Source organism: Pseudomonas gingeri (assembly GCF_013385635.1).
In the GTDB taxonomy this organism is placed as follows: domain Bacteria; phylum Pseudomonadota; class Gammaproteobacteria; order Pseudomonadales; family Pseudomonadaceae; genus Aquipseudomonas; species Aquipseudomonas gingeri_A.
Window position 1 is genome coordinate 374,678 of the sequence record NZ_JACAPR010000007.1, and the last position, 53,952, is coordinate 428,629.

The window sequence follows — 53,952 nt, forward strand, 5'->3', positions numbered from 1 at the left end:
TTCGGCCAGCTTCCAGAAGGTCAAGGAAGACACCAACGTGCTGCGCATCGCGCCCAAGGACGTGATTCGCGCCGGTGAGTCGCTGGCCCGCGCGGATCGGCTGTCCAGCTACTGGGGCAGCAGCGCTGACGTGGTGCACTACGCCTATCTGAGCGAGCGTTATTCGCAGATCGCCCGCGAGCACACCGAGCAGGTGCTCAACCAGGAACGTGCCGCCAAGCTGGAGCTGGAGCGCCAGCGCCTGCAACTGGCCCTGCGCGAATCCAAGTTGCTCAGCGTGCAGCAGCAGGGCAAGTGGGTGGAAGAACAGATCAACAGCCTGACCAGCATTCAGGCCGATCGCGGCCTGGTCATGACCCTGGGGGATGTGCTGTTCGATACCGGCGAGGCGGAACTGCAGAACTCGGCCAATCGCACGGTACTCAAGCTGGTGCAGTTCCTGCAGCTTAACCCGCGGCGGGTAGTGCGGATCGAAGGCTATACGGATAACACCGGCGACAAGGACTTCAACCTGCAGTTGTCCCGCGATCGCGCGCAGTCGGTGGCCGATGTGCTGGTGGACCTGGGCATCGACGAGAAGCGTATCCAGGTCGAGGGTTATGGCGACCAGTACCCGATCGATGTGAACGCCACGGAACGGGGCAGGGCGCAGAACCGTCGGGTGGAGATCGTCTTCTCCGACGAGAAGGGCCAGCTCGGCGCGGCGCGTTAAGCCTCGATCCCGTTGGAAGACAAACCCGGTATCCGCAAGGTGCCGGGTTTTTTCATGCCCCGATAAGCGAAAAGCCCGTCTGTGCCCGTACAGTTTTGCTTCTCTTGTCACTGTATTGTCGACTATTGTAGAAACTGTGCCAGTACACTTTGAAACTGTTCCGGTATCGTTGTTTCCAAGAATAAAAATGCCGTTGAAACCGAGTGCTGCTTCATGACCAATCTATTGCTCTACCAACGTATTGCGCAGCAGCTGGCCGAGGATATCCGCCGGGGTGTCTATCAGCCGGGCGAGCGGGTGCCTTCGGTACGCAAGATGAGCTCGCAGCTCAATGTCAGCCATGCAACGGTGTTGCAGGCCTATGCCAACCTGGAAGACCAGGGGTTGATCCGTGCCCGTCCGCAATCGGGCTACTACGTTCACCAGACCCCCGCGCTGACCGCGCCGACGCCGGATATCGCTCGGGTCGAGCGGCCGGGGCTGGTCACCCGCAGCAGCATTATCCAGCAGGTGCTGGTCGAGTCCCGCCGTGAAGGGGTATTTCCCTTTGGCGCGGCCACGCCGTCGGTGGATTACCTGCCGGTGCGGGCGCTGCACCAGCAACTGGCCAAGGTCACACGGTTTCATAGCCCACGAGCCTTCAGCTACATGTTCAGTCCCGGCTTCGAGCCGCTGCGGCGCCAGGTGGCGATTCGCATGCGCGATGCCGGCGTGGTGGTCGATCCCTCGGAAGTGGTGATCACCCACGGCTGCGTGGATGCGCTGCAGATGTCGCTGCGGGTGCTGACCCGTCCCGGCGATCTGATCGCCGCCGAATCGCCGACCTATTACGGCTTGCTGCAACTGGCCGACCTGCTGGGTTTGAAGGTCATCGAGATCCCCAGCGATCCGGCCACCGGCATGAGCCTGGAGGCCCTGCAACTGGCGGCCAACCAGTGGTCGATCAAGGCCCTGGTGCTGACCACGCGGCTGAGCAACCCGCTGGGCGGGACCATGCCCGAGGAGCGGCAGAAACAATTGCTGCGCCTGGCTTCGGACTTCGATATCCAGATCGTCGAGGACGATATCTACGGCGAGCTGATGTTCGAGGTCGGGCGCACCAAGGCCCTCAAGGCCTACGATCGGCTGGACCGGGTGATCTATTGTTCGAGCTTCTCCAAGACGTTGTCGCCCGGCGTGCGGATCGGCTGGGTGATCGCCGGCAAGTTCCAGCAGGAAATCCAGCGCCTGCAGACCTTCAGCACCCATTCGGCGTGCAGCGTCACGCAGATGGGCGTGGCGGCCTATCTGGAAAATGGCGGTTATGACCGGCATCTGCGCTACATCCGTCAGGAGTATCGCAAGAATCTCAGCGCCTTCCAGCTGGCGGTGCAGCAGTATTTTCCCGAAGGGACGCAGATGACCCGGCCGACCGGCGGTTTCATTCTCTGGGTCAGCCTGCCGGGGCGGGTCAATACCCAGGAACTGCACGTGCGGGCGCTGCAACAGGGCATCAGCATCGCGCCGGGACTGATCTTCAGTAACACCGAGCAGTTCAATCACTGTATCCGCCTCAACTGCGGGATTCCGTGGAATCGCGAGGCCGAACGGGCACTGATGACCCTCGGCATGCTGGCCAGCCAGCTCTGTCAGGAAACCGCCGCCGGGCTGTTCTGATGCCCATTGCCCGGGACGCCGCCAGCGGCTGTTCCCGGGACCGGGGAGTGGTTGTACGAACTCTTTACTTCTCCTTACTTGTCTTCAACTGCTCAACAAGCGAGCATATGTCCCCTCTGTTGTTTATGCCGTAGAGCTTATGAACGCCACTTTCCCTGCGCGCCTGCTGTTGATTGCCTTGCTGACCAGCCTGAGTGCTGGCGGTTCGGCAATGGTGCAGGCCCAGGAAGTGTCTTCAGCCAGGAGTTCGACGGCGACCGGGGCTTCCACCGCGGCAAAATCGACGGGCACGGTCAGGAAGGCCGCTGCGCCGCAAAAGAAATCCGCGCCGAAAAAGGCCGCCCCGGTGAAAAGGCGCGCGCCTGTCGCGTCGAAGTCCAAGCCGGCCAGTGAGGTGGTGAAGACCCGACTGCCACCGGCCAAGCTGGACCTGAGCCTGCCCCAGGACCTGGTCAACAAGATGCAGCCGGTGGGTACTGTGCCGCTGTCCAAGAGTCGACCGTTGCTGCCGCAGATGTTCGGTGAGAAACCACCGGGCCAGACACCGTTTCAACTCAACGGCCGATTGCTGAGCAATGAAATGGACCTGCAGTTGCGCAACGAGAGTCGCCGGGAAGTGGAAGGCGCGGCCCTGGATTTCGAGTTCAAGCAGTAGATCCCTTCGTTCGGTCATGACACTTCGTCGGTGACTGATCAGTCATATACCTTGTCATTGAAAAACAATTGTGCGACCAATTTTAAACAGCCGTTTTAGCGGTTACTCTGTCTTCCACACACCGTGCCAGTTGCGAGGAGCGTGTCGTCATGAACTGCCGTGAAGGTTGTGGCGCCTGTTGCATTGCTCCTTCCATCAGCTCGCCGTTGCCAGGCATGCCCGACGGCAAGCCGGCCGGAGAACGTTGCCTGCATCTCTCGGTCGAACACCTGTGCGAGTTGTTCGGCAAGCCTGAGCGACCCGCCGTATGCGGCGGTTTCAAGGCCGATCCCGAGGTGTGTGGCGATAGTCGTGAAGAAGCCATCCGCCTGATCGGCTGGTGGGAGGAAATGACGGCGGCTTGAGGTGTGTTCAATGAACGGAACTTCAACAATAAGGAATAAAACAATGGGTTCGCTGCATCGAATGGCTGTGGTTTGTGGCTTGACTGTCCTGTTGACCGGTACTGCCTACGCGGAAAGCTGGGAAACGGCCAAGGACGAAAACGGGATCAAGGTGTCCCTCAGCGAAGTGGCCGGTTCCAAGTACAAGGCCTATCAGGGCGTGACGATGATCAAGGCCTCGGTGGCCAGGATCCGTGCGTTGCAGGAAGACGTGGCCGGTGCCTGTGCCTGGATCCACGAGTGCAAATCGCAGAAGCTGGTGGACAAGAAGGGTGACGAGAGCTGGACCTATACCCAGTTCAAGGCGCCGTTCCCGGTGACGGATCGCGACTCCTACCTGCATATCACCACCACCCAGGCCGCCGATGGCACCCTGACGCGCAAGCTGGAAGGCGTACCGACCTACAAGCCGGAAGAGAAGGGCTATGTGCGCGTGGCCCAGGTCGCGGGCTTCTGGAAACTGGTGCCCAAGGGCGACAACCTCACCGAAGTGACCTACCAGGTGCACACCGAGCCAGGCGGCAGCGTGCCTTCGTGGCTGGCGAACAAGTTCGTGGTGGATGCGCCGTACAACACCCTGCAAGCCCTCAAGGAACACGCCGAGAAGCCGTGAGGCTTCCCTTAATGATCGTTCCCACGCTCCGCGTGGGAATGCAGCCCGTGACGCTCCGCGTCACAAGAGCGGACGCAGAGCGTCCAGAGAGGCATTCCCACGCTGGAGCGTGGGAACGATCGAAAAGCTTCGCGGGCAAGCTCCGCTCCCACAGGATGCCCCCTCCGGCAAGACCTCCCCGCAAGATATCTGAACGATCCTCGCTGCCCCGCAGTCCAGATGTCGTAAGCCCGGCGTGGGCTTTATCGAGGAGACACCGATGAAAATGTGGGAAGTCACTTTCGTGGACGATCATGGTGTTCAGACCGTCGAGCACTTCGATTGTGAGCGCAAACCCAGCATGGAGGAGGCCGCGCAGTTGATCCGCGCCAAGCTGCTGCCGGTTCCCGCCGAGCTGGACCTCAATGATCTGGAAGGGCGCCGGGCCGATCCCACGGTCAAGAGCCTCAAGGAGCAGAACAGTATCCAGATCCTGCACATCGCACCGGCTTCATGAAACTGTGTTTTTCCCTTTCGACCCCTCTGGCAGAGCTGCTGGCATCGCGCTACTCTGCAATCGAGATCAGCGAATGATTCGCTAAGGTGGTCTGATCTTGTCAGCTACATGCTTGTTTCCCGGTCGACAGTCATTTGTCGAACGGCCAGCACCGCCCGGTGTCTGGTTCGGGAGTACGGAAAGTCTATCCAACGCTTGCTGAGGAGGACGTTTCATGAGCACAGCCTATCAAGAAGACATCAGCAGCCAGGTGCTGCGCCGCATGAAAGAAGGCGGTTTTGATTTCGCACGCATCCATCCCATCGAGTTCTATGCCATTTTCCCGGACGAGGAGCGGGCACGCAGGGCAGCAGGCAAATTTCGTGGTGAATCCTTGAATGCCCAGGTCAGTGCCAGGGACGACGGTGCCTGGTACCTGGAGTTGAGCAAGGTGATGTACGCCACCTATGGCGGCATCGATGACTTCGAGCACGACTTCGGGGCGGTGGTCGAGCCCCTGGGTGGTGTGATCGAAGGCTGGGGCGTCAAACATCCCATACGTGCGCTCAACTGAACGCACTGATCTCCACACGGCAGCGGCTGACCTCGGGGTCGGCCGTTTTTGTTTGCAGCGAAATACGCGCACAAAAAAAGGCCGCCCGGGCAGGTGGCCGAACGAGGGCTATGCTGGTTATAGCCATAAGCCTGCTTCGCAATGAAGCGCGGCTGATCGCATTGGGGCGTTTACTGCACAGCTATGGTGCGGCGCAGGTTGGATGGTTATCCAACTCATTGATACTTAAGCGTTTATGCCGATGGCACGGGCCTTGCGAAGGCTCTTGTGACCGGGTGACAAGGAGCACGGCATGATCCGCACCTATTTTGATGAGATGTACGATGCAGGCGGCCAGGTCCGCCCGCATTACCGGGAGTTTGCTCGTTGGCTGGCGGATACTCCGCAGGAGTTGCTGGCCCAACGGCGACGCGAGGCCGATCTGCTGTTTCATCGCGCCGGGATTACCTTCACCCTTTATGGCGACGACCAGGGCACCGAGCGCCTGATCCCCTTCGACACGATTCCCCGCAGTATTCCCGCCAGCGAATGGCGCATTGTCGAGCGCGGCTGCATCCAGCGGGTCAAGGCGCTGAACATGTTTCTCGCCGACCTCTACCATGAACAGCGCATCATCAAGGCCGGGATCATTCCCGCCGAACAGGTGCTGGCCAACGAGCAGTACCAGTTGGCGATGCAGGGCCTGAACCTGCACCGTGATATCTATTCGCATATTTCCGGGGTCGACCTGGTCCGTGATGGCGACGGTACCTACTACGTCCTCGAAGACAACCTGCGCACCCCCAGCGGCGTGAGCTACATGCTCGAAGACCGCAAGATGATGATGCGCCTGTTCCCCGAGCTGTTCGCCGCCCAGCGCATCGCGCCCATCGATCATTATCCGAATCTGCTGCTCGACACCCTGAAAAGCTCCAGCCCGCTGGACAACCCGAGTGTCGTGGTACTGACCCCCGGACGCTTCAACAGTGCGTTCTTCGAGCATGCGTTCCTGGCCCGGGAAATGGGCGTGGAACTGGTGGAGGGTGCCGACCTGTTCGTGCGTGACGACAAGGTCTTCATGCGCACCACCGACGGCCCCAAGCAGGTGGACGTGATCTATCGCCGGCTCGACGATGCCTTCCTCGATCCACTGGCGTTCAATCCCGATTCGATGCTGGGCGTACCGGGCCTGCTGTCGTCCTATCGCTCCGGCAATGTCGTATTGGCCAACGCCATCGGTACCGGGGTCGCCGACGACAAGTCGGTCTATCCCTTCGTCACCGACATGATCCGTTTCTACCTCGACGAAGAGCCGATCCTGAAGAACGTGCCGACCTGGCAATGCCGCAAGCCCGAGGAACTCTCCCACGTGCTGGCGCATCTACCAGAACTGGTGGTCAAGGAAACCCAGGGGTCCGGTGGCTACGGCATGCTGGTCGGCCCGGCGGCGAGCGCCGCGGAAATCGAAAACTTCCGCGCCCGGCTCAAGGCCAAGCCCCACGCCTATATCGCCCAGCCGACGCTGTCACTGTCGACCTGTCCGACCTTTGTTGAAAGCGGCATTGCTCCGCGCCACATCGATCTGCGCCCATTTGTCCTGTCCGGTCGTGAAACCCGTGTCGTGCCAGGCGGGCTTACCCGCGTGGCGCTGCGCGAAGGCTCCCTGGTGGTCAACTCGTCCCAAGGGGGCGGAACCAAGGACACCTGGGTGGTCGAGGATTAAGGAAGCCTGCCATGTTAAGTAGAACTGCCTCGGATTTGTACTGGATGTCGCGCTACCTGGAGCGAGCGGAAAACCTCGCGCGGATGCTCGACGGGAGCTATTCGCTGTCGCTGATGCCGCAGGACGGCCGTGGCGATGGCTTGCACGAAATGGCCATGCCGCTGTTGATCACCGGCACCCTGGATGACTACCTGGAGCGCCATGGCGACCTGCACGCCGAACGGCTGCTGCATTTCTTCGCCCTGGATGCGGAGAACCCGGCCAGCATCTACAGCTGCCTACGCGCCGCGCGGGCCAGCGCCCATGCCGTGCGTGGGCGGATTACCGCCGACATGTGGGAAAACATCAATGCCACCTGGCTGGAAATTCGCGGTATCGCCGAGCAGGGCCTGGGGAACTACGGCATGAGCCGTTTCTGCGAATGGATCAAGGAGCGTTCGCACCTGTTCCGCGGCGCGTCCTACGGCACGATCATGCGTAACGATGCTTTCCGCTTCATTCGCCTGGGGACCTTTATCGAACGGGCCGATAACACCCTGCGCCTGCTCGACGCCCGCTATGACATGGCCGGTGACCAGGCCGACGCCGTCAGCGACCACACCGCCCATGCGTATTACCAGTGGAGCGCCTTGCTGCGGGCACTGTCGTCGTTCGAGGCCTACACCGAGATCTACCGTGATGCCCCCGGTGCCCGCCAGGTTGCCGAGTTGTTGCTGCTGCGTGCCGATGTGCCGCGTTCGCTGCGCGCCTGCACGGAAGAAATCGACCAGATCCTCGCCAGCCTGCCCGGCACCAACGGCCGGCCGGCGCAACGCCTGGCAGCCGAGATGGACGCACGGCTGCGCTACACCGGTATCGATGAGATCCTCGAAGAAGGCCTGCACGCCTGGCTGACCGAGTTCATTCCCCTGGTTGCCGAACTGGGCAACGCCATCCACAGTTCCTACCTGGAGGCTGCATGAGACTTTCCATTAGCCACGAGACCACCTATCACTACGCCGACCAGGTGCGTGCGAGCATCCAGTACCTGCGGCTGACCCCTCATGACAGCGAGCGCCAGCATGTGCTCAGCTGGCAACTGAACCTGCCGCGCCCGGTGCGCGCGCAGCTCGACCCGTTCGGCAATATCCTCCATGTGCTGACCCTCGACGAGCCCCACGAAGCGATCATCATCGGTGCTCGCGGGCAGGTCGATATCGACGAGCAGCGCGAAGCCGAGCATGAGAGCCAGTCGGCGTTGCCGTTCCTGCGCATGACCCGCCTGACCGAGCCGGATGACGCGCTGCGTGGCTTCGCCGACCGGCAATGCCGCAAGCGTCGCGACCGTTCGGCGCTGATCGACCTGATGCAGGCGCTGAACCAGCACATGACCTATACGCCGGGCGCGACCGAGGTCGACACCAGCGCGGCCCAGGCTTTCGCCAAGCGTGCCGGGGTATGCCAGGACCACACCCATGCGTTCCTGGCGTGTGCCCGCAGCCTGGGGATTCCGGCGCGGTATGTGTCGGGGTACCTGTACAGTGAAAACAGCGAGCACCTGGCCAGCCACGCCTGGGCGGAAGCCTGGCTGGATGACGCCTGGTACAGTTTCGACGTGACCAACCAGCTGGCCAGGCCGGAACGGCACCTGAAGCTGGCGGTGGGCCTGGACTACCTGGACGCCTGCCCGGTACGCGGCATGCGCCGTGGCGGCGGTTTCGAGCAGATGCATGCCAAGGTGCTGGTGTCGCCGACACCGGTGTTGTCGGTACAGCAGCAGTAACCACACCACACCGATCGTTCCCACGCTCCGCGTGGGAATGCAGCCGGTGACGCTTCGCGTCACAAGAGCGGACGCAGAGCATCCAATGATCATCTATTGCGCGGGCACCTTGCGCTTGGCCATGTGCTTCAGATACCCCACCAGCAGATCCAGTTCGCCGTCCGGTAGCACTGCCGCGGCGAACGCCGGCATCTTCGCCTGCGGCCAGTGGCGCAGGCCCTGCGGGTCACGGATGTAGCGCTTGAGAAAACCCTCGGCAAAGTATTCCGTCGGACTGTACGGCACGTTCAGGTCCGGGCCGACTTGTGCATCCCCCGCGCCATTGAGCGTATGACACGCCAGGCAATTCTTCTGGAACAACGCAAAGCCTTTGTTCACCGGATCGTTGGCCGCCAGTTTCGGATCGGGCAGCAGCGCCGGGAATCTTTGCGCCACCGAGGCCAGGCGCTTGATGCTGGCGACCTGGAAAGGCCATTGCTCGGGGCTGATATGTCCGGCCTGCGGATTTGTCCACACCAGATAGAACGGCCCGGCACCGGGCTTGCCCTCCGCCAGCGGCGGCCAGGGTTTGGCCGGGTCTTCCACCGCCAGCCAGGCTTGCGCGCCTTTCTGGTTGAGTAGGGGGGCGGCGCTCAGTTCGGCGGCGAAGCCGTCCAGCGCCACCGCCTGCAGGTGATCGTCGGCCTTGATACCGTCCAGCAGCGCCACCACCGGCACCGCGCGATAGGTCATCTGGCGCTTGTACGAGACATCGTCGTCGATGGTGATGGTCTGGGCCTTGGGGTGGGCCAGCAACGCCTCGGTCTCCCAGGTACGGCTGCCGGAGCCGAGGTCGAGGGTCAGTTGGGCTGCGTGCAGGGGAGCGCACAGCAGGACAGTGCTCAGAAGAACGGGGCTCAGCAGGGTCAGTGGTTTCATTCGAAGGCTTTATTCAGAGGGAACGGCGGTAGGAGTGGCCTGGTCGGCTATGTCGTCATCATTGTCGAAGGCCCAGGTCGGGGTGTCTTCGACGTGGTCGAACAGCGCATCGCGCAATTCGCTGTAGTTGCCACCGTTGACGATACCGAAATACCCGCGCCTGATCAGCGTGTCCTCGGCTTCCAGGGCGTGCTGGTCGGTATCGCTGTAGATGACCACGGTGGCGTTGGGGTCAAGTACCACCAGACGCAGTTGGTACGCCAGGCCTTCGGCGCTGATGCCGGTGCCGTTTTCCAGGGTCAGGTCGACTTGCAGGGAGTTGTGGATATTGCCGGCGGCGAAGTCGCTGTTGTTGCGCAGGTCCAGGATCAGTGCCCCATCGCGGATCTCGTCGACCGCCCGGTTCACATCGATGATGCCCGCCCGGGCGCAGAGGCTGCTGAGCAATGTGGCTGCGACGGCTGCCGCGACGATCCAGTGGCGCATGAACCTGTCTCCATCAAGTCATGGCTCAAGATTGGCACACAAAATCGCACCTCGACAGAAAATCGGGATGAGAATTTGTGGTGAGGTTGAAAAAACGCCACAGCGTCTAGCCGATCACTTTGGTGAGGTTCGGCAAGATGAGCAAAAGCGTGGTGGCGAATACGATCAAACCGGCCTGGCGGACTTTCGAGTGCTTGAACATGGCTGACTGCCTTTTGTTGTTATTCCTGAAGACAACTGCTCAATAACCGTGTCGGATACCCCGGCAAAACCCGGCGGCAACTCCTACATGGATAACCTTAGAGCCCGCGTCACACTTGTCTTAGAACCATTTCATATGGAGGTATTGAAATATCTTTTTAAAAAGGCATGAGGCATATGGCCAGCTTGCTAGCGGGCCTTTTGCTAGACACGTGCGTCCACTAAAACGGTTAAGCGCTTAGCACACTACCGTTCGTCCGAGCGCGAGGGTCAAGGCCGGCGAGCGCTTCGGTCATTGAATCCTGGCGAGCCGGGCCTAAGGTGGGAACAGGGCTTATTTCCTACCAGAACGGTTCGAGGACGTCATGACAGAGGCTTTGATATTCGATGCGGTGCGCACGCCCCGGGGCAAAGGCAAGGCCGATGGTGCCTTGTACAGCGTCAAGCCGGTCAACCTGCTGGCCGGGCTGCTGACGGCGCTGCAGCAACGCAACGGGTTCGATACCCGCGAGGTCGACGATATCGTGCTCGGCTGCGTGACGCCGGTGGGCGACCAGGGCGCCGATATCGCCAAGACCGCCGCGCTGGTGGCGGACTGGGATGTCAGTGTCGCCGGGGTGCAGATCAACCGGTTCTGCGCCTCGGGCCTGGAAGCGGTGAACCTTGGGGCGATGAAGGTCCGTTCGGGGTTCGAGGACCTGGTGGTGGTCGGCGGCGTCGAGTCCATGTCGCGGGTGCCGATGGGCAGCGACGGCGGCGCCTGGGTACTCGATCCGCAGACCAATATGCACAGCCATTTCACCCCGCAGGGCATCGGTGCGGACCTGATCGCCACACTGGAAGGCTTCAGCCGCGAGGATGTCGACCGCTTTGCCCTGCAATCGCAGCAGAAGGCCGCCCGGGCGCGGGCTGCGGGGGCGTTCAATAAATCCCTGGTGCCGGTGGCGGACCAGAACGGCATCGTCTTGCTGGATCATGATGAGTTCATTCGCGCCGACTCGACCCTCGAAGGCCTGGGCAAGCTCAAGCCGAGTTTCGAAATGATCGGCCAGTTGGGCTTCGACGCCACGGCCTTGCGGGTCTACAGCCATGTCGAGCGTATCCACCATGTGCATACCCCCGGCAACAGCTCCGGGATTGTCGACGGTGCCGCGTTGATGCTGCTCGGCTCCGAAGCCAAGGGTCGCGAACTGGGTTTGCGGCCACGGGCGCGGATCGTCGCCACGGCGGTGACCAGTACCGATCCGACCATCATGCTCACCGGGCCGGCCCCGGCGACACGCAAGGCCCTGGCCAAGGCCGGCCTGCGGATCGAGGACATCGACCTGTTCGAAGTCAACGAAGCCTTTGCCTCGGTGGTGCTGAAGTTCATTCGGGACATGGCCATCGATCCGGACAAGGTCAACGTCAATGGCGGTGCCATCGCCATGGGCCATCCCCTCGGCGCCACCGGCTGCGCGATTCTCGGCACCCTGCTCGACGAACTGGAAGCCCGGCAGTTGCGCTATGGCCTGGCAACGCTGTGTGTCGGTGGCGGCATGGGAATCGCCACCGTTATCGAACGTCTTTGAACCGCTCGGGAAACCTGCCATGACTGATGCCATTCGTTACGAAAAGGGTGCCGACCGGATTGTCGTGCTGACCCTGGACATGCCCGGCCAGACGGCCAACACCATGAATGCGGCGTACCGCGAGGCCATGGCCGCCTGCGTGGCGCGCCTGCAGGCCGAGCGCGATGAGCTGGCCGGGGTGATCATCACTTCGGCCAAGCCGACCTTCTTTGCCGGCGGCGACCTCAATGAACTGATCAAGGTCACGCCGGCCGATGCGCCGACCTTCCACGACGGCGTGCTCGAACTGAAGGCGCAGTTGCGTGCCCTGGAAACCCTGGAGCGGCCGGTGGTCGCGGCGATCAACGGCGCGGCGCTGGGCGGTGGCTGGGAGATCTGCCTGGCCTGCCAGCATCGCATCGCCCTCGATCACCCGGCCGTGCAACTGGGCTTGCCGGAAGTGACCCTCGGCCTGCTGCCGGGCGGCGGCGGGGTGGTGCGCATGGTGCGCCTGCTCGGTCTGGAAAAGGCCTTGCCGTACCTGCTCGAAGGCAAGAAGGTCTCGGCGCGGCAAGCGCTGCAGGCCGGTTTGATCGGGGAGTTGGCGAGCGACGTCGACGATATGCTGGGCAAGGCCCGGGCCTGGATCCTCGCCCACCCGGAGGCCAGGCAGCCCTGGGATCTGCCGGGTTATCGCCTGCCGGGCGGCACGCCGGCCGATCCGAAGGTGGCGCAGATGCTCGCCATCGCTCCGTCGATCCTGCGCGGCAAGACCCAGGGTTGCTTCCCGGCGCCGGAGAAGATCCTCTGTGCGGCGGTAGAGGGCGCACAGGTCGATTTCGCTACCGCGCACCTGATCGAGACCCGCTACTTCACCGAACTGACCACCGGCCAGGTGGCGAAGAACATGATCGGCACCTTCTGGTTCCAGCTCAACGAGATCAACGCCGGCGGTTCGCGGCCCAAGGGCTTTGCTCCCTGCACCACGCGCAAGGTCGGCGTGCTCGGCGCCGGCATGATGGGGGCCGGCATCGCCCATGTCAGCGCTATGGCCGGGATCGAGGTGGTGCTCAAGGACATCAGCCTGGCCGCGGCCGAGAAGGGCAAGGCCCACTCGGCCGCGTTGCTGGACAAGAAGATTGCCCGTGGCCAACTGACCGACGAACAGCGTGATGTCATCCTCGCGCGTATCCGGCCGGCCGAGCAGGACAGTGACCTGGCCGGCTGCGACCTGATCATCGAAGCGGTGTTCGAGGACCGTGACCTCAAGGCCAGGGTCTCGGCCGCCGCGCAGCGTATCGTCGGCGACGCCGCGGTGATCGCCTCCAACACCTCGACCCTGCCCATCACCGGCCTGGCCACGGCCGTCCCGCAGCAGGACAAGTTCATCGGCCTGCACTTCTTCAGTCCGGTGGAGAAGATGCCACTGGTGGAAATCATCAGGGGCGCGCGGACCAGCGACGAAACCCTGGCCCGTGGCTTCGACTTTGTCCTGCAGATCCGCAAGACACCGATTGTGGTCAACGACAGCCGGGGCTTTTTCACGTCTCGGGTGTTCGGCACCTTTACCAACGAAGGTATTGCCATGCTCGGCGAAGGCATCTCGGCGCCGATGATCGAAACCGAGGCGCGCAAGGCCGGCATGCCGGTGGGGCCGCTGGCGATTTCCGACGAAGTGTCGCTGAGCCTGATGAGTCATATCCGCCAGCAGACCGCCAGGGACCTGCAAGCCGAAGGCAAGGCCATGCCGCGGCATCTGGCGTTTGCGGTGATCGACCTGTTGCTGGAGTACAAGCGCCCCGGCAAGGCTGCCGGCGCTGGCTTCTACGACTACCCGGCGGGCGCGCAGAAACACTTGTGGCCGGAGCTGAAGAATCGCTTCGAGCAACCGGGACGGCAGATCGCGCCCCAGGATGTCCGCGACCGCCTGCTTTTCGTGCAGGCCCTGGAAACCGTGCGCTGTCTGGAGGAGGGCGTGTTGCACTCGACGGCGGATGCCAATATCGGTTCGATCTTCGGCATCGGCTTTGCCGCCTGGAGTGGCGGGGCGCTGCAGTTCATCAACCAGTACGGTCTGCAGGACTTTATCGCCCGCGCCCGCTACCTGGCGGAGCAGTACGGCGAGCGTTTCGCGCCGCCGGCGTTGTTGCTGGACAAGGCCGCCAGGAGTGAACGGTTTTGAGCCGCCGAGTGCGGTCCTGGCTGAATCTGGCCTGACAATGGCGCGTTCTGTGCTTGCCTTGAACGACTGTTTCAAGGCAGGCTCAGGCCTTACTCTATTGTCTTTTGTGTCAGGTACTTTTATGTCGTTACGCATCTGCATTCTGGAAACCGATGTCCTGCGTCCGGAACTGGTCGATCAATATCAGGGCTACGGGCAGATGTTCGAGCGTCTGTTCTCCCGTCAGCCGATTGCTGCCGAGTTCACCGTCTACAACGTGATGCAGGGCGTCTACCCGAGTGACGAGCTGACGTTCGACGCCTACCTGGTGACCGGCAGCAAGGCCGACTCCTTCGGCAGCGACCCTTGGATCCAGACCCTCAAGACCTATCTGCTCGACCGTTACCAGCGTGGCGACAAACTGCTGGGCATCTGCTTCGGCCACCAACTGCTGGCGTTGCTGCTGGGTGGCAAGACCGAGCGCGCGAGCCAGGGTTGGGGCGTCGGTACCCATCAATACAAGATGGCCGCCAAGGCGCCTTGGATGAGCCCGGTGATGGAAGAGCTGACGCTGCTGATCAGCCACCAGGACCAGGTCACCGCACTGCCGGAAAACGCCACGGTGATCGCCAGCAGCGATTTCTGCCCGTTCGCCGCGTACCACATCAACGACCAGGTACTGTGCTTCCAGGGGCATCCGGAGTTTATCCACGACTATTCACGGGCCCTGCTGGACATTCGCCAGCAGAACCTTGGCGAACAGATCTACTCCAAGGGCATCGCCAGCCTGGAGCACGACCACCATGGCACCACGGTGGCGGAGTGGATGATGCGTTTCGTCGCCCACAAGCCGCAGGCCACATCGGCCTGACCTGCTGTCGCACACGATACCTGATCGTTCCCACGCTCCGCGTGGGAATGACTCGCTGGACGCTCCGCGTCCGCTTCAAAAGCTTCGCGGGCAAGCCCGCTCCCACAGTGTGGGAGCGATCTATCGGCAGTGTTGGGTCTACAACCAGCCGGACTTCTTGAAGCTGGCCCACAACCCCACGCAGCCCACCGAGATAAAACCCAGCACGGCAAAATAGCCGTAATGCCAGCTCAGCTCCGGCATATTCTGGAAGTTCATCCCGTAGATCCCCGCCACTGCCGTCGGAAACGCCAGGATCGCCGCCCAGGCAGCGAACTTGCGCTGCACGATGCTCTGCCGGGCGGCCTCCAGCAGCACGCCGACCTCGATGGTCTGGCTGGCGATATCGCGCAGGGTCGCCAGATCCTCCATCTGCCGCGTCACATGGATCTGCACGTCGCGGAAATACGGACGCATGTTCTTGTCGATAAACGGGAAGTCCAGGCGCGAGACTTCCTCGCTGATCTCCACCATCGGTGCCACGTAGCGGCGCAGGCGCAACACATCGCGGCGCAAGTGGTGGATACGCTGGATATCCGTCTCGTTCAACGAACTGCTGAGCACGTTCTTTTCCAGCTCGTCGATTTCGCCGTGGATGGCTTCGCTGACCGGTTGATAGCTCTCGGTGACGAAGTCCAGCAGGGCATAGAGCACGAAATCCTCGCCATGTTCCAGCAGCAACGGGCGTGCTTCGCAACGCTGGCGCACGTGGGCATAGGACTTCGAATGACCGTTGCGGCAGGTGATGATATAGCCGTTGCCGGCAAAGATATGGGTCTCGATGAACTCCAGCTTGCCCTCGTGGCGAATCGGCGAGTAGGTGACGATAAACAGCGCATCGCCGAAGGTTTCCAGCTTCGGTCGACTGTGTTTTTCCAGGGCATCTTCAATGGCCAGTTCATGCAGGTTGAACTGTTTCTGCAGGTTGGCGAGCTCCTGGGCATTGGGCTCTTCCAGGCCGATCCAGACAAAGTGATCGGGTTTCGCCGCCCAGGCGGCGCCCTCGTCGAGGGTGATATTGGTGACCTTTCTACCGGCACTGTAAACCGCCGCGGCAACGACTCTACCCATAAGGCTGATCTTCTTCTTTTAAAAGGGGAAAGACAGGCTGCAGCTTAGCCTGCCCAGGCTCTTCAGAGTCGGCAAAACAACGGGAGTTCGTGGAAAAACCGCAACTTTCATGTTGCGGTGCACGGTACCTTCGGGAGGGAGCCGCGATGGCCTGGAAGGTGAGCGATCAGGCCGTTTGCAACTGCCGATCCATCGCCGCGATACAGTCGCGCATCTGTTCCCGGCACTGGGCGATCAGCATCGGCATATCGTCCAGGGTCAGCCCGGCGGTGGGGATCGCCGGCAGCGAGCGGATCATCACCTTGCCACCGTGCCAGCGGTTCAGGCGCATATGCCGGATATAGCTGCTGACGCACACTGGCACGATGGGCACGCCGGCGGCGATTGCCATCTGGAAGGCGCCTTTCTTGAACGGCAGCAGGTCTTCGCCAAGATTGCGGGTGCCTTCGGGAAAGACCCAGATCGAGGTGTCCTTGTGTTGCAGGGTCTCGGTGGTGGTCAGCATCGACTGGCGCGCCTTGCAGGCATTGCCGCGATCGATCAGCACATTGCCCGCCAGCCAGAACAACTGGCCGAACAACGGCACCCACTTCAGGCTTTTCTTGCCGATGCACACCGTACGGCGTGGCACCACATTGCCGAACACGAACAGGTCGTAGTTGGACTGGTGGTTGGCAATGATCACGCAGCTTTGCGGCTTGTCCATCAGTGGCCCGACTTCGGCCTTGACCCGTAGGCGCAGAATGCACATGGCCGGCCAGGCATAGAGGCGGGCGCACAGCCGGCTGTTATCCGGATTGAACGGGCGACACAGCCCGAGCATCACACCGATAATGCCGGCGACGATAAAATGCAGCCCCATCAATAACATACGCAACAGAAACAGCATCTAACGGGCCCGCCAGGACAAAAGGTGGCGCAGTGTACGGATGTGCACTGTTTTCGGCAATTAGGTGGATAGAGGCCGGAGATAGGCGATGTTTTAGCGCATGTTTCCTGGCTGGGTGTCAGGCGCGGTCTAGAGCGGTTACGGTGGGTACGAACGTGCCTGTAGGAAAAAGCCCGACTCAAGGTCGGGCTCTTCTACAAACGAGGGGCTTGAGGATCAGCCCATGTGGTCCTGATCGAGAATGATCGCGTGGTCCAGGGTTTCCAGCAGCGCCTTGCGCACTTTCAGCTTGGTGTTCTTGTGGGCATTCATATTGATCTTCTTCAACTGCCGGGCGGCATTCAGGGCGGCCTCCTGCAGCTCCTCCGGCGCAACCACCTTGTCGAGGAAACCGGCGTCCACCGCGTCTTGCGGGTTGAACATCTCGCCATTGATCACCGAGCGATGGAAGGCCGAGCGCCGCAGCCGATCACGGGCGATCTCGATCCCGGCGTGGTGCATGGTCATGCCGATCTGCACTTCATTCAGGCCGATGCTGAACGGCCCGTCGACACCGATGCGGTAGTCGGCCGACAGCAGCAGGAAGGCGCCCTTGGCCACGGCGTGGCCGGGACAGGCGACGATCACCGGGAACGGGTGGGACAACAGGCGACGGGCGAGGGTGGAACCGGCGGTCACCAGGCTGACGGCTTCCTTGGGGCCGGCGGTCATCACTTTCAGATCGTAGCCGCCGGAGAGAATGCCCGGCTGGCCGGTAATGATCACCACCGCGCGGTCGCTGGTGGCCTGGTCCAGGGCGGTGTTGAAGGCGGCAATCACGTCCGGGGAAATGGCATTGACCTTGCCATTGCTCAAGGTCAGGGTCGCGATACCGTCTTCGAGGTGGTAGGAGATCAATTCACTCATGACGTAATTCCTTATAAAGAAGTGGCACAGACGTTACCCAGCCGCAGGGGTGAGGTAAAGCGCCGTGACTGACTGGTGAGTCAGGCTTTTGCCGCCGCGACCGTGGCTGTGGGCTTTGCCAGCTGCCTGCGCTGCCTTTATGCAAGGCGCCGGGCCGGGCCGGAGATTGGCGGGTTTGCCCTGACGGCCGGGCGGGGTGATGGCGCCAGGTCGGCTACCCGACTTAAGCGCATGAAAATTCTGAAAAAAACCTTTGCCATTGGAAAAGCTTTCGACTACATTAGCGCGCCTCGACAGACTGAATCGGTTTGACGAGATACGGTGAAGTGTCCGAGTGGCTTAAGGAGCACGCCTGGAAAGTGTGTATACAGGAAACTGTATCGAGAGTTCGAATCTCTCCTTCACCGCCACATTCTGCAAACACAAACCCCTGATTTTCCTAGAGAAAGTCGGGGGTTTGTGGTTTTTGGCGTATGGAAAAGAGAGATATGGGGGGACGGAGGTTCCTGGGCCTGTGGTCGCCTTATGGCCTACGCTTCATTTGCTCTGATCTAATATTACCACTGGTCAGGCGGTAGTCGCCGAGTATGGAAGACGCGCAGCACTTGTAGACGACCGTTACGAATACGGTATGGAATCAGATAAGGCAGGTCGGGAAGAGGCCATTCTCGTGTTCCTGGAATTCGTCCTTCATGGCCCATAGCGGGAAACTGCGCTAGCCGTTGGACGCTGGCGCGCACCTCAAGCATGAAGGCCTGAGCTGCTTGTGGATTGTCTTGCGCGATATAGGCGGCTGCGTCATCCAGATTCCTGAGTGCGGTTTTCAGCCATTCAACGCGCATCGGCACCCCATTTTCGGAAGGTGGCTTCAACTTCCTCGTCCGTGGCGAAGTCTCCCGCATCAGCCTCTTCTATAGCGCGCTGAATTTCGGCGATTTGCCAGGCTTCACGGGCCAGGTAGTCCCGTAGGGCATCGATGGCGAGGAAGGATTTACTACGGCCAGTAGCTTTTGCCAGGTTGGCGAGGGTCTCAGCCATCTCGTCGGGGAGACGTAGGGACATAACGGACATGGGAACCTCAATGTAGTGGTGTGTAGTACAAAATACTACACCGTCATGCGCGGTAGTGCGTTAGCGATCCGTCGCGAATCATGTCCAAATCTGATTTTAATGAGGCGCGGATCCCCAACGGCGCGTGTGAGGTGGCCGTACCACTCCCATTCATGCAGTGATACGGCTTTCACCTGCCGAAATGCTCAGCTCGACGATTGAACCGAAGCCTGTTCCACCGGTTGCATCAGCACCGGCATATCCCGCCATTTTACCCAGGGCTCGTTCTGCCAATGCAGCAGGCTGACCGAACGCCCTGCCCACTGCAACGAACTGAGGGCAGGGCCTTGCTCTGCTGCGGAGGTTGAAAGGTTGCGTAATGTGGGAATGACTTCATGAGTCAGCCATCGCCGCAAATGCTGGTTTTCAGGGATGTGGTGATAAACCATCAGTGCGTACACCCCCGACTCGCTGATCATCAGGGTTTTCTGGATCTTCGCGTGGTAGTTCAACAGGAGCAAACGGTGCTGGTCACTGTCGAGCTTGCGGGTAAGACGTTCGTCCAGATGCAGTCCCATCAGGCGACCCAGGTCGAGCGCGCTGAACCAGGCTTGTGACTCAAGCATCAGGGCATGGAGGAAACGATCGTGACGGGGGAATCGGGTTGGTTCGAAATGTTCGGTCATATTGAGGTGTCCGCCTAGTTGAGTAAGTGGGTCGCCTCGTATTCACAGGACGCCAATCCTGTATCGCTGATGTGCAGCGATGACTGAACCTTACTGCGGGATGCGCGGTTGGGCAAGAGGGAATAGGGTCTAATCGCTGTGGGAGAAGTTACTGGATTTTGTCGAAACCTTGCGGACCTGCGGGGGTTGCGTGTATCTCAATTGAGATGCATAGTCGGAACCGTTAAACAGGAGAATTCGACATGGCCCAAACCTCGATGCTACATGTCCGTGTGGACGATAAGCTCAAAGCTGACGCAACGGAAAAACTCGCCAGTTTCGGCCTGACCGTTTCGGATGCAGTCCGTATTCTGCTGACTCGTGTGGCAAAGGAAGGTGGTTTGCCCGTCGGTTTGACAGCCGACCCCGAAGCCTATGACGTATGGTTCCGTGCGAAGGTGCAGGAAGCACTGGACGATACGCGACCACCTGTCCCGCATCAGCAGGTTATGGACGAAGCGCAAGCGCTGATCGACAGAAAGCGTCGTGCCCGTTCTTGAATGGTTGCAGGTCGCCCGTGCCGACCTGCTGGCGATTGTCGACTACATTTCCGACGACAATCCCGACGCTGCTCAACGGTTGAAAGACGACATTGAGGCCCAAGCGGCAAAGCTGCCAGAGCATCCGAAACTTTTTCGCGCAGGGCGCGTGGCTGGAACGCGGGAAATGGTTGTGCGCTCCAATTACCTGGTGATTTATGTCGAGGATTCTCGTGCGGTAACCGTCGTCCGGATCCTGCATGCGGCGCAGCTGTGGCCGCCGGCAGCAGAAGAGTAATGCCATTCGGCAAACTGTAATTTCGATGTCTGCCTGTCACGCATTGTTGAGTGACGTGATTTAGAGTTGTCGCCAAAGTTGCATGTTTGTGATCCTCAAGGCAAATGATCCGCAGCAAAATCCGCCTCCGAGCGCGCCTGCAAGCGCCCCTTGCGGCAGGCCTGCTGGAAGTGTTCGAAGTCCCGTTCATTCTGTGTCGCATAGGTCTGGGCGTATTTGAACAGGGCTTCGGCCAGGGTTTCGCTCTTGCCGATATAGCCGCTGATCAGCGCCGCCTGGCCGGATGATTTGGCGTGGGCCTGGGCCAGGGCGCGGCCGCAGATGCGTCCATAGGCGGCGAAGGTTTCGGCGTCGAAGGTTTCCAGTTCCGCGGAGATCTTCATGTCACGCAACTGGCGGACATAGAAGTGCCGGCCGTTGGGGCCGGTGGTCCAGCCGAGAAACAGGTCGCTGGCCGATTGCATCAACCTTTGCCCTTCCACCACCCGCTGGCCGTTGTGCCGGGGGCGGGACTTGCCACGCACGTAGTCGGCGAGCACCGAACGCTTGGCCTCCTTGAATTGCAGAAACAGCGGGCGCTCCTGGGTGTCGGTCAACAGGGCCACCAGGCAGCGGGTGCCGACACTGCCCACGCCTACCACCTTGAACGCCAGGTCCTGGGCTTCGAAGCGTGCCAGCAGGTCGCGGCGATCGGCTTGCAAGGTGCCGCGATAGTCGCGCATGAAGGTGTCGTACAGCGGTCGCCAGTCCTGCAGACGCATCCAGTCATCGTCGGGGTCGAGCAGGGTGGTGGTTTCGTGCAGGTGAAAGATTTCCGGCAGGTCGTCGCGGATCAGCAACCGGCCATTCGGGTCACGCTCGCAGATCTTCGGCAGGAGCTCGGCGTGGGTGCGGCGCTCGGCCTTGTCGATGGCCCGCTGCACATGTTCCAGGGTGCTGTTGCCGCGCGCCTGCTCCAGCAGGTCTTCGTAGGTGATGGATTCGTACCAGATATCCAGCGCGCTGTGTTCGGCGCAGGCGGCCATGGCCCTCTGGTAGGCGCCGACCACCTGGCGACAGAGTTCTTCTTCGACAGCCGGGCCGTGGCGCAGGTCGCGGGCGGCGACCACGAAGCTCGCCACCAGGCGCTTGAGGTCCCATTCCCAGGGACCGGGATGGACTTCGTCGAAGTCATTGACGCTGAACAGCAGGTTGCGCTCCGGGGTGGCGAAACCACCGAAGTTCATCAGGTGGCAATCGCCGCAGATGATCGATTGCAGGCCCATGTCCGGGGTACCGGCGAGGTCGTGGGCTTGCAGCATCGCGTTGCCGCGATAAAAGGTGAAGGGCGAGACCAGCATGCGTCCGTAGCGCAGCGCCACCAGGGATTCGACCCGGCCGGCACTGGACGCTTCGATCAACGGAATGGGGTCGCGCTTGACCTGTCCCGGCGTGGCTTGGGAACTGCGCGGGCAGTGCTTGCGTGCGTCCTTGCCCAGTTTGAGGTGGTCTTTGACGGTGCTCATGGAATTCCTCTGCTGGCGGAAAAAACTGCCGAACCGCGTCGTCGCAGAGCGACCTCCATGTGCCCGGGTGTCCCGAATGGCTTCGGGAGGACTGCTCCATCGTGAGCATATATGGGATCTGGCAAGGTTCCAGTGCGGGCGTCAATTCTGAACGTGGGTATGGACAGAGGGCGGTTGTGGAACTTCTTTGGCGGGTACCGTCTACATTTAAACGGGGCCTCCCGTTTTCGAGGAACGGATAATGTTCAAGTCGCGTTCGTTTATTGCTGTGTTTGCCTGTCTCGCTCTGGTGACCGGCTCCGTTACGGCGTTGGCCGATCCGGGCAACGGCAAAGGCCAGGGAAATGGCAAAGGGAATTCGCAGGACTATCAGGGCCCCGGTAATCAGGGCGGCCACGGCAAGGGCAAGAAGTCAGCGGACGGTAACTGGGCGCAAGGGCCGAGTGTCGATCATGGCGTCGTTCTCGGCGTGTTGGGCGGGTACCGCGACTACTGGCGTCCGGGGCCGGCGTTGCCGCCGGGCATCCAGAAGAACCTGGCGCGCGGAAAGCCTCTTCCTCCCGGTATCGCGAAAAAGCTCGATGGTCGACTGTTGGGGCGTCTGCCTCACTATGACGGTTATGAGTGGCAGCAGGCCGGGACGGATTTGATCCTGGTCGCCATTGCAAGCGGCATCATCTACGAGGTGCTGAGCGGGGCATTGGATTAGCTTCGATCCGGCATCGTCAGTGGGTGGTCGGTGCCGTAGGGGCGGGGATTGCCTTTGTCGCCATCAAAGTCCTGGCGATTTCTGAGTGGTCAGCGTACTACTCAGTAGCGTTGCTATCGAGAGTACCTGAATTCCCTGCGCGATAAACCCGCCGAAAAAACTCCAGCATCACCGCATTCACCTCGTCGGGTTTTTCGTTTTGTATCCAGTGCCCGCAATCCTTCAGCACCTGCTGCTCCAGGTTGGGCACCACACCCGGCATGCGTTTGAGGGTATGGGCTTCCAGCGCCCCCACCGGATCACGGTCGCCGATCAGGAACAGCGTCGGTTGTTGCACCTGGGCGCCGGCCAGGAACTCGGTTCGCTGCCAGTTGCGCTCGAAATTGCGGTACCAGTTCAAGGCACCGCGAAAGCCTTTGTCGGCGAAGGTCCGGCGATAGGGCTCGAAGTCTTCTTCAGTACACCAGTCCGGCAGGGCTGGCGGCACGCTTACGCCGTCGAACAGTTTGGCATCGGCCGCCTTGGCTTGCAGGAACACGTCGGTGTCACCCATGAAAGCCCGCAGGGTCCGCTCGATATCCGCATCGAGTTCCTGTTCCGCGACGCCCGGCTGCTGAAAATAGAGAATATAGTTGAAACGATCGGCAAACACTTCGCGCATGCCTTCGATGGCCGGGCGCTTGGCGCGGCCGGCGAATGGCACCGATAGCGTCACCAGGGCCTTGATCCGTTGCGGTTCCAGCAGCGCCAGGTGCCAGGCCACCGGGGCGCCCCAGTCATGCCCGACCATGGCGACCTGTTTATGGCCGAACACCTCCATGGCCCCCTGGATATCGCCGCAGAGGGTCAGCAGGTCATAGGCCGCGACATCTTCCGGCGCGCTGCTGCGGCCATAGCCGCGCATCTCCGGCACGAATACCCGGTAGCCGGCCGCGACCAGCGCTGGCACCTGCTTGCGCCAGGAGTACCAGCACTCGGGGAAACCATGCAGCAGCCAGACCGGCTGGCCGTCGGGCGGTCCGGCCACGTGCACACTCAACTCGATCCCGTTGACCGGCACACTGTGCTGTTCGAATGCATTCATCCTGCGTACTCCCGTAGCCAATCCATCGACCGTAGCAGAAGGGCAGGACAGCGCTAATCACCATTCACGGGTCGAATGATCACTGAGCTATCGCTGACTCAGGGCAGGACAATGTAGTCATTGTCCTGGACGATACCGCCGTGAGGTGCTTCCACCAGCTCGATATAACGCCCGCCAACCTGGTCGATCGGCAGGCAGTCGTCGATATCGAGCACTGCATCGGTGTGGGGTTGTTGCCAGCCGCGGAACATCAGCTGTTTGGCCTTGGTCCTGGCTTGCGCGAGATTTTCGGCGACTACCAGCAGATAGCGATGGGCTTCGCCAAAAACCTGCGTTTCATAGCCGCCGAAGTTGATGAAGAACAGTCGCGGTGAGCCGGGTGACGGGGCCAGGTCACTGAACCCGACCTTCCACCGCTCGACGCCGTCGACCCGCATCCAGGCGTCGATATGCAAGCCCGCCTGGCTGCCGAACCAGTCCTGGCGCAGTTGCGTATAAGTCGCCTCAAGACTGTCGGCCCGTACGAACGTCACGTCGTGCACTTCGATTCTGGCCCGGGGATGTTTGCCCCCGAGCATGACCACCCACAACATTCCCGTTCCTTATTGGATGTGGTAAATCGTGCAGGCATGATACGGAAATATCACTTTGTCTTTGTAAGTAATAACTAATGTAACGGGTGTTCTACCGTGTCTGCGAAGCCGCGTATTTGAATACACCCGACTCTGGAGTTTTCCGTTGCCCTCACCCGAACAGCATCCCCAGCAGTACGAACTGGCCCTTGAGCGCTTCCTGGTCGCACATCCGACCGTGCGTGAAACCCTCGATCATCTCAATCCGCTGGCCGCCCAGGCCAGGGGCGAGAGCCTGCAACGCTATCGCGAAGAGCGCCTGCACGAAGCCTTCGAAGCCGAGGCTGAGCGCCAGGGGTTGTTTGCCTGGGAGCTGACCTTGCAACTGACCAGCAACAGTACCGAAGAGTTCGAGACCCGACGACTCGAGGTGCACAGGGAAGTGGCGGAGATGGCCGGGATGGAGTGGTCGCAGTACTGCACCCTGCATGGTTTGAGCGGGCAGTAGCTGTTCAGGGGGCGACACCTCAAGGGGTGATCAAACTGCCATGGGTTTGCGCCGCGTCTTTTCGGACGTCAGCGGGAAGCGGTTGGTGCAGCCAGCACAGGCGAATCTCACTGACACACACCCAGTTGCCGTGCACGGGCGGGGTCCGGCAGCTCTTGAAACCCAGGCAGATACCGTTCTGGTCCAACAGCACGAAGTGCTTGGGCGAAGGGGGATAGGTCAATAGAAACCTTGGAGGCGCCATGGCTGAAGGTCCGCTGGATATGGGCCCTGTATAAGCGATTTTCGCGAAACATCCTCATGAAGACTTGTGCAATTGTGTAGATATCCAACTGATGAAAATGACTCTCTGATGCTCATTTCGGGATACACCGATTCAAGTGCGGCGAATACTGATCCGGAGCAAGTCGGAGCGAAGATGAAAATTCTTTCACTGTGAGCTTTTCACCCCGCCTATATAGTGCCCTCGCTCGTTCAAAAGCTTCCCTTAGCCCGCTCTCCCGCGGGCTTTTTTTTGCTTGTTGTTCAGGCACTGATGGCATGCCCGGTCAGGCCGACAAGGTTCCGTTCGTCGGTCCCGACGCGGTTTTTCTAAACCTTTGCCGCCCAGGCCATTCCCATTCCTGTAGAGGACAGATTTTTTCCCGGCAGGAGGACAGCCATGAGCCGCAAGGCCCCACGACTACGCCCGATGTTTTTCAGCCTGATCCTGAGCGCCAGTCTTACCACGCATGCACTGGCGGGAACCCCCGCCGAGTTTGTCGACAATGCTTCGGCGGCGGGAATCGCCGAGATCGAAACCAGCCGCCTGGCGATCCAGAAAACCACCGCCACGGACATCAACAGCTACGCCGTGGAAATGATCAAGGATCACACCGACGCCAACCGCGACCTGAAGGCCATCGCCACCCGGCACAACCTGCCCATGGCTTCCGATGCGCAGATCATGGACCGGGCCAGGAAGCTGATGTTGCAAGTGCAGGAAGGGGAGTCCTTCGATGTGGCGTATGTGGCCAACCAGATCAAGTCCCATGAACAGGTGATCAAGCTGTTCGAGGACGAGGCCCGTCAGTCGCAGTCACCCGAGCTGAAGGCGTTTGCCCAGCAGACCCTGCCCAAGCTGGAGATGCATCTGGATATGGCCAGGAAGCTTGAGATGAGCCATCACAAGGGCGATTGACCGGACGCGTTCTGCAGCGTCTGCAATCGGCTGGTCTTGCTGCCCTGGCGGGACAGCACCATCTCTTCGAGGATTTCCCGGGCCAGCCGTGCCAGGGATTCACGGCCCTTGTAGTCGGCCCGGACGATGCCGGTCACGGCAAAGTGATCGGCATTCGGGCCACTGAGAATCGCCGACAGCGTGCCGTCCGAATGCAGCGTGCATTCGACTTTGTAGCTGGGCAACCGGGAGGCCAGCTCGGCCTCGATTTCCGACTTGCTCAGTGTTTCCATTGCAGAGTCTCCAGATCGACAGGGGGAATTATTCAGCAGAATAGAAGCTCTCGCGAAGACGGGCACAAGATTATTTGTCGAGTTTGGAAACACTGTTTTTGCCGGCGAAGCGGGACAAAACCCTTGCAGGCGATTGCGGCCTGCTAGGCTCACTCACAAGCAATGATTGCTTGTCTGTTCCGCCTTTGTTCCATCACCTCTATCAGGGATATGTCGACGTGATTTCCATTCTCGAACTACGCAATATCATCGAGCTCGGGTTCCTGCCCCTGCGTTGCCAATGCACGGTGGGCCCTGACTCATCGCTGACGGTCAAGGTCTTCGATTCGCAAACGGGCAAGGTGGATTTGCTGGTGACGGGGATCTCCAGCCGCGCGTTGACCAGCGCCAGGGCGATCTCCAACCTGATGGGCCAGTTGCGCTCCGAACTGTCGGCCAACCAGGCGCTTTCGGGCCGCAGGATGGCGGGCTAAGCGCCCGCCTGAAGCGCGCGGAGGGTCAGCCGGCTTTCTGCAAGGCTTCGATCAACTGCTGCTTGCGCATCGTCGAGCGCCCGGCAATGTTGCGGGTCCGGGCTTCCTGCAGCAGGCTGGCTTTGCTCTGGGTCTGCAATGAAGCCTGGCTGTCGCGCGGGTAACCCTTGCGCGTGGCTGCTGCGCGTTTTGACGAGTCCGAACGGGCTTTCGCCTTGGCGGCGGGAGCTTTGTGCTGGCCGGAGCCGCCAGCGCGCTCGCCACCTCCGGACTGTTTGTTGACGGTCGCCCACGCCCGCGCTTCGGCCTCTTCCTGGGGCAAGCCCCTGGCCTCGTAGCTGGACTCGATATGCGCCGCCTTGCGTTTCTGTGCGGCGGTGTATTTGGCTTTGCTTGCCCGTGGCATCTGAAGACTCCTTCTGCTCGTTGCAAGAAAGGCGACGGCGCATCGCCGCGCCGCCGCCAGGGGCTACTTGAGGAGTAGCTATTTGAGAGGTGGCTATTTGATATTGTCACCCTTGCTGTCGCCCAGGCCCTTGTTTGAGCCGGGGGCGGTGTCGTTGCCGATGGGCCCATTGCCATCGGTATTCATGCCGCCCTGGCGACCGGTGTCGTTACCCTGGTTGCGTGGATCGATACCGCTGCTGCCGGGGGGCAGGGCGCCATTCTTGATCACGCTGTCATTGTCGGGATTGATGCCACCTGGAAGCTGCGGTGGCTTCGGTTCCTGGACCGGGTTGGTCGGGCCCGTGGTGGGTTCTGCGGCGAAGCTGGCCAGGGACACCGATGACAGCAGGCCGGCCAATGCGAGCCTCGCAAGTTTCGACGAAATCATGGTGAGTCTCCTTGTTTGAGAGTCCTTACCTGATATTGGGCGCTACTGGCCTGGCGTTGGTGCCGGGCAATCGACGAACGGCAGGTCGCCTGCCGATGGGCATCCAGGTGGAAATCGACAGTGTGTTCAAGCTGCGCGTTTGAATCCGCGGGCTCAGTCTTCGACGATATCGTTGAACGAGCAGTATTCGTCCCAGTCCATGCCCAGCGCCTCGGCCACTTCACGGTGGACCTCCAGGCGCATGGCCTGCAGTTCTTGCGGGCTCTCGGCAACCAGTTGCAGGGTCAGTTCCCAGGGCTCGATGCCCTGGTTCTCGGCTTCGTCGTCGAAGGCCCACTGGAATTGCTGCTGCTGTTCCGTCGGGCTCAGGCCCTGGGTCTCTTCGCGCAGGTGCGGATGAGCGTCGAGGAACTTGGCGAGGGCGACCTCGCTGCGGGATTCTTTGGGGATCATGCTGGAGTCTCTGTGTGGTGCGATGGTCTGGCGCCCCGTCTTGCAGGCTGCGCTGCGACCCGGAAAAAAGCTGCGGTCATGCTAGCGAGTTCATTCAACGATGGAAAGAATCGCGCGGCTCTGCGAGGCTAGCACTTCGCTGGCCGCACCTGAGCCGCCCTGACCTCAACCTCCTTGTATACGGATCGGATGCGATGACTGCTGCAGACTCTTCCTGGAAAGCCTCTTCCCCGGGCCCGATAAAGGCCGTGATTTTCGATATGGATGGCTTGCTGCTCGACACCGAGGGCATCTATTCCGAAGTGACGCAGATGATCGTCGGGCGTTACGGCCGGACCTTCGACTGGAGTCACAAGCAGAACATCATCGGGCGCGGCGCCGGCGACCTGGCGCAGTATGTGGTGGAGGCCATGGAACTGCCGATCAGCGCAGAAGAGTTCCTGGCGGTGCGCGAGCCGCTGATGCGCGAGCGGTTTCCCAAGGCCGGTTCCATGTCCGGCGCCGAGGCACTGGTGCGGCACCTGTCGGCCCACAATATCCCGATTGCCGTGGGCACCAGTTCGTCGCGGGGATCGTTCGAGCTCAAGACCACCCTGCACCGCGAGTGGTTCGCGTTGTTCGATACCATTGTCACCGCCGACGATCCGCAGGTGGGCCAGGCCAAGCCGGCGCCGGATATCTTCCTGCTGGCGGCCAGTCGCCTGGGTGTCGCGCCCGGGGATTGCCTGGTGTTCGAGGATTCGCCGTTCGGCGTGACCGCGGCCAAGGCCGCCGGTATGTACGCAGTGGCGGTGCCCGACCCGGCGATGGCGGCGGAGAAATACCACCACGCCGACCGGATCGTGACCTCGCTCAAGCACTTCGCCCTGGAGCCCATGGGCTTGCCGGCGATCGACTGGGAACTGCGCTAGACGCGGGGTGCCGTGTTGTCTTTGCGGGCCTCTTCGCGGGCAAGCCCGCTCCCACAAGTTTCGAGTCAGGCACAAACCTTCGTTTCAACTCGAACACTGTGGGAGCGGGCTTGCCCGCGAAGAAGTCGGCCCAGGTATGCCCGATCAGGCCGACACTGTTATCCCCAGGCGCCGCTGCACCATGGCCCAGATTCCCAGCGCCAGCGCGGAAATCAGGCCACCGGCGACGACTATCCCGTTCCAGCCAAATGGCCCGAACAACTGCGCGCCCAGCAGTGAACCTAGTGCACCGCCGATGAAATAGCAGGTGATATAGCCTGCATTGAGGCGGTTGCGCGCCGTTGGCCGGACCTTGAACACCGCGTTCTGATTACTCACATGCACCAGTTGCACGGCGAAGTCGAGCACCAGCACGCCGATCAACAGTGCCACCAGCGAATGCCCGGCAAAGCCCAGCGGCAACCAGGACAGCAGCAACGCCAGCAATCCGATGCTGGTGGCGAACTCGCCCTTGCCGCGATCCGCCATGCGCCCGGCGAGGTTGGCGGCCATCGCGCCGACGGCCCCGGCCAGGCCGAACAGGCCGATCACCGCATCGGAATAGTTGTATGGAGGATTGGCCAGGAGAAACGCCAGCGGCGTCCAGAACAGCGCGAACAGGCAGAAGGTCAACAGGCCGAGTACCGCCCGCAGGCGCAGCACCGGCTCCTCGACAAACAGGCGGAACACCGAGCCGAGCAGCGCCGGGTAACTCAGTCCGGCATTCTGCCGGTGCTGTGGCAAGGCACGGAACAGGGCGAAGGCGCAGGCGAACATCAGTCCGGCGGCCAGCAGATAGATCGCCCGCCAGTCGCCGAACGACGACAGTGCCCCGGCCGCCGTGCGTGCCAGCAGGATACCCAGCAGCAGCCCGCTCATCAGCGTCCCTACCACCCGCCCGCGTTGTTCCGGTGGCGTCAGGCTGGCGGCCATCGGCACCAGGACCTGGGCCACCACCGAGAACAGCCCGGTCAGCGCGGTACCCAGCAGCAGCCAGGGCAGACCGGGGGCGAAGGCGCTGATCAGCAGGCCGAGGGCACTGAGCAGGGTCATGACCACGATCAGCCGGCGCTGTTCGAACAGGTCGCCCAAAGGCACCAGCAGCAACAGCCCGGCGCCGTAGCTCAGTTGGGCGGTGATGACGATGGTCCCGGCGGTCGCCATGTTCAGGCCCAGTTGTTGGGCGATGGTGTGCAGCAGCGGCTGGGCGTAGTAGTTGCTCGCTACGGCAAGGCCGGTGGCGGTGGCCATCAGCAGGATCAGGGCAGTGCTTAAAGGTTGGGTGTTGGTGTGGGCGTCGGACATTGCCTGTCTCGTTGTGGGGTATCGATGTGCGAAGTATTGGGAATGTCTTAACATGACACCAATGCATTGTTTTCATCTCATCCATCTTGAAACGAGATACACGCGGTGAACCTGAAACAGATCGAGTACGCCCTGGCGGTAGCGGACGAAGGCAGCTTTACCCGGGCGGCGGAGCGCTGCCATATCGTCCAGTCGGCCCTCAGTCATCAGATCGCGCGCCTGGAGGAATACCTGGGCACGCCGCTGTTCGAGCGCAGTTCGCGCAAGGTCCGGCTGACCGCTGCCGGCGAGGCCTTTGTGCGCAGTGCCCGGCCTGCGCTGGAGGCGACGCGGCGGATCGTCGCCGAAGTCGCGGCGGTTTCCGGGGAGGTGCGCGGCAGCTTGTCCATCGGCAAGATTTCGTCGCTGACCGAAGTCGACCTGGTGGAGTTGCTGGCGCGTTTCCACGGGCTTTATCCACAGGTGGATATTCACCTGAACATGAGCAAGAGCGAACTGCTGATGGCTGATGTGCGCGAGCGTCGCCTGGACCTGGCCTTTGTCGGACTCTGGCCGGGAGAAAAGATCGAGGGGCTGGCGATGCGCCTGCTGGCCGAGGAGGAGTTGGTCGCGGTGCTGCCGCCCGGTCACCCTCTGACGAAGTGGGAGCGTTTGCCGCTGGCGCAACTGGAGGATCAGCCGCTGGTGGATTTCCAGGCCGGGACCGCTGGCCGCCGGCAGACCGATGAGGCCTTTGCCGCGGCGGGACTGCGCCATCGGGTGCAGTTCGAGGCGGGCAACGTGATGCTGGTGGGGGAATTCGTACGACGTGGGCTGGCGTTGGGGCTGGTGCCCAGCAAGATCGCCGAGGGCTTCAGCGGGGTGGTGACGGTGCCGGTGTGTGATGCGCCGTCGCGGCATCTGTATGTGGTCTGGTCCCATCGACCGACGCCGGCCGCCGCGGCATTCCTGGTGCTGCTGGAGCAGGCGTTGAGCAAGCGGGAGGCGGCGGGTTGACGATCGGACGATCGTTCCCACGCGTAGGAATGCAGCCCGTGACGCTCTGCGTCACAAAGCGGACGCGGAGCGTCCTGATAGGCATCCCCACGCGGAGCGTGGGAACGATCACGCGGGCAAGCCCGCAAGGCATCAGGCCGAATCAGGCGCTGAACCCGCCGTCGATAGTCAGGCTGGCCCCGGTGATGTAACCGGCTTCCGGCCCCGCCAGGTAGGCGACAAAGCTGGCGATCTCTTCGACGCGACCATAACGACCGCTGGCCATCAAGCCGATCAGGCTGTCGGCGAATTCGCTGTTGGCCGGATTCATATCGGTGTCCACCGGGCCTGGTTGCACGTTGTTGACGGTGATGCCACGCGGGCCGAGATCGCGGGCCAGGCCCTTGGTCAGCCCCACCAGGGCCGACTTGCTCATGGCGTAGGCCGCGCCGCCGGCGAACGGCATGCGTTCGGCGTTGGTGCTGCCGATACTGATGATCCGGCCGCCGTCGCCCATGTGCCGTGCGGCTTCCTGGGTCGCGACAAACACGCTGCGCACGTTGATCGCCAGGGTCCGGTCGAAATCCTCCAGGCTGAAGTCCTCCAGTGGTCCCATGGCCAGCACGCCGGCATTGTTGACCAGGATATCCAGGCGGCCAAAGGCTTCGACGGTGCCGTTCACGGCCTGGCGGATCGCCGCGGCGTCGGCGCTGTCGGCCTTGATCGCCAGGGCCTTGCCGCCGTCGGCGATAATGCTGTCCTGCAACTCTTCGGCCTTGGCCGCCGAACTCACGTAGGTGAAGGCCACCGCGGCGCCTTGTGCCGCCAGGCGCTTGACGATGGCGGCACCGATGCCACGGGAGCCCCCCTGGATCAGGGCCACTTTGCCGTTGAGGTTGCTGTTGAGAGAGTAGTCGGTCATGTCGTTCTCCAAAGTTCAAGGCGGTGAGGGGGAAAGGGTAGTTGCCTTGTCGTTGGAGGCGAGTATCGACTGTGGATTACTGCCTGAGTAGACGGTAATTGTTATAGTCTGTGTAAACCAGAAGTTGTGAATGGCGATCATGGAAACCTTCAGCAGCATCGAATGCTTTGTCCGCAGCGCCGAAGTCGGCAGCTTTGCCGAGGCCGCGCGACGCCTGAGCCTGACCCCGGCGGCGGTCGGCAAGAGTGTCGCCAAGCTCGAAGCGCGCCTGGGCGTGCGCCTGTTCCAGCGCAGTACCCGCAGCTTGACGCTGACCGAGGCCGGGCAGCTGTTTCTCGGCGAAGTCGGCGCCAGCCTGCATACCATCCAGAATGCCGTGGCCAACCTGGCGAGTGCCAAGGGGCGGCCGGCAGGCACGCTCAAGGTCAGCATGGGCACGGTATTCGGGCGGCTCTATATCGTACCTCTGCTGGGGGAGTTCATGCGGCGCTTCCCGGATATTCGTCCGGACTGGAATTTCGACAACCGCCAGGTGGACCTGATCGGCCAGGGCTTCGATGCGGCGATTGGCGGCGGCTTCGAGCTGCCCCAGGGCGTGGTGGCGCGCAAGCTGACGGTGGCTCATCGGGTCCTGGTGGCTTCCGCCGAGTACCTGGCGCAACAGGCGCCGATCACCACGCCGGACGACCTGCGCCGCTGCACCGGCATCCTGATTCGCTCACCCCAGACCGGTCGCGTGCGTACCTGGCAACTGACCGGCCGCGAGGGGGAACACCAGCCGTTGAACCTGACCGCCTGCATGACCATGAGCGACTCGGAAGCGGCCTGCGCGGTGGCTGCCCAGAGCCTGGGCATCGCCCTGGTGAGCATGCCGTTCGCCCTGGCCTGGCTGCGGGTCGGCACCTTGCAGCGGGTGCTGCCCGACTGGTACGTCGACGATGGCAATATCTCGATCTACTACGCCGAACACAAACTGCTGCCGGGCAAGACCCGGGCCTTTGTCGACTTCATCATCGAACAGTTCGCCGAGCGGCAATGGGCAACCCATTTCGACGCCCGGCATTGACCCTATGGATCAGCGCCGCAGGTGCTGCGGCCAGCCGATGATCTGTTTTGGCCGTGGCGTGGCATAGGTACGCACCTTGGACGTCGACAGTCCCAGGCGCACCAGGGATTCGGCAATGGTCACCGCCGCGGTCACGCCGTCCACCACCGGTACGCCGGTGCGCCGACGAATCTGTTCGTCGAGGCCGGCCATGCCGCCGCAGCCGAGGCAGATCACTTCCGCCTTGTCGTCCTGTACCGCCCGTTCGGCCTGGCGGACGATGGCGTCCACGGCCCGTTGCGGGTCTTCCTCCAGTTCCAGCACCGCGAGACCGCTGGCCCGTACCGAGGCGCAACGCTGGTAGAGCCCGGCCAGCTTCAGCCGGTCTTCGATCAGCGGCACGGTGCGGTCCAGGGTGGTGACCACTGAATAGGCATGGCCGAGAAACATCGCGGTGCTGGCGCCGGCCTCGGTGATGTCCACCACCGGCACATCGAGCAGTTCCTGCAAGCCTTCACGCCCGTGTTCGCCGTAGCCGGCCTGGATCACCGCGTCATAGGGCTGGTCGTAGGACAGCACCCGGTCCATCACGGCAATGGCCGCCAGGTAGCTTTCGAAATTGCCCTCCACCGACTCGGCGCCGAAGTACGGCGTCAGGCCGACGATTTCGGTGCCCGGCGCGGCGACGGCCTGGGCCTGGCGGGCAATGGCCTCGGTGATCGAGGTCGTGGTGTTGACGTTGACAATCAGAATCCGCATGCAGCAATCCTTTTTTCGGCAATGGGCACTGCCCGCGCCGGGCGGGCCGTGATTCTTCAATGGCTGAGGTTGTCGACCGCGATGGCTTCGCCGCTGACATCGGCGTAGTGCGCCTGGCGCTTGGCGATGATCAGGTAGAGCAGGCCGGCGATCCCCGCGCCGAACATCCAGGAAAACGGCGAGACACTGGCGAAGCCCGGCACCAGCGCGAGGACAATGGCGATCAGCGCCGCCGGAATGAACGCCGCCACCGCCCGCAGGTTGACCCCGCGGCTGTAGTAGTAAGTACCGTTGGGGTCTTCGCTGTAGAGTTCCGGCACATTGACCCGACCTTTTCGCAGCAGCCAGTAGTCGACCATGATCACTCCGTACAACGGCCCCAGCAGGGCGCCAAGCCCGGACAGGAAGTAGACGATCACCAACGGGCTGTTGTAGAGGTTCCACGGCAGGATCAGCACGGCAATCGCGGCGCTGATCAACCCGGCACGGCGGAAGGTCAGGAGTCGCGGGGCCAGGTTGCTGAGGACAAAGGCCGGCGCGACGAAATTGGCCATGATGTTCACCGCCACGGTGACGATCAGGAAGGCCAGGCAGCCGAGCACCAGGAGAAATGTATTGGGGATCGAGGCGACGATTTCGGTCGGGCTCTGGATCACATGGCCGTTGATCTGGAACTGTGCGCCGCAAAGCAGCACGGTGATGCTGGCGAACACCAGGATATTCACCGGCAGGCCCCAGAAGTTGCCGATCAGGATGGTCCGGCGGCTCGGCGATGAGCGGGCGAAGTCACAGAAGTTGAGGATCAGCGTGCCGTAGATCGACAACCACAAGGCTCCGCCGGCAAAGATATTGCGCCACATCTCGGCGCCGCTCAGCGGCTCGCGGATCGACCAGGCGATGGTCGCGCCGGCCTGGGTATACATCCACGCGGCCAGGGCGGCGACGGTGCAGAGGATCACCGGCCCGGCGAACCCCTCGTAGCGGCGGACCGTTTCCATGCCGTAGGCGAGGATCAGCAGTTGCACGAACCAGATGATCACGAAGCAGGCCCAGCCGAGGGTCGACAGGCCGAGAATCGAGTTGTGGTCATACTCGGCGAAACCGGGATGGACGGCCGTCAGCAGCACCCGGAACACCACCGAGGCGAGGTAGGTCTGGATGCCGAACCAGGCAATGGCGATCACCGCCCGGATCAGCGCGGGAAGTTGTGCGCCATGGATACCGAAGCTGATGCGGCTCATCACCGGAAAGGGCACACCGGTCTTCTGCCCCATATAGCCGGAGAGGTTCATGAAGAAGTACACCAGTGCCGCACCGATCCCCAGCGACAACAGGATCTGCCAACCACCCAGGCCCAGCGCATAGAGGCCGATGGCAAAGGAGTAGTTGGCGATATTGTGTACATCGTTGGTCCACAACGCGAAGAGGCTATAGCCACCCCAGCGCCGGCCCGCGATCCGTGTCGGTGCCAGGTCCGGGTTGTGCAGGCGCGGGCTGAGAACCACGGTTCCCGCAGGGGTGTCCAGGCCGGGAGAGTCGGGCGATAAGGCGGGCAGATCCAGTGCGGCATGTGGGGAGAGACTGGTAGACATTCCGGCTAGCTCCTGGCCACGGACGCAGGCCTCGCCAGAGACAGGCGGGACGACGATCGGTGATCCATGTGTATGTAGGTTTTAATTGAATTGTATACAAACTACATGTCGAGCTAAGCCAGTTCTGTGCCAGTTTTAGGACTATGAAATTCACCGATAATTTCGTTTTCTTATTATGGAAAACTAACTGTATGAAATTGAAGAGATATAACTTGACCGTTTGAACAGCTATTAATGCTGGGATCTGAAAACGTGTAAAACCTGTCTCGGCAGGCCCGGCTGATGAGCTGTCACTTTTTGGTGCGGTAAGGATGAGTGTGCACATTGATGTGACACTTATGGTTACAGCAATGTGTACATTATTTTCGGCTCTTATCCAGGAAATTTGACAGTTCCCCGATGGCCGCTCGATAGTGCCTGCGCCCCTGCCCGGGTACTGCCTTTCTCTTGTTCTTCCAACAAAACCAATCGGAATCGGAGCTTCGGATGTCTGCACCTCGCGATACGGCTGTTCAATACATTGCCTACGCTGACCTGGTTGCGCTGTTGCAGCAGGTTTTCGAGCGTCATGGCACCTCGGCGGAAGTGGCGCAGGTCCTGGCCGTGAACTGTGCCAGTGCCGAGCGTGATGGCGCCCACAGCCACGGTATCTTCCGCATACCGGGGTATGTCTCGACCCTGGCCAGCGGTTGGGTCGATGGCCGGGCGGTGCCGGTGGTCGAGGATGTGGCGGCGGGTTTCGTGCGGGTCGATGCCGCCAACGGCTTTGCCCAGCCGGCCTTGGCCGCGGCCCGCGAACGGGTGCTGGAGAAGGCCCGCAGCGCCGGTATCGCGGTCCTGGCGATCCGCAATTCCCATCATTTCGCTGCGCTGTGGCCGGATGTCGAGCCGTTCGCCTATGACGGGCTGGTGGCGCTGAGCGTGGTCAACTCCATGACCTGCGTGGTGCCCCATGGTGCCGAGCGGCCGCTGTTCGGGACCAATCCGATTGCCTTCGCCGCGCCGCGGGCCGGCAGCGATCCGATCGTCTTCGACCTGGCGACCAGCGCCATGGCCCATGGCGATGTGCAGATCGCGGCGCGCAAGGGCGAGCAGTTGCCGGACGGGATCGGCGTGGACCGTGACGGCCAGCCGACCCGCGACCCCAAGGCGATCCTCGATGGCGGTGCGTTGCTGCCGTTCGGCGGCCACAAGGGCTCGGCGCTGTCGATGATGGTCGAGTTGCTGGCGGCGGCCCTTACCGGCGGCAACTTCTCGTTCGAGTTCGACTGGTCGAAACATCCTGGCGCCAAGACCCCCTGGACCGGGCAGTTGATCATTGTCATCGATCCGGCCAAATCGGCGGGGCAGGACTTCGCCGAGCGCGCCCGGACACTGGTCGAGCAGATGCAGGGTGTCGGCCTGCAACGCCTGCCGGGCGACCGGCGTCACCGTCAGCGCGCCGAATCGCTGCGCGACGGGATCGTACTGGCCGAGAGCGATCTGCAACAGTTGCGCGTATTGGCCGCTCAATAAGCGCTGTGCCTGGGAAGGGCGACCTCCCAGGCGGCACGCTTGACCCCGAGCTAATTTGCGGGATGGTACTCGGGCGGCCTGCCCAGGTGCGCGAGCAATAACGCCAGGGAGTCGGCGTTGTTCAGGATGACATCGATTCTTTTGTTCTCATCCGAGAGGAACACGCGGCGGGCTTCATCCAGGTCCTGCGTCCCGGTGAGTCGCAACACGCGCTGGCAAGATTTTCCCACCAGGTCATACCAGTGCAGGTCGTAGTCATCGAGTTCCTTGAACAACTCATTGGCGGGGGTGCTGCTGGAGAATCCGTGCTTCTGGATTCGCTCGAGGGCGTCGTGACGAATCCTTCCGGCCAGCGTGCTGGTATCCAGCAGGTCGAGGAAGGGACGGCTCGAATCCAGATAGGCGAGGTCGACGGTATCGAGCACCAGGTGGCTGACTTCATGCAGCAGGACCGTTCCCATGTTGTGCCCCTGCATGTCGAAGGTTCTCGGGCGCATGGGCAGGTAGACCTGGAAGCCGGGATCGAAAAAACGCTCGGTGAAATAGATTCGCCTGGTTGCTTCCCTGGGCAGGGTGAATGCCTGGATGCTGTGCTCCGGGTGCACGGCCGAGCCGACAATGTAGCGTGACGAAGTCTCGGGATTGAGCGAGGGCTTGAGCAGTTCCCCAAGCATTATGTGCGCACGGAGCTTGATTTTCCGGATCGTGTATTCACTCACCTGGGACGTATCGAAGAACTTTTCCACGAAGAGGCGGCGTCGCTGATCCAGGCGGCCGTCGAAAAAAAGTCGATCCAGGTTCCTCATGGTATCGCTCAGGTAGCTCACCGCTTGTTCATGGGCATGACGGATCATGCGTGCCCGGCTGGGGTAGAGCCTGCGGATACTGTCCATTCCGACTGCTTCCACACGCATTTCCTCGCGGATTGCTCTGCGATTCAGACAGTAATCGAACAGCTTCATGGCGACAGTCCCTCGATGCAGCGTCCTTGCAGGTCGAATGACCACTGTTTGTACCGGTTCTGTTGCAGCCAGGGACCCCGGGCGTTGTCCTTGACGATGCGCCAGCGCCGGTCGTCTTCCTGGATCTGGAAGACTTTTCCGCCGACGGCGGCGAAGGTGTTGCCTGTCGTCGGGTCCGTGTACAGGCCTGCGGCCAGATTCAGGATCATGTCCTCCAGGGCCACCGCGTGGGCTTCATGGCCGAGGATCGCGGCTTTTTGTCCAGGGGTCAGACGACTGTCGTCCCAGCTCGGTTCGGGAAAGGGGGATTCGAGGAGCCCTTCGGCTTCTGTCTGGGCGAGGCCGGAAAGTCCCGTGCGGCTCCCGCCCCGGCGCGCCACGGCCAGTTGCGCCAGGCTGATGACGAACTCTTCGATCGCCTTGCCCCACTGGCCCTGCCAGGCTTTTTGCGCGGCATCCTTGAACCGTGGCAGGGTCTGCCAGACCAACAGTGGCAGGCGCAAGCGACCGAGCATGAACATCGCGCCCTGGTCGAGCCCGCCCTTGAGCCAGGACAAGACGTTGTTCCAGGCCGGGTGCTGGTCCTGCACGCTCTGCCGGCGGAGCATGTCCCCGAGCAGTGCGCTGGTGTCCTGGTAAAGCCGCTGGAAGAGATTGCCGAGCAGCGGGTTATCGCTGATCCCGAAGAGCACTCGTTGTGCGCTGAATACCTGATTTGCATAGTGTCCGCGTCGCGCATTGGCGAGCCGTTCGAGAACCCGTTGTTGCAGGCCGTTCGAGTTTCCAAGGTCGGCCAGCAAGGCCGTTTCATTGGTGTACTCCTGGAAAATCGGCTGCGGGCCCTGTGGGGTGAAGAGGATTTGCGGGCCACGCTGACCACGCTTGGGGCCGATCAGATAGAAACCCGCCACGGGGTCGGCTTTCGCCTGGGCGTCGCTGATCAATTCCAGTGGGCGAAATTCGATGTTCTGCCCGTCTAGGGGTTTCCTGGCCAGGCCGTCCGGCATCCCCAGCAGGTGCTTGATATAGCCGTGGGCAGTGGCGGACAAGGTGTTGCGGATCATCTGGGTGAAGGCATGCAGCAGGCTTTGCCAGAAAAAGTGTTTGCGAAAGGCCGGGCGGCGTCTTGCGCTGTCGGACAGATAGGAGGCAAGCAGGTTCGCATAGTGGTTGCCAACGGCGGCCTCTTTTACCAGGCTCTTGAAGCGCTCGCCGGTCAGTTCCCTGGGCAGTGAGCCCTCCTGCGTGCTGACGACGATCGAGCTTTGGTCGATTTCGTCGAAGTGCCGCAGGGCGAAGTCGGTGAGTGATTCGCGCAGGACAACGGCCGCATTGTGCGGCGTCAGTGAAACACTGATCTTGTCCGGGTCGAGCTGCGCTGTCGGAAAGTCCCGTGACAGCAGGCTCGTGACCTTGCTCCTGGCGTTGTCGCGCAGATCGGGGATGTCCTGGTGATAGTCGGCGGTGGTATCCGCGTCCTGGCGGTAGCGATCGAGCAGGCTCGCGAGGGCGAACTGGCGGCTGTCGGTGGTGCCGGCCAGCCAGGATGGCAGTGCCAGGTGCAGGGCGGCGTTTTGCGCGGCATGGATGGCTTTCTCGAGCATTGGCACTGTCGAGTGGGTATCAAGGCAGGATTGCAGATGCTGGTGAAAGTGTTCGCTCGTATAGGGTGAGGCCGCTGCGTGGGCCAGATCGCCCATCGCCTTGTCGACCAGCGAGTGTTGTCGATTGCCGCGCAAGTCGCTTTGAATCAATTCAAAGCTCAGGGCCGGATACGCCCGGTGATTGGTGTGGTGGTTCTGTGGGAGGGGGAAAATCGCCGGTCGTTCGCTTCTGGCGATCTGTTCCAGCAATGCCAGGCGATCCACGGGGTCATGCAGGCGCCGCTGCAGTTCGACCTCGGCGGCGTGAAACGAGTGGAAGGCTTCCGCTCCATGGACCGGGGTCCAGAGCAGTACGGAGCCTGAGTGTTCGGTGTTCAGGCCGCCGCGCTCGGTCAGCAGGAAGCAGTTGTGCAACTTGACCGGTGTTGCCGGTGCATCGGTTTTCAGGGTCAGCCCGAAGGCGTCCGGAATGAAGCCGCGCAGGCCGGGGCGCTGTTCCCGCCGCGCGCTATCGAGGATATTGTCGAGCACCTCCAGGTCGGTTTCGTGCAAGTTGCCCAGCAGTACCTTGAACTGTGCTTCGCGACGTAATCCGCTGGTCACGGCCTCGCTCAAGGGTTCGGAGAGTTCGCCATAGAGGCTGCGCTGTCGGCGTAGGTAATTCCCGAGAAAATCCGGTATGGCCTGCTCGACAAGGGTGTTGAGCTGCGCGATGTCCAGGTTGGACACGCGCGCCCAGTTGCCCTCGGCATCCTTGCTGAACACGCCGATGTGAGTGGACGGTGCCAGTGCGCCGGTGTGCTGGGTCAGGCGCTCGAGAAAATACTCCACCAGGTTCTGCGAATGGCGGGGCAACTGCGTGCTGTCGTCGAGTGGGGACAGGGCGGACGGGTAGTGATTGATGTAGAGGTCGCCGGGGGACAGGTTACCCCCATGGGCACTGTGCAGCACCGTGGACAGTTCGCTCTGGATAAAGGCCTTGAGGGTCGGGCGATTTTTCAGTCCTTCGGTGAGGCGGGCCTTGAGCTCGTTCAGTGCGTTCAACTGGAATCTGGCGGTGTCGAGCATAGGCATCAATGTGTGTCGCAGGCCCGGACCGACGGATTGCTCACTGGGCGAAAGGTCCAGTCGATGGCTCCAGCGCCCCAGGGGGCTGAGCGAAACCAGCTTGGGGTCGATCAGGGCGCGAACATCCACGGCTCTCTCGAAGGCTGCGGCGAGCGCCAGGGCGCCGTTGCTGCTGCGATAGCGCTCGAGTACGTACGCCACGTTATCCCGCTGTTTGGCGACGATACCCTCGAGCTGCGCCTTGAACACCGACAGCTCACCCGGCAGCAGCGTTATTCGAGTGATCTGCGCGTTCTTCAAATCAGCGCGTTCGCGTAGTGACAGGCCATGACGCAGTTCATCGCCTTGATTGGTGTCCTGGAGTCGTGTCGTGACCGAAGCCAGCAGCGCACTCTCGCTCTCGAACACCTGCAATCGACCGGAGGCATAGAGGAAGTAAGCTGGATGCTGTTGACGGTCGCTGCGCACGACAAAGGTGTTGGCCAGTACGGATGAGCGCCTGTTTGCGTTGATGGCCAGCGAGTAGAGGGTCAGGTCCCGCAGCCGTGGATTGTCCAGGGGGTAGAGCCCGCACAGTGGATAGAAGTCCTCGGGACTGATCGCATTCCTGTCCTGCTCCTGCTGGAACAATTCGGCTCGAAAGCGCGTGCCCATGGCATCGATGAACAAGTCGCCGCGAGGTTTGCCGTTGTCGAGGGGCTCTTCCCAGAAGGTTTGCAATGCGCTTTCCAGGCGGTTTTTCAACTGGCGGGAGAGGTTCGCGATCTCTCTCTCCCAAGTGACGGTATCCGCCACCGGGGAAGCGTAGCCGGGGGCGATGAATTCGCGGGTCTGCCCCGCGGGCCAGGCGCCGCGATTGTAGTGTTCCAGCAAGGTCTCACCGAGCAGGCGGGTCGAGACCTGTTTGAGTGGCAGCGAGGCCGTGCGCCCGTCCGAGGCAGGGCGTTCATAGCTGATGACCTTCACGCTCGTCAGGCTGAGTGAACCGAAGTGTCTGCCCAACTGGTTCTGAAGCAGTTGGTTGATCAGGAATTTCAGGGTGGGCAACCTGAGCAGTTCGTCATGCAGGTTGGTCAGGGTGTAGTTGAGGTAGTTTTCGATGGATTGGCGTCGATCGGCCAGGACGACGCCCAGGATTCGTTCGGTGACCAGGGTCGGCGGCGGTTCATAACGGATAGCGGTCTTGATCCTGAAGGCGACGAAACGCAGCAGCTCGTCGCGTTGCGGGGGCTGACTCAGGCGTTCGTGCAACCGCTTGAACACCTGCTCACGGTTGTCGAAACGCTCCAGGCCGAATGCCGGGGTACAGAGGAATAGCGGGTGCTCCGGGGGACCGCTGACCAGGAAGGCACCGGCCAGGTCGGCCGCCGGAGAACCTTGCGCCATGATGAAGAGTTTATCGACGAACATCGGCGTATCGAGGGCCTGGCGGGCATCCTGGCCGGCCAGGAACAGGCTGCGCAGCCAGTTGCGATCGGCGGTCTCGATGTTGAGTGACAGCTCCAGCTTGCTGGGGGTATCACGCTGTTCCAGGGCTTGGGACAGGTAATAGACAGTGGATGGGTCGGACATGTTCTGTACCTTCGTTCGTGTGGACGAGAGGTGAGCCTTGCCGGGGTTCGGCATCGCTCGGGAAGGACAGAAACGCTACAGGGGCCGACTCGGCGGGCGGCGTTAAATAGTGCTGGAGTGTGCTCCCCCGCCGTCGGAGGCAGGGGAAACAAGGGTTCCAGAGGGGAGGGCTCAGGCGGGTGGGCCACTGAAAATCGGATAGAACTCCAGGGGCCGTCCCAGGTAGTTGATCAGCAGGGCGAGGGAGTCCGCGTTGGCCAGGATGACATCGATTCTTCGGGCTTCGTCGTAGAGAAACTCCCAGCGGGCGTCCTCCAGGTCGGCGGTCCGCGTCAGTTTCAGGACCTGTTTGCACGGTTCGCCGTTGATATCGTCCCAGTTCCGGGTGACCTCGTTCCATGTCCTGAACAGCTGCTTGAGCGGGGTACGCTGCGACAGCGCCGTCTCCTGAAGCTCTTTCAGCGAATCTTGCAGTTCAAGCCCATGGGCTGTGGTGTTGTCGATCAGATCGTAGAAGGGGCGGAAGGAGTCAAGGTAGGCGATATCCACGGTATTGAAGACGATGTGGCTGAATTCATGGATCAGGATGGCGGCCATGTTGTGCAGCACTAGGTTGAAGGTCCTCGGTCGGATGGGCTCATAGGTGTCCAGGCCGGGCTCGAAGAACAGTTCATTCAGATAGCTGTCGTCCAGGGTTCCTGCCAGCACTCGTTGCCGTGCCTCGCAGCGTAATCCCTTATCCATGGCCTGGCCGATCATGGCACTGAGCTGTGAATGGATCGTTCGATGCCGGTGCAGGAAACGCGGCAGGAAATCCACCAGCGCCGCATCGACAAGTTTATTGGCGGTGGCCATATCCAGGTTGGTCATCCTGGACCAATGACCGTCCCGGCCGCGGCTGAACAGTCCGCTGTCGATACTTTCCGTCAGCGGTGGGACCAGGCCGACCGAGCGTTCCAGCAGATGCTCGGGCAGCGTCGTCGAGGTGCCCGGCTGGAGCTCTTCAAGTTTGGCGGAGACGTTTTCATACTGATTGATGTAAATCTGCGACGGCTCCAGGCTGGCCTGCGGTGTGTCGAGCATCTCGGTGCGCAGCGAGTTGAGCGCGAACTCCAGGAGATCAGGACGTTTGCCCAGTTCACTGGCGAGCTGGTTCTTCAAGGTGGCGAGCGTGTGTTGCTGTTCACTGGCGGCAGCTGGCGTCGTGGTCGGAGACGCCATGGGCTGGACCGCCGGCTGGGCCTGGGCATCCGGCGCCGGGTCCAGGCGGATGCTCCAGCGCTCCAGACTGTTGATCGACAGCAGTTTGCTGTTGATCATCGCGCGTATGTCCAAGGCGGCCTCCAGGGCCGCGCCGGGACTCAGTTGTCCTTTGCTCCTGCTGTAGCGAACCAGGACGTATTCGATGTTCTCCTGTTGCTTGGCGATGATCGCCTCCAGCCTGTTTTCGAAGATCGGCGGGGGGAGGGTGTCCAGTTGCTTGAGCAGTTCGGTGCGCCAGCAGGTGCCCATGATCTCGGCAAAAAACGATCGACGTGAATGGCCGCTATCCATCTGGCCGTTCCAGTAGCTTTCCAGCTCGCTTTGCATGCGCGTCTTCAGGTTGCCGGAGATTTTCGCCAGGGCGCCTTCCCAGTACCCGACATCCGCCGGCACCGCGTTATAGCCGGGGGCGACGAACACGCGGCGCTGGCCGGCGGGCCATGCTCCGGCGCGATAGTGTGCCAGCAGCGCGTCGCTCAACGAGTGAGTCGTGACGGGCTGGTATTGCGGGTCGCCGGTGTCATCACTGTCGTTTCGGCTGGCGCTCACATAGCTGATCATCCTGACGGTCGTCAGGTCGATGTTGGCAAAGCGCCGAGCGAGTTCGTCGTCGAGCATTTTGTCGAGCAGGTTTGCCAGGCTGGGCAGCTTGAGCAACTCCTCACCCAAGGACTCCAGATTATGTTTCTCATGGCGATCGATTGAGCGACGCCAGTCGAGGAACACCGCACCCTCGATGGGTTCTGTCTTGAGCTGCAGGTGAGTGTCGAAGGTGATCCGGCGCTTGATCTCGAACGCGACGAAGCGCATCAGTTCTTCGCGCCGGGCCTTGATGGCCAGGCGATCGAGCAGACTGTCGATGGCTTCGGCCCGGGTGTCGAAGTGTTCGATGCCGAAGCCCGGCGTATAGAGGTACGCGCAGTCCGAGGTGCCGGGTCTCATCAGAAGGGCTCCCACCAGCTCCGCCAGCGTCATGCCGTGGGCGTTGAGCAGGATTTTTTCGACATGCATCGGATCGTCGGACGCCTGGCGGGCGTCACGGTTGGGGAGCAGGATTTTCTTGAACCAGTTGCGATCGGGCTGGGTGATCTTGAGGGCGATTTCCCGGCTGTTGGGGGCGTCGCGCTGTTCCAGGGCTTCGGAGAACTCGTAGGGAATTGAATCGGTGGTCATCGCTTTTGCCTTCGTTCGTACTGACGAACCGCTGGGCACTGGCAGGCCAGGCTTCGCGGCAGATGGCAAAAAACGCTACCTTGCGGTGGGAGAGTGGGGTGGTAGATCGTCCTGTGGCGGACGTGTCCCTTGTCGGAGTGACTTGTTGGGGAGACAAGGGACCGCGGGAACGGTGTCCGATCAGTTGCGCCGGCCCAGCAGCAGCCCGACCACCAGGCCGAAGCCGGCGGAAATCGCCACGGTCTGCCAGGGATGCCCGCCGATATAGGTTTCGGTCGCCTCGACCACCGGGCGGGTGTTCTCGCGTACATGGGTGACCGAGTCCAGAGCCTGCTTGAGCTTCTGGCTGATCTGCGCGCGCAGGCTTTCGCCTTCCTCGCCCACCAGCGCGGCGCTGTCCTTCAGCAGTTTTTCCGACTCCTGGATCAGCGCTTGCAACTCGCTGAAGGCCTGGTCCTTGATCTGGTCCTCGGCGGCTTGTACGGCGGATTTACGGGCCATGGCGATATTCCTTCGAAGTGAATGATGCTCTGAATAATGGGAGTCGGCGGGACCGGGGAAAGTTGCAAAATTTTCTGTCCGCTCACCTCGGTGAAGCAAAATCCTCGATCGGATGTTTCTAGTGACAGTGTAAGATACGGGTCTATTTGTACCGCAGGATTTTCCAATGAGCTTCAATCTGGCTAACAAATCCCTGGCCGAACGGGCCACCATCGAGGATGAGAAATCCCGCCTGTTCGACCTCTGGCAGAGCAACCTGGGCAAGGCCAAGGGCGAGGCGGCACGTCTGTTCGGCGAGCGCTCCAAGCGCAAGGGCAAGTGGGCGGAATGGGTGCGCGCGGAACTCGACACCCTATCGCCGCCGGAATACACCAGCATGGTGCGCAGTGAGGTCAACCGCCTGATGGCGGCGGCCAAGTAAGCGTCAGCTGACTTCGGTCACGGTGTAGGTCTGGCGCACAGCGCCGACGCTGATCTGCACTTCGTCACCGTCGAGCTTGCCCAGCAGCGCCTGGCCCAGTGGTGAGCGCGGGCTGATCACGGTGATCGTCCGGCCCTCCCAATCGATCTTCAGGCCGGCGGCATCCGGAGCCAGGAACAATCGCTGCTCGCTGCCGTTCTCGGCTTCGAGGGTCAGCAGGGCGCCCAGCTGGATACCCGCGCTGTCGTCGTAAGGGCGCAACGGCAGTTCCCGGCACTGCTTGAGGGCCTGGCGGATTTCCTCGACACGCCGGGCCTGCCCGGTCGCCAGGTACGAGGCTTCCAGGCCCAGGGTGTCGTACTTGTTTTCGGCGATGTTCTCTTCATGGGTCGCGGCTTCGTAGGCGGTCTGTGCCGCCCGTTGCAGGACATCGAGGTCGATCGCCAGAGTGTCGATGATTCGCTGGTGCAGTGCGTGCTTGTCCATGCTGTGCAAACGGCTCAATTGCAGAACTGCAGCACGTTGGCGCGGCTCTTGTCGCTGGGCGCGGTCTGGTCCTGCTGCAACCAGAACTGGCACTTGGGATTGGACAGGTTGCGATAGCTGTTGCGGGCCTGCTCCAGGCGCTGCTGTTCTTCGTTCTTGCGCAGGTTTTCCTTGTACTGCTCGAACATCTGCGTCGAGTCGCCGGGGGCTTGTGGCGCGACCGGCGCGGTGGGCTGGCTGATCTGCCGGACGGCCTCGGCGACAGGGGCCAATGGCTGCGCCACGAAGAGTCGGGCGATGAGCCAGGCGGTGAGGGCCAGCGCGACGAAGCCGAGCCAGATGCCCAGCGCGATACTGGCGGTCAACTGCAGTGGGTTGAGCGTGACGGACAAGCGGCGACGCGATTGTGGGCGATAAGGCATGGCAGCCTCCTGGCGGGCGGTTCTTCGCAGGATGCGATTGTCGCATGAAGATTAATCGACGTCGGCTCTTCTGCGCAGGTGGATTTATGCGGACAATCGACGCCTTTGCCAAACGGAGCCCGTGCATGCCGGCCAACTGGGATATTTTCTGCACCGTCGTCGACAACTATGGCGATATCGGCGTGACCTGGCGCCTGGCCCGGCAACTGGTAGCCGAGCATGGCCTGGCCGTGCGCCTGTGGGTCGACGATCTGCGGGCTTTCGAGCGGTTGTGTCCGGAGCTCGATATCGAATGCGAGCAGCAGATCCAGGAAGGCGTCGAGGTGCGTCGCTGGTCGAGCGAGTGGCGGCCGGTGGTGGCGGCGGATGTGGTGATCGGCGCCTTTGCCTGCCAGTTACCCCACGATTACATGGAGGCGATGGCCCGGCGCGCGACCACGCCGTTGTGGCTCAACCTGGATTACCTGAGCGCCGAGGACTGGATTGTCGGTTGCCACGGTCTGCCATCGGTCAAGTACAAGCAGGTGCAGAAGTTCTTCTTCTTTCCGGGGTTTCAGCCGGGCACAGGCGGTTTGCTCAGGGAGGCGGGATTACTGGCGCAGCGCCAGGCCTTTCAAGCCGATCCCCTGGCGCGCCGGGATTTCCTGCGCGCCCTGGGCGTCAATCCGACGGACGGTGAACGGTTGATCTCGCTTTTTGCCTACGAGAACGCAGGCGTGGCCAGTTGGCTCGAAGCCCTGGCGGCCGATACCCGTCCGACCCGACTGTTGGTGCCGGAAGGCCGGGTGCTGGCGGATGTCCAGGGTTGGTTGGGAAGCGGGCAGTTGGAGGCCGGGGCCATCGAGACACGCCGCGCCCTGACGGTGCAGGTGCTGCCGTTCGTCCCCCAGACGGCCTATGACCGCCTGCTCTGGAGCTGCGATTTCAACGCCGTACGCGGCGAAGATTCGTTTATTCGCGCGCAATGGGCCGGCCGGCCGCTGCTCTGGCATATCTACCGGCAGGAAGACGATATCCATCTGGACAAACTGGAGGCATTTCTCGCGTTGTATACCCTGGGCCTGTCCGAGCCGGCCCTGACCGCTTTCACTGGCTGGTGGCGGGCCTGGAACAGTGGAAATGACATGGGTGAAAGCTGGTCGGCGGTGCTGCGCAACGAGCTTGAGCTGACCGAACACGCCGAACACTGGTGTCTGGAACAGGCTTCTCGGGCTGATCTTGCCGCGGCGCTGGTACTGTTTTATAGAAATTGGATATGATACGCGGCCTAGATTTATGTACATCCCATCCAAATTCGGATATTCGCAATGAAAACTGGTAAAGAACTGAAACCCGGTACCGTGATCCGTCTCGAAAACGATCCTTGGCTGGTTCAGAAAGCTGAATTCACCAAGTCCGGTCGTAACAGCGCGATCATGAAGACCAAGCTGAAGAACCTGCTGACCGGTTACAAGACCGAGATCGTCTACAGTGCCGACGACAAACTGGACGACGTAATCCTCGACCGTAAAGAAGCGACGCTGTCCTTCATCAGCGGCGACTCCTACACGTTCATGGACACCAGCGACTACACCATGTACGAGCTGAACGCCGAAGATATCGAAGCCGTTCTGCCATTCGTGGAAGAAGGCATGACCGACGTCTGCGAAGCCGTCTTCTTCGAAGATCGCCTGGTTTCCGTAGAACTGCCGACCACCATCGTGCGGCAGGTTGACTACACCGAAGGTTCCGCTCGCGGTGACACTTCCGGCAAGGTGATGAAGCCTGCCAAGCTGAAGAATGGTACCGAACTGTCGGTAGCTGACTTCATCGAAATCGGTGACATGATCGAGATCGACACCCGTGAAGGCGGTTCCTACAAAGGCCGTGCCAAATAAGCACAGCTTTTCGCCGAACAAAAAAAGCCCGGGCATGTCCCGGGCTTTTTTGTGTCTGCTGTTTCTGGGGGCGCCGCCGTTCCTTGCAGGAGCCAGGCTTGCCAGCGATGGCATCCTTGCGGTCGATGCCGGACTCAAGGGCCTCTTCGCCGGCAAGCCGGCTCCTACAGGGGGTGGCTTATTTCAGGTGTTCCTTCAGTTCCTGCGAAGCCTGCAGGAGGGCCGAACGGACCTCCGGTACCTGGCTGACCACATTGAGCAGGCCGAAGTCGTGGATCATGCCGTTGTAGCGCACGCTGGTCACCGGCACGCCGGCTTCATCCAGCTTGCGGCCGTAGGCCTCGCCTTCGTCACGCAGGACGTCGGCCCCGGCGGTCTGGATCAGCGCCGGTGGCAGGCCCTTGAGCTGTGCCGTGGTAGCCCGCAGCGGTGAGGCGTAGATCTCGCTGCGTTGCTTGGCATCGGTGGTGTAATTGTCCCAGAACCATTTCATCATGTTCTTGCTGAGGAAGTGACCCTCGGCGAACTGGTTGTAGGACGCTGTCTCGAAACTGGCATCGGTCACCGGCCACAGCAGCAGTTGGAACTTGAGCGCCGGTGTGCCCTTGTCCTTGGCCATCAGACTGACTACTGCCGCCATGTTGCCGCCGACGCTGTTGCCGGCCACGGCCAGGCGCTTGCCGTCGACGTTGATTTCCTTGCCGTGCTCGGCCACCCATTCAGTCGCGGCGTAGGCCTGGTTGATCGCGGTCGGGTAGTGGGCTTCAGGTGACGGCGTGTAGTTGACGAATACCGCCGCCGCCCCGGAACCCACCACCAGGTCGCGTACCAGCCGCTCGTGGGTCGGGAAATCCCCCAGCACCCAGCCGCCACCGTGGAAGAACATGAACACCGGCAATGTGCCCTTGACCCCTGCCGGGCGGACGATGGTCAGCTCCAGCGGCTTGCCGTCGACCTGGATGGTCTTCTGGCTCACGTCGGTCTTGGGCAATGTCAGCTTGACCCCTGACTGCGCGCCGGACAGTACGGCGCGGGCTTCTGCCGGTGTCATCTGTTCCATCGGCTTGCCCGTGCCGGCATTCAAAACGTCGAGAAAGGCCTGGGTGTTGTGTTCGACGCCGGTGTTTTCGGCGGCGAACGCCGTATGGACGGACAACGCGAGCAGGGTACCGGTCAGGACTTTGCTGAAAGTGTTCATGTACGGATCCTCAGGTGGCGGGTGGGTTAGACGGTGACGTGCAGGCGGACGTCGACGTTGCCACGGGTGGCGTTGGAGTACGGGCAGACCTGGTGGGCGGCGTCGACCAGGCTTTGTGCATCGGCCTGTTCCAGACCCGGCAGGCTGATGTGCAGGTCGATATCCAGGCCGAAACCACCAGGGATCTGGCCGATGCCGACGTGGGCGGTGATCGAGGCGTCAGCCGGGATCTGGCGCTTGGTCTGGCTGGCGACGAATTTCAGCGCGCCGATAAAGCAGGCCGAGTAGCCGGCGGCGAACAGTTGCTCAGGATTGGTGGCTGCACCGCCGGCACCGCCGAGTTCTTTGGGGGTGGCGAGCTTGACGTCCAGGATGTTGTCGCTGGAGATCGCACGGCCATCACGGCCACCGGTGGAAGTTGCAACTGCGGTATAGAGAGTTTGCATGGCGAGCCTCGTCGTTTGAGAAATTTGTTTTGCGCTAAATGTTTGCGCGCTAAGTGACTGCGAGATAAATGTATCGCGCTAATGTTTAGTGCGCAAGATAAATTTTCAAAAAGTTCTGAAGCGGATTTCCGAAGGGGCTGCGGTGCTTTAGCGGAGGAGGAGCAGAAGGGGCGCAACCTTTAGGAGCCGGGCTTGCCCGCGAAGCTTTTGAAGCGGACGCAGAGCGTCCATGGCGGCGTTGCCACGCGGAGCGTGGGAACGATCGGATTCGTGGGCAAGGCCGGCTCCTACAAGGGCCGGCGTTGCCTTGACAGCGGTGGGGCTATTGGAGGCTGTCTTGCAGATGCCCACGCAGGGCGAGCAGTTCGGCTTGTAGCGCGCGCAAGCGCTCCATGGAGCCACCACCGGCGGCGAGGATGCATTGCGGAATACTGCGGGCCTGCTCGTGCAGGGCGCGTCCGGCGGCGGTCAGTTCGACGATCACCACCCGTTCGTCGGCCTTGCTGCGGGTCCGGCTCAGCAGGCCCTCGCTTTCCAGGCGCTTGAGCAGGGGGGTCAGGGAGCCGGGGTCGGTCATCAGCTTGTGGCTGATCTCACCGACGGTCAGGCCGTCCTGTTCCCACAGCACGATCATCGCCAGGTATTGCGGGTAGGTCAGGTTCAGGGCCTGGAGCAGGGGCTTGTAGACCTTGGTCATCAACAACGAGGTGGAGTGCAGGGCAAAGCACACCTGATTGTCCAGGAGCAGGTCTTCACAGTGGTTGGTAATGCTGTTCATCGCTAGAGCCTTGTGTGTTACGTCTATTGAATCTAGCGGGCGAATCTTTAATGCGCCAGGGAATTTTCCCGGTCTAGTGACGCCCAAGTCCGCTTTGCAGGGCCAGATCCCAGGGCGGAACAGGGCTGAAACGGCTTTTGAGGAACTCCAGCAACAGACGGCTGCGGGAGTTGGCCGGTTGTTCCAGGCGTAGCGCATAGACTCCGGAGGTCTCGGGCGCGGGCAGGCCGTTTTCGCAGAACAGCGGCAACAGCTCCCCGCGCAGCAGGTACTCGCTGATCAGCCAGGTCGGCAGGTGGGCGATGCCCAGGCCGCTCAAGGCGCCGGACAGCATGGCCTCGGCGTTGTTCGAGGTCATGCGGATCCGTGACGGGCGGTGCAGTTGTACCAGGCCGTCCTGATGGAAGCGCCAAGCCATCGGTGGGGCCAGTGCATCCCAGTCGAGGCCGTCGTGTCCACCCAGTTCATCGGGACGCAGCGGCGTACCACGGTTTTTCAGATAGGTCGGGCTGGCGCAGGCGATCCGCACGATGCTTGCCAGGGGCGTGGCCACCAGCCGGGTATCGGCCATTTGTCCGGCGCGCAGGACCAGGTCGACCTTGCCCAGGTTGGAGCCCTGCATATCGACGAAACTGTCGATCAGGTGCAGTTGCACGTCGAGCCCGGGGTAGTCGAGCAGGAAGTCGGCGATGGCCGGCGCCAGGTGACGACGGCCGAAGGCGGCGGGGGCATCAATGCGGATCAGGCCCTCCGGGGCGTTGCTCAGGGACACCGCTTCGGCTCGGGCCAGGCGCAGTTCGGCGACGATCCGCCGGGCCCGTTCGGCAAATGCCAGTCCGGCGGGCGTGGCGCGCACCGCGTGGGTGCTGCGAATGAACAGGCGGCTGCCGATCGAGTTTTCCAGGCTGTCGATGCGCCGGGCCACGGCCGATGGGGTCAACGGGTGACGCCGGGAGGCGGCGGAAAAGCTGCCGGTTTCCAGGACGTCGAGAAACAGGCCGAGTTGATCCGTAAGGCTGGTGGGATTCATGGCGTTTGCTTGTGCGAGATTGGCATAGCCATTGTGCGTTGTTGTGCGTTTCCGCGCTAGAGCGGACTGCGTAGCATGAAGGGCACTGAGCGGGGAGACGGTTGTGATCGAATTGATTGAGTACCTGGTGCTGGGCGTCGTGATGGGCGGCGTGGGAGGAATATTCGGCATCGGCGGCGGCATGATCGCGATTCCGGTGCTGGGTATCCTGTTCGGTCTCGACCAGCAATTGGCCCAGGGTACGGCGTTGGTGATGGTGGTGCCGAATGTGGTGCTGGCGCTGCATCGCTACAACCAGCGCAATCGCATCGAGCTGCGCCATGCGCTGCCGCTGGTGCTGATGAGCTTCTGTTTTGCCTGGTTCGGCGCCCTCTGGGCGGTGGGACTGGACCCGCGCAGCATGCGCATGGGCTTTGTCGGTTTTCTGCTGGTACTGGCGCTGTTCTACCTGGTACGGCTGTTCATGGCGCAATCCCCGGTGTCGGCGCAGATGCGTTATCCCTGGCCGTGGCTGGGTGTACTGGGCGCGGCGTCCGGGACCATGGGCGGACTGTTCGGGGTCGGCGGGGCGGTGGTGGCCACGCCGTTCCTGACCAGCGTCTTCGGTACGTCGCAGGTGGTCGCCCAGGGCTTGTCGCTGGCCCTGGCGTTGCCAAGCACCAGCGTCACGCTGGTGACCTACGCGGTGCACAACGAGGTGGACTGGCGCATGGGCATTCCCATGGCCGTCGGTGGCCTGATGAGCATCAGTTGGGGCGTGAAAGTGGCCTACGCCTTGCCCGAGAGAGTCCTGCGCGGCCTGTTTTGCGCCTATCTGGTGCTCGGTGCGTTGCTGCTCGGCTTCAAGGTTTGAACCCTTCGACGATGTACTCGGCCAGGCACTCGGTGATCGGCGAAGGTTTGTTCAGGTTGCGTATCAGCATGATGTTCAGCAGGGGTAACTGGGGCATGCCTTCGTCTTCGCCGAGGACGCGCCAGTCCTGGGGAATCAGGCTTTCCAGCTGGGCGGTCATCGCCAGCCCGGCGTTGACCACCGCCATGATCGTCGACAGGCTGGGGCAGGCATACGCCAGCCGATAGTCGCGGCCACGGGCATCCAGGGCGTTGCAGGCCCATTGGGTGCAGAAACAGTCCATGCCATCCATCGCCAGCGGCACGGGGGTCTGTTCGTGGATCGTGGCGTTCTGGGCCTCGGCCCAGACCAGACGCTCCTGGCGCAGCAACTGGCCAAGTTCGTTGCCCGGCTTGCGGGTGACGATAGTCAGGTCCAGATCCTGGCGTTGCAGTAACTGCGTGGAGGATTCGCAGTTTACTTCCAGCTGGATCAGCGGGTAGGACTTGGCGAAACGCGACAGGATCCCCGGCATGAAACGCATCACATAGTCATCCGGCACGCCGATGCGTACCAGGCCGACCATATGGGGTTCGCGCAGGGTATTGAAGACTTCACTCTGCAACTTGAGGATTCGCCGGGCGTAGCCGAGCAGCACCTGGCCTTCGGCGGTCAGGCGCATCTGGCGCCCGTCGCGTTCGAACAACTGGCGCTGGACCACGTCTTCTTCCAGGCGTTTCATCTGCATGCTGACGGCCGACTGCGTGCGGTTGACCTGTTCGCCGGCCTTGGTGAACCCACCGTGCTCGGCAATGGCGACGAAGGTGCGCAGGACGTCGGTATCGATGCTCGGGTAGCTGGACAACTCATCAATCTCCGAGATGTATTGCATAAGAAACATTCGTTGGATTGATCTTAGCCCCGGGCGGAGACTTTAGTCATCCCCACATGGAGGGCAAGATGATGAAAGGTCAAAAAGGTTATCTGCTGGTTGGCGCGGCCTCGCATTCGGGGTTGTCGCCAAGGGCCCTGTGGCAGCGGCTGGTGCGTTGGCACGATCTGTCGCGCGAGCGCCAGCTGCTGGCGGCGATGAGTGACGACGCGCTCAAGGACATCGGCCTCAGCCGCGCCGATGTCGATCGGGAAACCCACCAGCACTTCTGGAACGACCCGCTGGGCAAGGGACGTTGATGAGGCTACACAAGCAGGCGGTGATTGCGGTAGTTTGCGGGTTCACAAGGAGGCGTGCATGCCCGCGGATCTGTCGTTTTCGTTGAAGCAAGCTCGGCGCCTGGCGCTGGGCGCCCAGGGGTTCCAGGCGCGCAGGGCCCAGGCGTCGGTCAAGCCGTTGCAGGTCAACCGGTTGATCGAGCGCCTGGGTGTCGTGCAGATCGATTCGGTCAATGCCCTGGTGCGTTCCCACTACCTG

Annotated in this window: 61 protein-coding genes and 1 tRNA gene (2 of these 62 only partly in view); 32 read left to right on the forward strand and 30 right to left on the reverse strand. The window is 61.8% G+C overall.

Features of this window, described 5'->3' with window-relative positions; genetic code table 11:
• The 10 genes from HX851_RS35385 to HX851_RS35430 form a co-directional block, all read left to right on the forward strand.
• Positions 1–712: the 3' portion of an OmpA family protein gene (locus tag HX851_RS35385; protein ID WP_177057473.1), read on the forward strand. Its footprint begins 104 nt before the window's first position; only the last 712 of its 816 coding nucleotides appear in the window; its start codon lies beyond the left edge, outside the window; its stop codon occupies positions 710–712.
• A gap of 213 nt (positions 713–925) precedes the next feature.
• Complete coding sequence (locus HX851_RS35390; RefSeq protein ID WP_177057472.1) at positions 926–2,368, forward strand: aminotransferase-like domain-containing protein; 1,443 nt, start codon at positions 926–928, stop codon at positions 2,366–2,368.
• Positions 2,369–2,507: 139 nt separating this feature from the next.
• Positions 2,508–3,023, forward strand: coding sequence for a hypothetical protein (locus tag HX851_RS35395; protein ID WP_177057471.1), 516 nt, complete (start codon positions 2,508–2,510; stop codon positions 3,021–3,023).
• Between the two features lie 149 nt (positions 3,024–3,172).
• The gene (locus HX851_RS35400; RefSeq protein WP_017123905.1) at positions 3,173–3,427 is read left to right on the forward strand and encodes a YkgJ family cysteine cluster protein; all 255 of its coding nucleotides are present in this window, start codon (positions 3,173–3,175) and stop codon (positions 3,425–3,427) included.
• 43 nt (positions 3,428–3,470) lie between these two features.
• Positions 3,471–4,079 (forward strand): START domain-containing protein, encoded by a 609-nt coding sequence (locus HX851_RS35405; protein ID WP_177057470.1) that lies wholly within the window; start codon positions 3,471–3,473, stop codon positions 4,077–4,079.
• 259 nt (positions 4,080–4,338) lie between these two features.
• Positions 4,339–4,575 carry a hypothetical protein gene (locus tag HX851_RS35410; protein WP_177057469.1) on the forward strand — a complete coding sequence of 79 codons (237 nt, stop codon included), beginning with the start codon at positions 4,339–4,341 and terminating at the stop codon, positions 4,573–4,575.
• Between the two features lie 214 nt (positions 4,576–4,789).
• A complete protein-coding gene (locus tag HX851_RS35415) occupies positions 4,790–5,128 on the forward strand; it encodes a ribonuclease E inhibitor RraB (protein WP_017123926.1) in 339 nt (112 codons plus the stop codon).
• A gap of 292 nt (positions 5,129–5,420) precedes the next feature.
• Positions 5,421–6,830: a circularly permuted type 2 ATP-grasp protein gene (locus HX851_RS35420; protein ID WP_017123927.1), complete on the forward strand. Its 1,410-nt coding sequence runs from the start codon at positions 5,421–5,423 to the stop codon at positions 6,828–6,830.
• Between the two features lie 11 nt (positions 6,831–6,841).
• The gene (locus HX851_RS35425; protein WP_177057468.1) at positions 6,842–7,792 is read left to right on the forward strand and encodes an alpha-E domain-containing protein; all 951 of its coding nucleotides are present in this window, start codon (positions 6,842–6,844) and stop codon (positions 7,790–7,792) included.
• Positions 7,789–8,592, forward strand: a complete 804-nt coding sequence (locus HX851_RS35430) for a transglutaminase family protein (protein WP_177057467.1) — start codon at positions 7,789–7,791, stop codon at positions 8,590–8,592. Before HX851_RS35425 ends, HX851_RS35430 begins: the two co-directional genes overlap by 4 nt.
• A 93-nt stretch (positions 8,593–8,685) precedes the next feature.
• Here the strand turns inward: HX851_RS35430 and HX851_RS35435 are convergent, their stop codons facing one another.
• Both HX851_RS35435 and HX851_RS35440 read right to left on the reverse strand, forming a co-directional pair.
• Entirely contained in the window at positions 8,686–9,510 is an 825-nt protein-coding gene (locus HX851_RS35435; RefSeq protein ID WP_177057466.1) for a cytochrome c, read from the reverse strand.
• Positions 9,511–9,519: 9 nt separating this feature from the next.
• On the reverse strand, positions 9,520–9,996 hold the full coding sequence (locus HX851_RS35440) for a rhodanese-like domain-containing protein (RefSeq protein WP_177064283.1): 477 nt from the start codon (positions 9,994–9,996) through the stop codon (positions 9,520–9,522).
• On the opposite strand from HX851_RS35440, the gene HX851_RS35445 reads away from it, so the two are divergent.
• From HX851_RS35445 to HX851_RS35460, 4 genes are all read left to right on the forward strand, one after another.
• Positions 9,995–10,204 (forward strand): hypothetical protein, encoded by a 210-nt coding sequence (locus HX851_RS35445; protein WP_177057317.1) that lies wholly within the window; start codon positions 9,995–9,997, stop codon positions 10,202–10,204. The genes HX851_RS35440 and HX851_RS35445 overlap by 2 nt on opposite strands.
• Positions 10,205–10,562: 358 nt before the next feature.
• Entirely contained in the window at positions 10,563–11,768 is a 1,206-nt protein-coding gene (locus tag HX851_RS35450) for an acetyl-CoA C-acetyltransferase (RefSeq protein WP_177064284.1), read from the forward strand.
• Between the two features lie 19 nt (positions 11,769–11,787).
• A complete protein-coding gene (locus tag HX851_RS35455) occupies positions 11,788–13,929 on the forward strand; it encodes a 3-hydroxyacyl-CoA dehydrogenase NAD-binding domain-containing protein (RefSeq protein ID WP_177064285.1) in 2,142 nt (713 codons plus the stop codon).
• Positions 13,930–14,050: 121 nt separating this feature from the next.
• A complete protein-coding gene (locus HX851_RS35460) occupies positions 14,051–14,779 on the forward strand; it encodes an amidotransferase (protein WP_177057462.1) in 729 nt (242 codons plus the stop codon).
• A gap of 138 nt (positions 14,780–14,917) precedes the next feature.
• Here the strand turns inward: HX851_RS35460 and HX851_RS35465 are convergent, their stop codons facing one another.
• The 3 genes from HX851_RS35465 to HX851_RS35475 form a co-directional block, all read right to left on the reverse strand.
• Entirely contained in the window at positions 14,918–15,889 is a 972-nt protein-coding gene (locus HX851_RS35465) for a magnesium and cobalt transport protein CorA (protein WP_177057461.1), read from the reverse strand.
• A 166-nt stretch (positions 15,890–16,055) separates the two neighbouring features.
• Complete coding sequence (locus HX851_RS35470) at positions 16,056–16,778, reverse strand: lysophospholipid acyltransferase family protein (RefSeq protein WP_177057460.1); 723 nt, start codon at positions 16,776–16,778, stop codon at positions 16,056–16,058.
• Positions 16,779–16,994: 216 nt separating this feature from the next.
• Positions 16,995–17,684, reverse strand: coding sequence for a crotonase/enoyl-CoA hydratase family protein (locus HX851_RS35475; RefSeq protein ID WP_177057459.1), 690 nt, complete (start codon positions 17,682–17,684; stop codon positions 16,995–16,997).
• A 320-nt stretch (positions 17,685–18,004) separates the two neighbouring features.
• Between HX851_RS35475 and HX851_RS35480 the strand changes: the two genes are divergently transcribed.
• A tRNA-Ser gene (locus HX851_RS35480) sits at positions 18,005–18,094 on the forward strand.
• A gap of 147 nt (positions 18,095–18,241) precedes the next feature.
• Here HX851_RS35480 and HX851_RS35485 read toward each other — a convergent pair.
• The 3 genes from HX851_RS35485 to HX851_RS35495 all read right to left on the reverse strand — a co-directional run bounded on the left by HX851_RS35485 (position 18,242) and on the right by HX851_RS35495 (position 19,420).
• Positions 18,242–18,526 (reverse strand): type II toxin-antitoxin system RelE/ParE family toxin, encoded by a 285-nt coding sequence (locus HX851_RS35485; RefSeq protein ID WP_177064286.1) that lies wholly within the window; start codon positions 18,524–18,526, stop codon positions 18,242–18,244.
• Complete coding sequence (locus tag HX851_RS35490) at positions 18,516–18,755, reverse strand: CopG family ribbon-helix-helix protein (RefSeq protein WP_177057445.1); 240 nt, start codon at positions 18,753–18,755, stop codon at positions 18,516–18,518. Before HX851_RS35490 ends, HX851_RS35485 begins: the two co-directional genes overlap by 11 nt.
• Before the next feature lie 185 nt (positions 18,756–18,940).
• Positions 18,941–19,420: a BRO-N domain-containing protein gene (locus tag HX851_RS35495; RefSeq protein ID WP_177064287.1), complete on the reverse strand. Its 480-nt coding sequence runs from the start codon at positions 19,418–19,420 to the stop codon at positions 18,941–18,943.
• Positions 19,421–19,662: 242 nt separating this feature from the next.
• On the opposite strand from HX851_RS35495, the gene relB reads away from it, so the two are divergent.
• Positions 19,663–19,959, forward strand: coding sequence for a type II toxin-antitoxin system RelB family antitoxin (gene relB, locus HX851_RS35500; protein WP_177057443.1), 297 nt, complete (start codon positions 19,663–19,665; stop codon positions 19,957–19,959).
• The gene (locus HX851_RS35505; protein ID WP_177057442.1) at positions 19,946–20,236 is read left to right on the forward strand and encodes a type II toxin-antitoxin system RelE/ParE family toxin; all 291 of its coding nucleotides are present in this window, start codon (positions 19,946–19,948) and stop codon (positions 20,234–20,236) included. The genes relB and HX851_RS35505 overlap by 14 nt, the downstream gene beginning before the upstream one ends.
• 95 nt (positions 20,237–20,331) lie before the next feature.
• Here HX851_RS35505 and HX851_RS35510 read toward each other — a convergent pair whose 3' ends face one another.
• Positions 20,332–21,741: a DUF2252 domain-containing protein gene (locus HX851_RS35510; RefSeq protein WP_177064288.1), complete on the reverse strand. Its 1,410-nt coding sequence runs from the start codon at positions 21,739–21,741 to the stop codon at positions 20,332–20,334.
• A gap of 241 nt (positions 21,742–21,982) precedes the next feature.
• Between HX851_RS35510 and HX851_RS35515 the strand changes: the two genes are divergently transcribed.
• Positions 21,983–22,450 (forward strand): anti-virulence regulator CigR family protein, encoded by a 468-nt coding sequence (locus HX851_RS35515; protein ID WP_177057440.1) that lies wholly within the window; start codon positions 21,983–21,985, stop codon positions 22,448–22,450.
• Positions 22,451–22,547: 97 nt separating this feature from the next.
• Here the strand turns inward: HX851_RS35515 and HX851_RS35520 are convergent, their stop codons facing one another.
• Both HX851_RS35520 and HX851_RS35525 read right to left on the reverse strand, forming a co-directional pair.
• Entirely contained in the window at positions 22,548–23,534 is a 987-nt protein-coding gene (locus HX851_RS35520; protein WP_177064289.1) for an alpha/beta fold hydrolase, read from the reverse strand.
• 98 nt (positions 23,535–23,632) lie between these two features.
• Entirely contained in the window at positions 23,633–24,127 is a 495-nt protein-coding gene (locus tag HX851_RS35525; protein ID WP_177064290.1) for a DUF1543 domain-containing protein, read from the reverse strand.
• Between the two features lie 145 nt (positions 24,128–24,272).
• On the opposite strand from HX851_RS35525, the gene HX851_RS35530 reads away from it, so the two are divergent.
• Positions 24,273–24,614, forward strand: coding sequence for a DUF6388 family protein (locus HX851_RS35530; protein ID WP_177057437.1), 342 nt, complete (start codon positions 24,273–24,275; stop codon positions 24,612–24,614).
• Between the two features lie 661 nt (positions 24,615–25,275).
• Positions 25,276–25,794 carry a DUF4142 domain-containing protein gene (locus HX851_RS35540; RefSeq protein ID WP_177057436.1) on the forward strand — a complete coding sequence of 173 codons (519 nt, stop codon included), beginning with the start codon at positions 25,276–25,278 and terminating at the stop codon, positions 25,792–25,794.
• Here the strand turns inward: HX851_RS35540 and HX851_RS35545 are convergent.
• Positions 25,779–26,066 (reverse strand): hypothetical protein, encoded by a 288-nt coding sequence (locus HX851_RS35545; protein ID WP_177057435.1) that lies wholly within the window; start codon positions 26,064–26,066, stop codon positions 25,779–25,781. The two genes, HX851_RS35540 and HX851_RS35545, sit on opposite strands and share 16 nt — an antisense overlap.
• Positions 26,067–26,284: 218 nt before the next feature.
• Between HX851_RS35545 and HX851_RS35550 the strand changes: the two genes are divergently transcribed.
• The gene (locus tag HX851_RS35550) at positions 26,285–26,539 is read left to right on the forward strand and encodes a DUF1652 domain-containing protein (protein WP_177057696.1); all 255 of its coding nucleotides are present in this window, start codon (positions 26,285–26,287) and stop codon (positions 26,537–26,539) included.
• A gap of 25 nt (positions 26,540–26,564) precedes the next feature.
• Here HX851_RS35550 and HX851_RS35555 read toward each other — a convergent pair whose 3' ends face one another.
• On the reverse strand, positions 26,565–26,945 hold the full coding sequence (locus HX851_RS35555; RefSeq protein WP_177057434.1) for a Rho termination factor N-terminal domain-containing protein: 381 nt from the start codon (positions 26,943–26,945) through the stop codon (positions 26,565–26,567).
• Between the two features lie 93 nt (positions 26,946–27,038).
• A complete protein-coding gene (locus HX851_RS35560) occupies positions 27,039–27,374 on the reverse strand; it encodes a hypothetical protein (protein WP_177057433.1) in 336 nt (111 codons plus the stop codon).
• Between the two features lie 11 nt (positions 27,375–27,385).
• On the opposite strand from HX851_RS35560, the gene HX851_RS35565 reads away from it, so the two are divergent.
• Entirely contained in the window at positions 27,386–27,517 is a 132-nt protein-coding gene (locus HX851_RS35565; protein ID WP_256262382.1) for a hypothetical protein, read from the forward strand.
• A gap of 10 nt (positions 27,518–27,527) precedes the next feature.
• On the opposite strand, the gene HX851_RS35570 is transcribed toward HX851_RS35565, so the two are convergent.
• Complete coding sequence (locus HX851_RS35570; RefSeq protein WP_177057432.1) at positions 27,528–27,827, reverse strand: DUF6388 family protein; 300 nt, start codon at positions 27,825–27,827, stop codon at positions 27,528–27,530.
• Positions 27,828–28,021: 194 nt separating this feature from the next.
• On the opposite strand from HX851_RS35570, the gene HX851_RS35575 reads away from it, so the two are divergent.
• The gene (locus HX851_RS35575) at positions 28,022–28,738 is read left to right on the forward strand and encodes an HAD-IA family hydrolase (protein ID WP_177064291.1); all 717 of its coding nucleotides are present in this window, start codon (positions 28,022–28,024) and stop codon (positions 28,736–28,738) included.
• Between the two features lie 144 nt (positions 28,739–28,882).
• Here the strand turns inward: HX851_RS35575 and HX851_RS35580 are convergent, their stop codons facing one another.
• Positions 28,883–30,082, reverse strand: coding sequence for an MFS transporter (locus HX851_RS35580; protein WP_177057430.1), 1,200 nt, complete (start codon positions 30,080–30,082; stop codon positions 28,883–28,885).
• A 105-nt stretch (positions 30,083–30,187) separates the two neighbouring features.
• On the opposite strand from HX851_RS35580, the gene HX851_RS35585 reads away from it, so the two are divergent.
• Entirely contained in the window at positions 30,188–31,078 is an 891-nt protein-coding gene (locus HX851_RS35585) for a LysR family transcriptional regulator (RefSeq protein WP_177057429.1), read from the forward strand.
• A 142-nt stretch (positions 31,079–31,220) separates the two neighbouring features.
• Here HX851_RS35585 and HX851_RS35590 read toward each other — a convergent pair whose 3' ends face one another.
• The gene (locus HX851_RS35590; protein ID WP_177057428.1) at positions 31,221–31,979 is read right to left on the reverse strand and encodes a 3-oxoacyl-ACP reductase family protein; all 759 of its coding nucleotides are present in this window, start codon (positions 31,977–31,979) and stop codon (positions 31,221–31,223) included.
• Between the two features lie 139 nt (positions 31,980–32,118).
• On the opposite strand from HX851_RS35590, the gene HX851_RS35595 reads away from it, so the two are divergent.
• The gene (locus tag HX851_RS35595; RefSeq protein ID WP_177057695.1) at positions 32,119–33,045 is read left to right on the forward strand and encodes a LysR family transcriptional regulator; all 927 of its coding nucleotides are present in this window, start codon (positions 32,119–32,121) and stop codon (positions 33,043–33,045) included.
• A 9-nt stretch (positions 33,046–33,054) separates the two neighbouring features.
• On the opposite strand, the gene HX851_RS35600 is transcribed toward HX851_RS35595, so the two are convergent.
• Positions 33,055–33,783, reverse strand: a complete 729-nt coding sequence (locus HX851_RS35600) for an aspartate/glutamate racemase family protein (protein ID WP_177057427.1) — start codon at positions 33,781–33,783, stop codon at positions 33,055–33,057.
• A 56-nt stretch (positions 33,784–33,839) separates the two neighbouring features.
• Positions 33,840–35,375, reverse strand: a complete 1,536-nt coding sequence (locus HX851_RS35605) for an NCS1 family nucleobase:cation symporter-1 (RefSeq protein ID WP_177057426.1) — start codon at positions 35,373–35,375, stop codon at positions 33,840–33,842.
• Between the two features lie 486 nt (positions 35,376–35,861).
• Here HX851_RS35605 and HX851_RS35610 point away from each other — a divergent pair, with 486 nt between their 5' ends.
• Positions 35,862–36,890 (forward strand): Ldh family oxidoreductase, encoded by a 1,029-nt coding sequence (locus HX851_RS35610; protein WP_177064292.1) that lies wholly within the window; start codon positions 35,862–35,864, stop codon positions 36,888–36,890.
• A gap of 50 nt (positions 36,891–36,940) precedes the next feature.
• Here the strand turns inward: HX851_RS35610 and HX851_RS35615 are convergent, their stop codons facing one another.
• The 4 genes from HX851_RS35615 to HX851_RS35630 all read right to left on the reverse strand — a co-directional run bounded on the left by HX851_RS35615 (position 36,941) and on the right by HX851_RS35630 (position 45,033).
• Positions 36,941–37,852, reverse strand: a complete 912-nt coding sequence (locus tag HX851_RS35615; RefSeq protein WP_177064293.1) for a M35 family metalloendopeptidase — start codon at positions 37,850–37,852, stop codon at positions 36,941–36,943.
• Complete coding sequence (locus HX851_RS35620) at positions 37,849–42,096, reverse strand: alpha-amylase family protein (protein ID WP_177064294.1); 4,248 nt, start codon at positions 42,094–42,096, stop codon at positions 37,849–37,851. Before HX851_RS35620 ends, HX851_RS35615 begins: the two co-directional genes overlap by 4 nt.
• 171 nt (positions 42,097–42,267) lie before the next feature.
• Positions 42,268–44,532: a hypothetical protein gene (locus HX851_RS35625; protein WP_177064295.1), complete on the reverse strand. Its 2,265-nt coding sequence runs from the start codon at positions 44,530–44,532 to the stop codon at positions 42,268–42,270.
• 180 nt (positions 44,533–44,712) lie between these two features.
• Positions 44,713–45,033 (reverse strand): ElaB/YgaM/YqjD family protein, encoded by a 321-nt coding sequence (locus HX851_RS35630; protein WP_177057421.1) that lies wholly within the window; start codon positions 45,031–45,033, stop codon positions 44,713–44,715.
• 166 nt (positions 45,034–45,199) lie between these two features.
• Between HX851_RS35630 and HX851_RS35635 the strand changes: the two genes are divergently transcribed.
• A complete protein-coding gene (locus tag HX851_RS35635; RefSeq protein WP_177057420.1) occupies positions 45,200–45,454 on the forward strand; it encodes a hypothetical protein in 255 nt (84 codons plus the stop codon).
• Between the two features lie 3 nt (positions 45,455–45,457).
• Here the strand turns inward: HX851_RS35635 and HX851_RS35640 are convergent, their stop codons facing one another.
• Together HX851_RS35640 and HX851_RS35645 are read right to left on the reverse strand one after the other, a co-directional pair.
• Positions 45,458–45,940 (reverse strand): GreA/GreB family elongation factor, encoded by a 483-nt coding sequence (locus HX851_RS35640; RefSeq protein WP_177064354.1) that lies wholly within the window; start codon positions 45,938–45,940, stop codon positions 45,458–45,460.
• A gap of 14 nt (positions 45,941–45,954) precedes the next feature.
• Positions 45,955–46,362 carry a hypothetical protein gene (locus HX851_RS35645; protein WP_177064296.1) on the reverse strand — a complete coding sequence of 136 codons (408 nt, stop codon included), beginning with the start codon at positions 46,360–46,362 and terminating at the stop codon, positions 45,955–45,957.
• A gap of 125 nt (positions 46,363–46,487) precedes the next feature.
• On the opposite strand from HX851_RS35645, the gene earP reads away from it, so the two are divergent.
• Both earP and HX851_RS35655 read left to right on the forward strand, forming a co-directional pair.
• The gene (gene earP, locus HX851_RS35650) at positions 46,488–47,621 is read left to right on the forward strand and encodes an elongation factor P maturation arginine rhamnosyltransferase EarP (protein WP_177057417.1); all 1,134 of its coding nucleotides are present in this window, start codon (positions 46,488–46,490) and stop codon (positions 47,619–47,621) included.
• 48 nt (positions 47,622–47,669) lie between these two features.
• The gene (locus HX851_RS35655) at positions 47,670–48,239 is read left to right on the forward strand and encodes an elongation factor P (protein WP_100940667.1); all 570 of its coding nucleotides are present in this window, start codon (positions 47,670–47,672) and stop codon (positions 48,237–48,239) included.
• A 178-nt stretch (positions 48,240–48,417) separates the two neighbouring features.
• Here HX851_RS35655 and HX851_RS35660 read toward each other — a convergent pair whose 3' ends face one another.
• The 4 genes from HX851_RS35660 to HX851_RS35675 all read right to left on the reverse strand — a co-directional run bounded on the left by HX851_RS35660 (position 48,418) and on the right by HX851_RS35675 (position 51,691).
• Positions 48,418–49,437, reverse strand: a complete 1,020-nt coding sequence (locus HX851_RS35660) for an alpha/beta hydrolase (RefSeq protein ID WP_177057416.1) — start codon at positions 49,435–49,437, stop codon at positions 48,418–48,420.
• Positions 49,438–49,463: 26 nt separating this feature from the next.
• Complete coding sequence (locus HX851_RS35665; protein WP_017125862.1) at positions 49,464–49,883, reverse strand: organic hydroperoxide resistance protein; 420 nt, start codon at positions 49,881–49,883, stop codon at positions 49,464–49,466.
• Between the two features lie 322 nt (positions 49,884–50,205).
• Positions 50,206–50,661, reverse strand: a complete 456-nt coding sequence (locus HX851_RS35670) for a MarR family winged helix-turn-helix transcriptional regulator (RefSeq protein WP_177057415.1) — start codon at positions 50,659–50,661, stop codon at positions 50,206–50,208.
• A gap of 73 nt (positions 50,662–50,734) precedes the next feature.
• Positions 50,735–51,691 (reverse strand): LysR family transcriptional regulator, encoded by a 957-nt coding sequence (locus HX851_RS35675; RefSeq protein ID WP_177064297.1) that lies wholly within the window; start codon positions 51,689–51,691, stop codon positions 50,735–50,737.
• A 103-nt stretch (positions 51,692–51,794) separates the two neighbouring features.
• Between HX851_RS35675 and HX851_RS35680 the strand changes: the two genes are divergently transcribed.
• Complete coding sequence (locus HX851_RS35680) at positions 51,795–52,544, forward strand: sulfite exporter TauE/SafE family protein (RefSeq protein ID WP_177057413.1); 750 nt, start codon at positions 51,795–51,797, stop codon at positions 52,542–52,544.
• Here the strand turns inward: HX851_RS35680 and HX851_RS35685 are convergent.
• Positions 52,534–53,388 carry a LysR family transcriptional regulator gene (locus HX851_RS35685; protein WP_177064355.1) on the reverse strand — a complete coding sequence of 285 codons (855 nt, stop codon included), beginning with the start codon at positions 53,386–53,388 and terminating at the stop codon, positions 52,534–52,536. The two genes, HX851_RS35680 and HX851_RS35685, sit on opposite strands and share 11 nt — an antisense overlap.
• Before the next feature lie 98 nt (positions 53,389–53,486).
• On the opposite strand from HX851_RS35685, the gene HX851_RS35690 reads away from it, so the two are divergent.
• Positions 53,487–53,714, forward strand: a complete 228-nt coding sequence (locus HX851_RS35690) for a DUF1127 domain-containing protein (RefSeq protein ID WP_177057694.1) — start codon at positions 53,487–53,489, stop codon at positions 53,712–53,714.
• 58 nt (positions 53,715–53,772) lie between these two features.
• Positions 53,773–53,952, forward strand: partial view of a winged helix-turn-helix domain-containing protein gene (locus HX851_RS35695; protein ID WP_177064298.1) — the 5' end (the start) only. The gene runs 1,032 nt beyond the window's last position; the window shows 180 of its 1,212 coding nt (coding positions 1–180); it begins with the start codon at positions 53,773–53,775; the stop codon falls past the right edge of the window.

Excerpts from the sequence above, each read along its gene's own strand:
- HX851_RS35390 (WP_177057472.1), top strand. The coding sequence starts at position 926 with ATGACCAATCTATTGCTCTACCAACGTATTGCGCAGCAGCTGGCCGAG.
- HX851_RS35395 (WP_177057471.1), top strand. The coding sequence starts at position 2,508 with ATGAACGCCACTTTCCCTGCGCGCCTGCTGTTGATTGCCTTGCTGACC.
- HX851_RS35400 (WP_017123905.1), top strand. The coding sequence starts at position 3,173 with ATGAACTGCCGTGAAGGTTGTGGCGCCTGTTGCATTGCTCCTTCCATC.
- HX851_RS35405 (WP_177057470.1), top strand. The coding sequence starts at position 3,471 with ATGGGTTCGCTGCATCGAATGGCTGTGGTTTGTGGCTTGACTGTCCTG.
- HX851_RS35410 (WP_177057469.1), top strand. The coding sequence starts at position 4,339 with ATGAAAATGTGGGAAGTCACTTTCGTGGACGATCATGGTGTTCAGACC.
- HX851_RS35415 (WP_017123926.1), top strand. The coding sequence starts at position 4,790 with ATGAGCACAGCCTATCAAGAAGACATCAGCAGCCAGGTGCTGCGCCGC.
- HX851_RS35420 (WP_017123927.1), top strand. The coding sequence starts at position 5,421 with ATGATCCGCACCTATTTTGATGAGATGTACGATGCAGGCGGCCAGGTC.
- HX851_RS35425 (WP_177057468.1), top strand. The coding sequence starts at position 6,842 with ATGTTAAGTAGAACTGCCTCGGATTTGTACTGGATGTCGCGCTACCTG.
- HX851_RS35430 (WP_177057467.1), top strand. The coding sequence starts at position 7,789 with ATGAGACTTTCCATTAGCCACGAGACCACCTATCACTACGCCGACCAG.
- HX851_RS35435 (WP_177057466.1), bottom strand. The coding sequence starts at position 9,510 with ATGAAACCACTGACCCTGCTGAGCCCCGTTCTTCTGAGCACTGTCCTG.
- HX851_RS35445 (WP_177057317.1), top strand. The coding sequence starts at position 9,995 with ATGAACCTGTCTCCATCAAGTCATGGCTCAAGATTGGCACACAAAATC.
- HX851_RS35440 (WP_177064283.1), bottom strand. The coding sequence starts at position 9,996 with ATGCGCCACTGGATCGTCGCGGCAGCCGTCGCAGCCACATTGCTCAGC.
- HX851_RS35450 (WP_177064284.1), top strand. The coding sequence starts at position 10,563 with ATGACAGAGGCTTTGATATTCGATGCGGTGCGCACGCCCCGGGGCAAA.
- HX851_RS35455 (WP_177064285.1), top strand. The coding sequence starts at position 11,788 with ATGACTGATGCCATTCGTTACGAAAAGGGTGCCGACCGGATTGTCGTG.
- HX851_RS35460 (WP_177057462.1), top strand. The coding sequence starts at position 14,051 with ATGTCGTTACGCATCTGCATTCTGGAAACCGATGTCCTGCGTCCGGAA.
- HX851_RS35465 (WP_177057461.1), bottom strand. The coding sequence starts at position 15,889 with ATGGGTAGAGTCGTTGCCGCGGCGGTTTACAGTGCCGGTAGAAAGGTC.
- HX851_RS35470 (WP_177057460.1), bottom strand. The coding sequence starts at position 16,778 with ATGCTGTTTCTGTTGCGTATGTTATTGATGGGGCTGCATTTTATCGTC.
- HX851_RS35475 (WP_177057459.1), bottom strand. The coding sequence starts at position 17,684 with ATGAGTGAATTGATCTCCTACCACCTCGAAGACGGTATCGCGACCCTG.
- HX851_RS35485 (WP_177064286.1), bottom strand. The coding sequence starts at position 18,526 with ATGCGCGTTGAATGGCTGAAAACCGCACTCAGGAATCTGGATGACGCA.
- HX851_RS35490 (WP_177057445.1), bottom strand. The coding sequence starts at position 18,755 with ATGTCCGTTATGTCCCTACGTCTCCCCGACGAGATGGCTGAGACCCTC.
- HX851_RS35495 (WP_177064287.1), bottom strand. The coding sequence starts at position 19,420 with ATGACCGAACATTTCGAACCAACCCGATTCCCCCGTCACGATCGTTTC.
- relB (WP_177057443.1), top strand. The coding sequence starts at position 19,663 with ATGGCCCAAACCTCGATGCTACATGTCCGTGTGGACGATAAGCTCAAA.
- HX851_RS35510 (WP_177064288.1), bottom strand. The coding sequence starts at position 21,741 with ATGAGCACCGTCAAAGACCACCTCAAACTGGGCAAGGACGCACGCAAG.
- HX851_RS35515 (WP_177057440.1), top strand. The coding sequence starts at position 21,983 with ATGTTCAAGTCGCGTTCGTTTATTGCTGTGTTTGCCTGTCTCGCTCTG.
- HX851_RS35520 (WP_177064289.1), bottom strand. The coding sequence starts at position 23,534 with ATGAATGCATTCGAACAGCACAGTGTGCCGGTCAACGGGATCGAGTTG.
- HX851_RS35525 (WP_177064290.1), bottom strand. The coding sequence starts at position 24,127 with ATGTTGTGGGTGGTCATGCTCGGGGGCAAACATCCCCGGGCCAGAATC.
- HX851_RS35540 (WP_177057436.1), top strand. The coding sequence starts at position 25,276 with ATGAGCCGCAAGGCCCCACGACTACGCCCGATGTTTTTCAGCCTGATC.
- HX851_RS35545 (WP_177057435.1), bottom strand. The coding sequence starts at position 26,066 with ATGGAAACACTGAGCAAGTCGGAAATCGAGGCCGAGCTGGCCTCCCGG.
- HX851_RS35555 (WP_177057434.1), bottom strand. The coding sequence starts at position 26,945 with ATGCCACGGGCAAGCAAAGCCAAATACACCGCCGCACAGAAACGCAAG.
- HX851_RS35560 (WP_177057433.1), bottom strand. The coding sequence starts at position 27,374 with ATGATTTCGTCGAAACTTGCGAGGCTCGCATTGGCCGGCCTGCTGTCA.
- HX851_RS35570 (WP_177057432.1), bottom strand. The coding sequence starts at position 27,827 with ATGATCCCCAAAGAATCCCGCAGCGAGGTCGCCCTCGCCAAGTTCCTC.
- HX851_RS35575 (WP_177064291.1), top strand. The coding sequence starts at position 28,022 with ATGACTGCTGCAGACTCTTCCTGGAAAGCCTCTTCCCCGGGCCCGATA.
- HX851_RS35580 (WP_177057430.1), bottom strand. The coding sequence starts at position 30,082 with ATGTCCGACGCCCACACCAACACCCAACCTTTAAGCACTGCCCTGATC.
- HX851_RS35590 (WP_177057428.1), bottom strand. The coding sequence starts at position 31,979 with ATGACCGACTACTCTCTCAACAGCAACCTCAACGGCAAAGTGGCCCTG.
- HX851_RS35595 (WP_177057695.1), top strand. The coding sequence starts at position 32,119 with ATGGAAACCTTCAGCAGCATCGAATGCTTTGTCCGCAGCGCCGAAGTC.
- HX851_RS35600 (WP_177057427.1), bottom strand. The coding sequence starts at position 33,783 with ATGCGGATTCTGATTGTCAACGTCAACACCACGACCTCGATCACCGAG.
- HX851_RS35605 (WP_177057426.1), bottom strand. The coding sequence starts at position 35,375 with ATGTCTACCAGTCTCTCCCCACATGCCGCACTGGATCTGCCCGCCTTA.
- HX851_RS35610 (WP_177064292.1), top strand. The coding sequence starts at position 35,862 with ATGTCTGCACCTCGCGATACGGCTGTTCAATACATTGCCTACGCTGAC.
- HX851_RS35615 (WP_177064293.1), bottom strand. The coding sequence starts at position 37,852 with ATGAAGCTGTTCGATTACTGTCTGAATCGCAGAGCAATCCGCGAGGAA.
- HX851_RS35620 (WP_177064294.1), bottom strand. The coding sequence starts at position 42,096 with ATGTCCGACCCATCCACTGTCTATTACCTGTCCCAAGCCCTGGAACAG.
- HX851_RS35625 (WP_177064295.1), bottom strand. The coding sequence starts at position 44,532 with ATGACCACCGATTCAATTCCCTACGAGTTCTCCGAAGCCCTGGAACAG.
- HX851_RS35630 (WP_177057421.1), bottom strand. The coding sequence starts at position 45,033 with ATGGCCCGTAAATCCGCCGTACAAGCCGCCGAGGACCAGATCAAGGAC.
- HX851_RS35635 (WP_177057420.1), top strand. The coding sequence starts at position 45,200 with ATGAGCTTCAATCTGGCTAACAAATCCCTGGCCGAACGGGCCACCATC.
- HX851_RS35640 (WP_177064354.1), bottom strand. The coding sequence starts at position 45,940 with ATGGACAAGCACGCACTGCACCAGCGAATCATCGACACTCTGGCGATC.
- HX851_RS35645 (WP_177064296.1), bottom strand. The coding sequence starts at position 46,362 with ATGCCTTATCGCCCACAATCGCGTCGCCGCTTGTCCGTCACGCTCAAC.
- earP (WP_177057417.1), top strand. The coding sequence starts at position 46,488 with ATGCCGGCCAACTGGGATATTTTCTGCACCGTCGTCGACAACTATGGC.
- HX851_RS35655 (WP_100940667.1), top strand. The coding sequence starts at position 47,670 with ATGAAAACTGGTAAAGAACTGAAACCCGGTACCGTGATCCGTCTCGAA.
- HX851_RS35660 (WP_177057416.1), bottom strand. The coding sequence starts at position 49,437 with ATGAACACTTTCAGCAAAGTCCTGACCGGTACCCTGCTCGCGTTGTCC.
- HX851_RS35665 (WP_017125862.1), bottom strand. The coding sequence starts at position 49,883 with ATGCAAACTCTCTATACCGCAGTTGCAACTTCCACCGGTGGCCGTGAT.
- HX851_RS35670 (WP_177057415.1), bottom strand. The coding sequence starts at position 50,661 with ATGAACAGCATTACCAACCACTGTGAAGACCTGCTCCTGGACAATCAG.
- HX851_RS35675 (WP_177064297.1), bottom strand. The coding sequence starts at position 51,691 with ATGAATCCCACCAGCCTTACGGATCAACTCGGCCTGTTTCTCGACGTC.
- HX851_RS35690 (WP_177057694.1), top strand. The coding sequence starts at position 53,487 with ATGAAAGGTCAAAAAGGTTATCTGCTGGTTGGCGCGGCCTCGCATTCG.